46 protein-coding genes, 1 tRNA gene and 8 pseudogenes (2 of these 55 only partly in view) are annotated in these 57,671 nt (G+C 60.3%); 23 read left to right on the top strand and 32 right to left on the bottom strand.

Annotation, left to right across the window (positions count from 1 at the left end):
• The 3 genes in view from nagA to O9Z70_RS05410 are tightly spaced (each overlapping or abutting the next) and all read right to left on the bottom strand, a layout consistent with a single transcriptional unit that may run on beyond the window.
• On the bottom strand, nucleotides 1-312 hold the 5' portion of the coding sequence (gene nagA, locus O9Z70_RS05420; RefSeq protein WP_286021459.1) for an N-acetylglucosamine-6-phosphate deacetylase. Its footprint begins 858 nt before the window's first position; 312 of the gene's 1,170 nt are visible here — the first part of the coding sequence; its start codon is at nucleotides 310-312; its stop codon lies off the left edge, out of view.
• Nucleotides 309-1,349: an SIS domain-containing protein gene (locus O9Z70_RS05415; RefSeq protein ID WP_286021458.1), complete on the bottom strand. Its 1,041-nt coding sequence runs from the start codon at nucleotides 1,347-1,349 to the stop codon at nucleotides 309-311. The genes nagA and O9Z70_RS05415 overlap by 4 nt, the downstream gene beginning before the upstream one ends.
• Nucleotides 1,346-2,128 carry a GntR family transcriptional regulator gene (locus tag O9Z70_RS05410; protein WP_286021457.1) on the bottom strand — a complete coding sequence of 261 codons (783 nt, stop codon included), beginning with the start codon at nucleotides 2,126-2,128 and terminating at the stop codon, nucleotides 1,346-1,348. The genes O9Z70_RS05415 and O9Z70_RS05410 overlap by 4 nt, the downstream gene beginning before the upstream one ends.
• Before the next feature lie 222 nt (nucleotides 2,129-2,350).
• Between O9Z70_RS05410 and O9Z70_RS05405 the strand changes: the two genes are divergently transcribed.
• Together O9Z70_RS05405 and O9Z70_RS05400 are read left to right on the top strand one after the other, a co-directional pair.
• Entirely contained in the window at nucleotides 2,351-3,247 is an 897-nt protein-coding gene (locus O9Z70_RS05405) for an N-acetylmuramic acid 6-phosphate etherase (protein ID WP_286021456.1), read from the top strand.
• Between the two features lie 101 nt (nucleotides 3,248-3,348).
• On the top strand, nucleotides 3,349-3,819 hold the full coding sequence (locus O9Z70_RS05400; protein WP_286021455.1) for an SRPBCC family protein: 471 nt from the start codon (nucleotides 3,349-3,351) through the stop codon (nucleotides 3,817-3,819).
• Between the two features lie 43 nt (nucleotides 3,820-3,862).
• On the opposite strand, the gene O9Z70_RS05395 is transcribed toward O9Z70_RS05400, so the two are convergent.
• Nucleotides 3,863-6,298: a bifunctional diguanylate cyclase/phosphodiesterase gene (locus tag O9Z70_RS05395; protein WP_286021454.1), complete on the bottom strand. Its 2,436-nt coding sequence runs from the start codon at nucleotides 6,296-6,298 to the stop codon at nucleotides 3,863-3,865.
• 234 nt (nucleotides 6,299-6,532) lie between these two features.
• On the opposite strand from O9Z70_RS05395, the gene O9Z70_RS05390 reads away from it, so the two are divergent.
• The 5 genes and pseudogenes from O9Z70_RS05390 (at nucleotide 6,533) to O9Z70_RS05370 (ending at nucleotide 11,412) form a co-directional block, all read left to right on the top strand.
• Nucleotides 6,533-6,622 (top strand) — tRNA-Ser (locus tag O9Z70_RS05390).
• Nucleotides 6,623-7,198: 576 nt separating this feature from the next.
• Nucleotides 7,199-7,444, top strand: a pseudogene (locus tag O9Z70_RS05385) (transposase); the annotation flags it as partial.
• Between the two features lie 50 nt (nucleotides 7,445-7,494).
• On the top strand, nucleotides 7,495-7,821 hold the full coding sequence (locus O9Z70_RS05380; protein ID WP_353057815.1) for a transposase: 327 nt from the start codon (nucleotides 7,495-7,497) through the stop codon (nucleotides 7,819-7,821).
• Nucleotides 7,822-8,533: 712 nt separating this feature from the next.
• A complete protein-coding gene (locus tag O9Z70_RS05375; protein WP_286021452.1) occupies nucleotides 8,534-10,036 on the top strand; it encodes an alpha/beta fold hydrolase in 1,503 nt (500 codons plus the stop codon).
• The gene (locus tag O9Z70_RS05370) at nucleotides 10,033-11,412 is read left to right on the top strand and encodes an MFS transporter (protein ID WP_286021451.1); all 1,380 of its coding nucleotides are present in this window, start codon (nucleotides 10,033-10,035) and stop codon (nucleotides 11,410-11,412) included. The genes O9Z70_RS05375 and O9Z70_RS05370 overlap by 4 nt, the downstream gene beginning before the upstream one ends.
• Here the strand turns inward: O9Z70_RS05370 and O9Z70_RS05365 are convergent.
• From O9Z70_RS05365 to O9Z70_RS05345, 5 genes and pseudogenes are all read right to left on the bottom strand, one after another.
• Nucleotides 11,409-12,677, bottom strand: a complete 1,269-nt coding sequence (locus O9Z70_RS05365) for a surface lipoprotein assembly modifier (RefSeq protein ID WP_286021450.1) — start codon at nucleotides 12,675-12,677, stop codon at nucleotides 11,409-11,411. The two genes, O9Z70_RS05370 and O9Z70_RS05365, sit on opposite strands and share 4 nt — an antisense overlap.
• 91 nt (nucleotides 12,678-12,768) lie before the next feature.
• Nucleotides 12,769-13,536 (bottom strand): transferrin-binding protein-like solute binding protein, encoded by a 768-nt coding sequence (locus tag O9Z70_RS05360; protein ID WP_286021449.1) that lies wholly within the window; start codon nucleotides 13,534-13,536, stop codon nucleotides 12,769-12,771.
• Between the two features lie 179 nt (nucleotides 13,537-13,715).
• Nucleotides 13,716-13,949, bottom strand: a pseudogene (locus O9Z70_RS05355) (transposase zinc-binding domain-containing protein); the annotation flags it as partial.
• Nucleotides 13,950-13,982: 33 nt separating this feature from the next.
• Nucleotides 13,983-15,503 (bottom strand): M81 family metallopeptidase, encoded by a 1,521-nt coding sequence (locus O9Z70_RS05350; RefSeq protein ID WP_286021448.1) that lies wholly within the window; start codon nucleotides 15,501-15,503, stop codon nucleotides 13,983-13,985.
• 6 nt (nucleotides 15,504-15,509) lie between these two features.
• On the bottom strand, nucleotides 15,510-17,108 hold the full coding sequence (locus O9Z70_RS05345; RefSeq protein ID WP_286021447.1) for a serine hydrolase domain-containing protein: 1,599 nt from the start codon (nucleotides 17,106-17,108) through the stop codon (nucleotides 15,510-15,512).
• Nucleotides 17,109-17,187: 79 nt separating this feature from the next.
• Between O9Z70_RS05345 and O9Z70_RS05340 the strand changes: the two genes are divergently transcribed.
• The 7 genes from O9Z70_RS05340 to O9Z70_RS05310 all read left to right on the top strand — a co-directional run bounded on the left by O9Z70_RS05340 (nucleotide 17,188) and on the right by O9Z70_RS05310 (nucleotide 24,580).
• Complete coding sequence (locus tag O9Z70_RS05340; protein WP_286021446.1) at nucleotides 17,188-18,108, top strand: LysR family transcriptional regulator; 921 nt, start codon at nucleotides 17,188-17,190, stop codon at nucleotides 18,106-18,108.
• Between the two features lie 91 nt (nucleotides 18,109-18,199).
• Entirely contained in the window at nucleotides 18,200-19,456 is a 1,257-nt protein-coding gene (gene dsdA / locus O9Z70_RS05335) for a D-serine ammonia-lyase (protein WP_286021445.1), read from the top strand.
• 25 nt (nucleotides 19,457-19,481) lie between these two features.
• Entirely contained in the window at nucleotides 19,482-20,519 is a 1,038-nt protein-coding gene (locus O9Z70_RS05330) for an ABC transporter substrate-binding protein (protein ID WP_286021444.1), read from the top strand.
• Nucleotides 20,516-21,559: a FecCD family ABC transporter permease gene (locus tag O9Z70_RS05325; protein ID WP_286021443.1), complete on the top strand. Its 1,044-nt coding sequence runs from the start codon at nucleotides 20,516-20,518 to the stop codon at nucleotides 21,557-21,559. The genes O9Z70_RS05330 and O9Z70_RS05325 overlap by 4 nt, the downstream gene beginning before the upstream one ends.
• Complete coding sequence (locus tag O9Z70_RS05320) at nucleotides 21,559-22,647, top strand: FecCD family ABC transporter permease (protein ID WP_286021442.1); 1,089 nt, start codon at nucleotides 21,559-21,561, stop codon at nucleotides 22,645-22,647. Before O9Z70_RS05325 ends, O9Z70_RS05320 begins: the two co-directional genes overlap by 1 nt.
• Entirely contained in the window at nucleotides 22,644-23,462 is an 819-nt protein-coding gene (locus O9Z70_RS05315) for an ABC transporter ATP-binding protein (protein WP_286021441.1), read from the top strand. The genes O9Z70_RS05320 and O9Z70_RS05315 overlap by 4 nt, the downstream gene beginning before the upstream one ends.
• A complete protein-coding gene (locus O9Z70_RS05310) occupies nucleotides 23,459-24,580 on the top strand; it encodes a serine hydrolase domain-containing protein (protein WP_286021440.1) in 1,122 nt (373 codons plus the stop codon). The genes O9Z70_RS05315 and O9Z70_RS05310 overlap by 4 nt, the downstream gene beginning before the upstream one ends.
• Before the next feature lie 124 nt (nucleotides 24,581-24,704).
• Here O9Z70_RS05310 and O9Z70_RS16320 read toward each other — a convergent pair.
• From O9Z70_RS16320 to O9Z70_RS05295, 4 genes and pseudogenes are all read right to left on the bottom strand, one after another.
• A pseudogene (locus O9Z70_RS16320) lies at nucleotides 24,705-24,902 on the bottom strand (IS91 family transposase); the annotation flags it as partial.
• A 141-nt stretch (nucleotides 24,903-25,043) separates the two neighbouring features.
• Nucleotides 25,044-25,427: a ParB/RepB/Spo0J family partition protein gene (locus tag O9Z70_RS05305; RefSeq protein ID WP_286021439.1), complete on the bottom strand. Its 384-nt coding sequence runs from the start codon at nucleotides 25,425-25,427 to the stop codon at nucleotides 25,044-25,046.
• A complete protein-coding gene (locus tag O9Z70_RS05300) occupies nucleotides 25,424-26,749 on the bottom strand; it encodes a recombinase family protein (protein ID WP_286021438.1) in 1,326 nt (441 codons plus the stop codon). Before O9Z70_RS05300 ends, O9Z70_RS05305 begins: the two co-directional genes overlap by 4 nt.
• Nucleotides 26,746-27,201, bottom strand: a complete 456-nt coding sequence (locus O9Z70_RS05295) for a DUF2924 domain-containing protein (RefSeq protein WP_286021437.1) — start codon at nucleotides 27,199-27,201, stop codon at nucleotides 26,746-26,748. The genes O9Z70_RS05300 and O9Z70_RS05295 overlap by 4 nt, the downstream gene beginning before the upstream one ends.
• A 1,574-nt stretch (nucleotides 27,202-28,775) precedes the next feature.
• Between O9Z70_RS05295 and O9Z70_RS05290 the strand changes: the two are divergent.
• Nucleotides 28,776-28,891: pseudogene (locus O9Z70_RS05290) on the top strand (IS5/IS1182 family transposase); the annotation flags it as partial.
• A gap of 37 nt (nucleotides 28,892-28,928) precedes the next feature.
• Here O9Z70_RS05290 and O9Z70_RS05285 read toward each other — a convergent pair.
• From O9Z70_RS05285 to O9Z70_RS05270, 4 genes are all read right to left on the bottom strand, one after another.
• Nucleotides 28,929-30,155 carry a hypothetical protein gene (locus tag O9Z70_RS05285; RefSeq protein WP_286021436.1) on the bottom strand — a complete coding sequence of 409 codons (1,227 nt, stop codon included), beginning with the start codon at nucleotides 30,153-30,155 and terminating at the stop codon, nucleotides 28,929-28,931.
• Nucleotides 30,156-30,195: 40 nt separating this feature from the next.
• Nucleotides 30,196-30,612, bottom strand: coding sequence for a GtrA family protein (locus O9Z70_RS05280; protein WP_286021435.1), 417 nt, complete (start codon nucleotides 30,610-30,612; stop codon nucleotides 30,196-30,198).
• Complete coding sequence (locus O9Z70_RS05275; protein WP_286021434.1) at nucleotides 30,612-32,102, bottom strand: UbiA family prenyltransferase; 1,491 nt, start codon at nucleotides 32,100-32,102, stop codon at nucleotides 30,612-30,614. Before O9Z70_RS05275 ends, O9Z70_RS05280 begins: the two co-directional genes overlap by 1 nt.
• A 248-nt stretch (nucleotides 32,103-32,350) precedes the next feature.
• Nucleotides 32,351-33,667: an O-antigen ligase family protein gene (locus O9Z70_RS05270; protein ID WP_286021433.1), complete on the bottom strand. Its 1,317-nt coding sequence runs from the start codon at nucleotides 33,665-33,667 to the stop codon at nucleotides 32,351-32,353.
• Between the two features lie 137 nt (nucleotides 33,668-33,804).
• Here O9Z70_RS05270 and O9Z70_RS05265 point away from each other — a divergent pair, with 137 nt between their 5' ends.
• Together O9Z70_RS05265 and O9Z70_RS05260 are read left to right on the top strand one after the other, a co-directional pair.
• Nucleotides 33,805-35,139 carry a TIGR03808 family TAT-translocated repetitive protein gene (locus O9Z70_RS05265; RefSeq protein WP_286021432.1) on the top strand — a complete coding sequence of 445 codons (1,335 nt, stop codon included), beginning with the start codon at nucleotides 33,805-33,807 and terminating at the stop codon, nucleotides 35,137-35,139.
• 266 nt (nucleotides 35,140-35,405) lie between these two features.
• A pseudogene (locus O9Z70_RS05260) lies at nucleotides 35,406-36,575 on the top strand (IS3 family transposase).
• Nucleotides 36,576-36,751: 176 nt separating this feature from the next.
• Here O9Z70_RS05260 and O9Z70_RS05255 read toward each other — a convergent pair.
• The 3 genes and pseudogenes from O9Z70_RS05255 to O9Z70_RS05245 form a co-directional block, all read right to left on the bottom strand.
• A pseudogene (locus O9Z70_RS05255) lies at nucleotides 36,752-37,437 on the bottom strand (IS3 family transposase); the annotation flags it as partial.
• 124 nt (nucleotides 37,438-37,561) lie between these two features.
• Nucleotides 37,562-38,341: an HpcH/HpaI aldolase family protein gene (locus O9Z70_RS05250; RefSeq protein ID WP_286021431.1), complete on the bottom strand. Its 780-nt coding sequence runs from the start codon at nucleotides 38,339-38,341 to the stop codon at nucleotides 37,562-37,564.
• Entirely contained in the window at nucleotides 38,338-40,032 is a 1,695-nt protein-coding gene (locus O9Z70_RS05245) for a thiamine pyrophosphate-binding protein (protein WP_502870186.1), read from the bottom strand. Before O9Z70_RS05245 ends, O9Z70_RS05250 begins: the two co-directional genes overlap by 4 nt.
• 242 nt (nucleotides 40,033-40,274) lie before the next feature.
• On the opposite strand from O9Z70_RS05245, the gene O9Z70_RS05240 reads away from it, so the two are divergent.
• Nucleotides 40,275-40,973, top strand: coding sequence for a FadR/GntR family transcriptional regulator (locus tag O9Z70_RS05240; protein WP_286021429.1), 699 nt, complete (start codon nucleotides 40,275-40,277; stop codon nucleotides 40,971-40,973).
• Nucleotides 40,974-41,020: 47 nt separating this feature from the next.
• Here O9Z70_RS05240 and O9Z70_RS05235 read toward each other — a convergent pair whose 3' ends face one another.
• The 8 genes from O9Z70_RS05235 to O9Z70_RS05200 all read right to left on the bottom strand — a co-directional run bounded on the left by O9Z70_RS05235 (nucleotide 41,021) and on the right by O9Z70_RS05200 (nucleotide 49,150).
• On the bottom strand, nucleotides 41,021-41,896 hold the full coding sequence (locus O9Z70_RS05235; RefSeq protein ID WP_286021428.1) for an ABC transporter permease: 876 nt from the start codon (nucleotides 41,894-41,896) through the stop codon (nucleotides 41,021-41,023).
• A 14-nt stretch (nucleotides 41,897-41,910) separates the two neighbouring features.
• Nucleotides 41,911-42,855 carry an ABC transporter permease gene (locus O9Z70_RS05230; RefSeq protein ID WP_286021427.1) on the bottom strand — a complete coding sequence of 315 codons (945 nt, stop codon included), beginning with the start codon at nucleotides 42,853-42,855 and terminating at the stop codon, nucleotides 41,911-41,913.
• Nucleotides 42,856-42,914: 59 nt separating this feature from the next.
• Nucleotides 42,915-44,513 (bottom strand): ABC transporter substrate-binding protein, encoded by a 1,599-nt coding sequence (locus O9Z70_RS05225; RefSeq protein WP_286021426.1) that lies wholly within the window; start codon nucleotides 44,511-44,513, stop codon nucleotides 42,915-42,917.
• Between the two features lie 86 nt (nucleotides 44,514-44,599).
• Entirely contained in the window at nucleotides 44,600-45,061 is a 462-nt protein-coding gene (locus O9Z70_RS05220; protein WP_286021425.1) for a RidA family protein, read from the bottom strand.
• A complete protein-coding gene (locus tag O9Z70_RS05215; protein ID WP_502870162.1) occupies nucleotides 45,058-45,945 on the bottom strand; it encodes an NAD-dependent epimerase/dehydratase family protein in 888 nt (295 codons plus the stop codon). The genes O9Z70_RS05220 and O9Z70_RS05215 overlap by 4 nt, the downstream gene beginning before the upstream one ends.
• Before the next feature lie 52 nt (nucleotides 45,946-45,997).
• Nucleotides 45,998-47,005: an ABC transporter ATP-binding protein gene (locus tag O9Z70_RS05210; RefSeq protein ID WP_502870185.1), complete on the bottom strand. Its 1,008-nt coding sequence runs from the start codon at nucleotides 47,003-47,005 to the stop codon at nucleotides 45,998-46,000.
• Nucleotides 46,999-48,030, bottom strand: coding sequence for an ABC transporter ATP-binding protein (locus O9Z70_RS05205; protein ID WP_286021423.1), 1,032 nt, complete (start codon nucleotides 48,028-48,030; stop codon nucleotides 46,999-47,001). Before O9Z70_RS05205 ends, O9Z70_RS05210 begins: the two co-directional genes overlap by 7 nt.
• On the bottom strand, nucleotides 48,017-49,150 hold the full coding sequence (locus tag O9Z70_RS05200; protein WP_286021422.1) for a mandelate racemase/muconate lactonizing enzyme family protein: 1,134 nt from the start codon (nucleotides 49,148-49,150) through the stop codon (nucleotides 48,017-48,019). The genes O9Z70_RS05205 and O9Z70_RS05200 overlap by 14 nt, the downstream gene beginning before the upstream one ends.
• 144 nt (nucleotides 49,151-49,294) lie before the next feature.
• Between O9Z70_RS05200 and O9Z70_RS05195 the strand changes: the two genes are divergently transcribed.
• The 3 genes and pseudogenes from O9Z70_RS05195 to O9Z70_RS05185 all read left to right on the top strand — a co-directional run.
• Nucleotides 49,295-50,170, top strand: a complete 876-nt coding sequence (locus tag O9Z70_RS05195) for an alpha/beta hydrolase (RefSeq protein WP_286021421.1) — start codon at nucleotides 49,295-49,297, stop codon at nucleotides 50,168-50,170.
• A gap of 29 nt (nucleotides 50,171-50,199) precedes the next feature.
• Nucleotides 50,200-50,838: a hypothetical protein gene (locus O9Z70_RS05190; RefSeq protein WP_286021420.1), complete on the top strand. Its 639-nt coding sequence runs from the start codon at nucleotides 50,200-50,202 to the stop codon at nucleotides 50,836-50,838.
• Between the two features lie 252 nt (nucleotides 50,839-51,090).
• Nucleotides 51,091-51,507, top strand: a pseudogene (locus O9Z70_RS05185) (IS21 family transposase); the annotation flags it as partial.
• A 220-nt stretch (nucleotides 51,508-51,727) separates the two neighbouring features.
• On the opposite strand, the pseudogene O9Z70_RS05180 reads toward O9Z70_RS05185, so the two are convergent.
• Nucleotides 51,728-52,309: pseudogene (locus O9Z70_RS05180) on the bottom strand (IS3 family transposase); the annotation flags it as partial.
• Nucleotides 52,310-52,347: 38 nt separating this feature from the next.
• Here O9Z70_RS05180 and O9Z70_RS05175 point away from each other — a divergent pair.
• Both O9Z70_RS05175 and O9Z70_RS05170 read left to right on the top strand, forming a co-directional pair.
• The gene (locus tag O9Z70_RS05175) at nucleotides 52,348-52,653 is read left to right on the top strand and encodes a hypothetical protein (RefSeq protein ID WP_286021418.1); all 306 of its coding nucleotides are present in this window, start codon (nucleotides 52,348-52,350) and stop codon (nucleotides 52,651-52,653) included.
• Between the two features lie 129 nt (nucleotides 52,654-52,782).
• On the top strand, nucleotides 52,783-53,793 hold the full coding sequence (locus O9Z70_RS05170) for a hypothetical protein (RefSeq protein WP_286021417.1): 1,011 nt from the start codon (nucleotides 52,783-52,785) through the stop codon (nucleotides 53,791-53,793).
• 159 nt (nucleotides 53,794-53,952) lie between these two features.
• Here the strand turns inward: O9Z70_RS05170 and istB are convergent, their stop codons facing one another.
• The 3 genes from istB to O9Z70_RS05155 form a co-directional block, all read right to left on the bottom strand.
• Nucleotides 53,953-54,681, bottom strand: a complete 729-nt coding sequence (gene istB / locus O9Z70_RS05165) for an IS21-like element helper ATPase IstB (protein WP_286021956.1) — start codon at nucleotides 54,679-54,681, stop codon at nucleotides 53,953-53,955.
• The gene (gene istA, locus O9Z70_RS05160; RefSeq protein ID WP_286018323.1) at nucleotides 54,681-56,183 is read right to left on the bottom strand and encodes an IS21 family transposase; all 1,503 of its coding nucleotides are present in this window, start codon (nucleotides 56,181-56,183) and stop codon (nucleotides 54,681-54,683) included. Before istA ends, istB begins: the two co-directional genes overlap by 1 nt.
• Before the next feature lie 873 nt (nucleotides 56,184-57,056).
• Nucleotides 57,057-57,671, bottom strand: partial view of a DUF6538 domain-containing protein gene (locus O9Z70_RS05155; RefSeq protein ID WP_286021416.1) — the final stretch only. 798 nt of this gene lie beyond the right edge of the window; 615 of the gene's 1,413 nt are visible here — the last part of the coding sequence; its start codon lies beyond the right edge, outside the window; its stop codon occupies nucleotides 57,057-57,059.

Raw genomic sequence — 57,671 nt, 5'->3', positions numbered from 1 at the left:
GACCGTATCGGTGATCAGCGTGGGCAACAGGGCGGTGGTGCCGAATTGGGCATGGGCGCGGCAGATGGTGCGGATGGAAGAAAGGGTCGGGGCATTGTTGAACAGGACGCCGCCGCCGCCATTGACCTGAAGGTCGATGAAACCGGGAACGAGCATGCCGCCGGGCAGATCGACGCGCGTGGCGTGGGTCGGAATGGCATCCCGTTCCGTGATGCCGGAGACGAAGCCGAATTCGATGAGCAGCGCGGCTCCGTCATGCCAATCCTGTCCATCGAAGATATGCGGGCCGGCGATGGCGAGAAGGTCGCTCATACGGTCTCCGTCACTTTGCGCAGCAGGGGCGGGGTATCCGGATTGAGGCCGCGATGGCGGGCCAGCGCTTCCACGAAGCCGTAGAAGGAGACGATCAGCGCCAATGGGTCGGTGAGCGGATGACCGGTGGCGGCGAAGGGCAGGCGCGTGGCCGCACCGGCACGATCGCTGGTGAGGAAGACGCGGGCGCCCTGCCCGGCCAGCTTATGCGCCATGTCGGCGACCGAAGCCTCGGCGGCGTCGCGCCCGGCGAGCGCCAGAACGGGATAGCCCGGCGCGACGATGGAGACCGGGCCATGCATCACCTCGGCGGCGCTATAGGCCGCGCCCTGGATGAGGCAGGTTTCCTTGAATTTCAGCGCCGCCTCATTGGCGATGGCGAGGCCTGGGCCACGGCCAAGGACGTAAAGGGCCGAATGGCCATCCAGCGCGACGATCATGTCCGACCAGTCGCAGGCGATGGCCGCAGCCAGGCTTTCGGGCAAGGCGTCCACGGCGCGGATCAGATCGGCATCGCCGCTCCAGCGCCCGAGCAGCGCCAGGCCGGCGACCACGGAGGTGACAAAGGTTTTCGTCGCGGCGACGCTCTTTTCCACCCCGGCATGCAGATCGATGGTGAAATCGCTGGCCGCGGCCAGAGGCGAATTCACGGTATTGGTGATGGCGATGGCAGCAGCGCCGCTGCGGCGGGCGGATTGCGCCAGGCCGACAATGTCGGGGCTCTTGCCCGATTGCGAGATGGCGATGGCGGCGGCGTTGGCCAGCTTGAGGTCCTTGCCATAAATGGAGGCGATGGACGGCCCGATCGAGGCGACCGGCAAGCCCAGCGTCAATTCGATGGCATATTTGAGATAGGTCGAAGCGTGGTCGGATGAGCCGCGGGCAATCGTGACCACAAAGGACGGGTCGGCCTGGCGCAGATGGGCGGCGGCCTTGTCGAGAACCGGCGCGGAAGCCTCAAGGAAGCCGGTCACGATCTGCGGGATCTGGCCCACTTCCTCACGCATATGGGTTTGAGCGGTGATGGCCTGGCTCATGACTTGACTCCGACACTGGGATCGCCAAGACGCAGTTCGGCGACAAAATCATAGGTATCGCCCCGATAGATGGAGCGGGTGAATTCGATGACGCGGCCTGTCGCGAGATAGGAAATGCGCTCGATATGCAGGCCTGCCGAGCCCATGGGCACCTGCAGGAGATGGGCGTCGTCCTCGGCAATATTGGCGGCGCGGATGCGCTGGATGGCGCGGACCGGACGCACCCCGAACTTGTCGAGATATTTGTAGAGCGAATCGCCGATACCGGCGGGATCGGGCAGGATATTCGAAGACAGGCTGGCGCGCTCGATGGCCAGGGGCGTGTCGCCGGTGAGGCGCAGGCGGGCGATGCGCGCGGCCCGCTCGCCCGAGGTCAGGCCGAGAACCACGGTTTCTTCCGGGGAGGCCGTATAGAGGCCGCGATCGAGCCATTCGGCCCGCACCGACATGCCGCGCCTGGCCATGTCCTCGGTGAAGGAGGTGAGCTGGGACAGCGATTGTTCGACGCGCTGGGTTTCGGGCGCCACGAACGTACCCGAACCATGGCGCTGCACCAGAACGCCCTCCTGCACCATCTGCTGCACCGCCTTGCGCACGGTTACGCGCGAGACATCGGCGCGCAGCGCCAGATCGCGTTCGGATGGCAGGGCATCGCCGGGCTTGATCGTGCCGCGTTTTATGGCATCTTCGATCCAGCGCTTGAGCTGAAGATAGAGCGGGCCGCCCACCGGCAGCACCACGGGACCATCACCAAAGACATTCCCGGACTGGTCCGTCACATATTCCTCCACTGGCCTTGGCCCGGCTTACGAGATCGATCCGGGGCAGCGCCGCCGCATAATACCAATAAAATACCATTTACCAAGCCCCTGCGCTCAGGGCCACCCGACAGCGTCATGGCGCTGTATGAATTGTATTTTCTGGCGAGAGCTTTTATGTCGGGCATCGCCATCATGGACAAGTGGTATTTTTTTGGCATTATCAAAGAGGGGGAGCGGCAGATGGCAGAAAAACAGACTGAAAAGCATCACGAGCAGGCGGCGGGGCTCGACCTTCGCGCCGACGCCGACATTCTGACGCTGCTGGCCGCGGGACAGGCCGAGGCGGCCCGGGCGGTGACGGCGGCCATTCCGGCCATTGCCAAGGCGGCGGAACTGGCGGCGGCAAGCCTAAGGGATGGCGGGCGCCTCATCTATGCGGCAGCGGGCAGTTCGGGACTGATGGCATTGGCCGACGCGCTGGAATTGCCGGGCACTTACGGGATTGCGGGCGAGCGCATCGTGGTGCTGCTGGCCGGCGGCGCGGCAGCGCTCACAGACATGAAGGGCGGCCCGGAAGACGATGGCGACGCGGCCCATGCGGCGATCCTGGCGCTGGAGCCCGGCATCAATGACTGCGTCATCGCCCTGACGGCCAGCGGCCAGACCCCCTACCCCATCGCGGCGGTCAAGGCCGCCAAAGCCGCTGGCGCACGGGCGATCGGCATCGCCAATAATGCCGATGCAGCTTTATTCGGCTTGGTGGATGTGCCGGTTTGCCTGCCCACGCCGCCGGAGGTGATCGCCGGCTCGACGCGGATGGGAGCGGGTACGGCGCAGAAAATTGCGCTCAATATGCTGTCGACGCTGATGGCGGTCCGGCTGGGCCATGTGCATGACGGGTTCATGGTCAACCTGGTGGCGGACAATACGAAATTACGCGGCCGGGCGCGCGGCATCGTGGCGGCGGTCGCGCAGGTGAGCGACGAGGCCGCCGCCGAGGCGCTCGATGTCAGCGGGGGCGCGGTGAAGCCGGCCGTGCTGATCGCCCTAGGTTTGGCTGACCTGAGGGCGGCGACGGCTTTGCTGGATGCGCATGGTGGCAATCTGCGCCAGGCGCTGGCGGCGCGGCGGGATTAACGCCGCGGCCAGCGTGCGGAAAGAAAGATGTCGGCCCTGTCGAGATCCGGCCGCGAGCTTCGTCGCTTGGGTGACAGCAATGCACACTCAAAGGACATGTCATGAATATGCCAATTGACGCCAATCGCGACCTGGTTCTGACCCGGCTGATCGACGCCGCACCGGAAGCCGTTTATCGCTGCTGGACCGACCCCGCCCTGCTGCGGCAATGGTTCGCGCCCAAACCCTGGACGACGCCGCGCGCCGATCTGGATGTGCGGCCGGGCGGTGCGTCCAATGTGGTGATGGCCGACGAGAACGGCACCGAATATCCCAGCCCCGGGCAATATCTGGAACTCGTGCCAAACCGTAAACTGGTGTTTACCGATGCCTTCACCGGCGACTGGATGCCGTCGGAAAAGCCATTCTTTACCTGCGTGCTGACCTTCGAGCCAGAAAACGGCAAGACCCGCTATACGGCCATTGCCCGGCACTGGAATGCGCAAGACCGCGAAGCCCATGAGAAGATGGGCTTCCATGAAGGCTGGGGGCTGTGCGCCGCGCAGATGGAGGAAGTGGCGAAAAGGCTTTAATACAAAGCCGGCCCGCCCCGCTCACCGCTGCCAGGCGGCCGGCTCAAGCGAAGCGCCGCCCGTCGCCATCCAATTGCTGCCAATTGATGGTTCCGGGCCGGCCGAGCAGGAAGCCCTGCGCCTCGGTGCAGCCCTCGGCGCGCAGGACATTCAATTGCTCCGTGGTTTCCACGCCCTCGGCCAGGACCGGAACCGAGAGGCTCTTGCCCAGCGCGAGGATGGCTCGAACGATGGCCTTGGCCTGTTCGTCGCGTTCCACCTCGGTCATGAACGAGCGATCGAGCTTGATCTTGTCGAAGGGGAAACTGCGCAGGATATCCAGCGAGGAATAGCCGGTGCCGAAATCGTCGATGGCGACGGAAACACCCAGCGCCTTGATCTGGTTGAGCACGAGCAGCGCCCGCTTGCGGTCCGAGATGATGGCGGTTTCGGTGACTTCCAGTTCCAGCCGGGATGGCGCCAGACCGGTCTGGTCGAGCACCATCTTGACCAGGTCCACCAATTCCAGCTGCGCCAATTGCAGCCCGGAGACATTGACGGCGATCTTGTGCGGTTCGGGCCAGGTGGCAGCCTCGCGGCAGGCATTGGCCAGCACCCAGGCGCCGATGGCGTTGATGGCGCCGCATTCCTCGGCAATCGGAATGAATTCGCCCGGCGGAACCGGGCCATGGCCGGGCCGGTTCCAGCGCAGCAGCACCTCGTAGCCGGTCGTCTCGCCGGTCGTGACCGATTTCTGCACCTGATAGGCCAGGTGGAAACCATTGGTTTCCACCGCAACCCACAGATCCTTGGCGATGGCGCGGCGCTGGCGGGAAGCCTCGTCCATTTCGCGCTCGTAATAGCAGATGCGCTGGTCGAATTCGGCCTTGGCCCGGTAGAGCGCCAGATCGGCATTGTTGAGCAGCTTGGAGGCGTCGACGCCGTCATCGGGCGCGATGGCGACGCCGATACTACCCCCCACGACCAGCATGCCCTCGCCATAGGCGATCCGGCTGTTGATCGCCTGTTCGATGCGGCCGAGAAAATCGCGCAGAGCGGTCATATTGGTAAAGGGCTTGATGGCGGCAAATTCATCGCCCCCCAGGCGCGCCAATACTTCGCCGTCCTTGAGGAAGGCGGCGAAGCGCTCGGCCAGCACTCGCAGCACGTGATCGCCGGCCGCATGGCCATGGCCGTCATTGATGTCCTTGAACCGGTCGAGATCCAGCGCAACGATTGCCAGTTTTTCCTCGGGCGAACCGAGGGCCTGCAAACCGGCGGCCAGCACCTGGCCGAAGCGGATGCGGTTGGGCAGGCCGGTGAGCGAATCGTGATGCGCGAGATGGGTGATGGCGGCGGCATTGCGCCGGCTTTCGGAAATGTCTTCCACCGTGGTGATCCAGGCGCCGTCGCCCGCCGGGCTATGCCGCACCCGGAAGGCGCGGTCGTCGGAAATGGGCTGTACGATCTCGCCACCGCCCTCATCGATCAATTGGCGATATTGGCCCGCCAGCTCGGCCGCCCGATAGCCGGCCTCATCGGCCGCAAGGCCGAAGGCGAGGTGGCTGCGGCGAAGAATTTCCGCCAGGCTGGTGCCGATCAGGTTGGCATCCATGGAAAAACCGAGAAGGTCGGCCAGACGCTGATTGTGCAATTGCAGCGCGCCATCCCGATCGAACAGGGCGAGCCCCTGCCCCATATGCGCCAGCGCCAGATTGAGCCGGTCATTGGCCTCGGCCACGCGCCGGGCATCGGCAGCGCGGCGGGCCGCTTCGCGGGCGGTGCGGCGATTGTCGGCCTCGTCGAGCACCAGGCTACCGATGGCGGCGGCGAGCACCAGGATGGAGATGAGTGCCACGATCACCGACATCAGGCCGCTATCCAATTCGGCCCCCTCGGTGGCCGGCAGGCAATTGCTGAAATCGGCCGCGGCCATGGCGGTGAAATGCAAGGCACAAATGGCGGCGGTGAGCAGGCCCGCCGCGGCCAGGTTCCAGCGCCAGCCCTGGCGCAGCGTGGCGGCAAAGGACAGCGCGGCCAGCGCCATGCCGGCCAGAACGGAAAGGGTCGCGGCGCCCGATTGCCAGATGATGTCCCCCTCCAGCATGAGGGCGGCAATGCCGGTATAATGCATGGCGGAAATGCCGACGCCGACCGTTGCTCCGCCCAGAATGCGGTCGATGCGGCCACGGCTGTGCACCGCAAGGCCGATGCCGGTGCCGCAGACCAGAATCGCGATCAGCAGCGACAGCGCGGTGAGGCCCAGATCGTAGGAGAGCGCGAAGCCCGGACGGAAGGCCAGGATGGCAATGAAATGGGTGGCCCAGATGCCCAGGCCGACCGACAGCGCCGACACGGCATTCCACACATGGCGCATGCGGCCCGATGCCCGGCGGGCATGTTGCATGAGGCCAATACAGGCATAGGCCGCAATCAGGCAGACGGCGGCCGCCAGCAGGACCAGCGGCAGATCATGGCCCCGGAGAAAAAATTCAATCACGCAAACACCTGACAAAGCGGCCGGATAAGCGGCAGCTGTAAGAAAATTCTCTTACGGAGCTGTTACTTGGCGCCGAACCAAGGCCCGCCTGCGACATTCATGGTTTTTATGCTTAGGAAGTTATTGCCGGAATGGCGGACAAAGCGGGCGCGACGATCATTTCCCCCGGCCCCCGCCACCACAGACAAAAACCACTTGCCATCCCGCAGCCCTGCCGCTAGACCCGACCGCGCCGGAGAGGTGGCCGAGTGGTCGAAGGCACACCCCTGCTAAGGGTGCAGATGGGCAACTGTCTCGAGGGTTCGAATCCCTTCCTCTCCGCCACTTGTCTCTGCGAAAGTGTTCTCCCGATCCGGCTGCGGCCGGATTTTCTCATTGTTTTCGAGGGTTATAGCGATGGGGCTAAACACTGCTCCATCGTCAAAAGGCTCGAAAGCAGACTCTCCAGGCCGATATTCTCTAGAGCTGAAGACTAAGCCATTTTAGTGAATAGCCGTGTAGGCCATTGAAATATAAGGGCTCTTGGCGACGTATTTCCGATGTTCGATCCCCGTCGCGTTCGGTTGCTGATGGAGCTGGAGTCGAACTATCGCTGGTCTTTGCTTGGGTGCTTGTGAAATGTGTCGTTTTGACCGATTTGCAGTCCCGATGCTGTTCTGCCATCGACCCCATGGACGAACCCGTTCCGCGGGAGGGTGCGCGCGGTTGTTTCAGCGTTACCGTTTAAGCCTTTGAGCGGCTGAGGTCGCCATCGGACGGGACCGTCAAGAATTTTGTGCGTGAGGTCATGATGATGGAAAGGAGAATCATCACATGGCAATTGAGAAAGAACTACTTGGCCGGCTGCTTGCGGGCCGCGAACCCAGCGAGGTGTTTTCCAGGGACGGACTGCTCGACGACCTGAAGAAGGCGCTTTCCGCCAGGGACGCCGAGGCCGGGCTAAAGGCGCTCGAAGAGTTCGGGGCCGGCTACTGGGGCCAGCGCTACCAGACGATCGCGCTGAGTTGGCGGCGAAACTGGGAACATGTCATCCCCTTCTTCGGCTTTCCCGAGAGCGTGCGGCGCATCATCTACACCACCAACGCCATCGAGGCGCTTAAGGCTCATATCGGCCCACGGCAAGCCGATCGAAATCTGGTTCCAGGACGAGGCGCGCATAGGCCAAAAAAACGGGATTGTCCGGCTCTGGGCAAGGCGTGGACCCCGGCCACGGCAACCGGCGGATCAGCGCTATCAGAACGTCTATCTGTTCGGCGCCATCTGCCCGGCAAAGGGTAAAGGTGCCAGCCTGGCGCTGCCCTGATGCCGATAACTTCGCCATGCAACTTCACATCGATGAGATCGGCAGTCGCGTCCAGCGCGGTACTCACGCCGTCTTGCTGTTCGATCGCGCCGGTTGGCATACGACCGAAAAGCTCACCCTCCCGAAAAACATGACGCTGATCTTCCTGCCCTCTCGCTCTCCCGAACTAAACGCGGTCGAGAACTTCTGGCGGTACCTTAGGCAGAACTGGCTCTCCTAATCGCGTCTTCGGTAACTACGGCGCCATCATCGACGCCGCCTGCCAAAGCCTGCAACAACCTCGTCGAACAACCCGAAATCTTCAAGTCCATCGGCATGCGCAAGTGGGCACATATCGGTCAATCATAACAGCCGTTGGTATTGTCATCATGGAGCGATTACCAAGTCAGCTCCCATTGCAGTCGCCGGTCGGCCGTTGTCGAGGGTATGCCTTAAAACCTTAAGCTAGGCTGTCGCGCGCCCCTACCTGACGCTTGCAGCACCGCAAGCTCGCCACATAACATCTACCCAGGACGAGGCAACACTCTGCCAATCGGCGACCCAATCTGAGCCAAATGATCTGACGACAGACATCCATCGTCGCAAGGCGCCTTCACCGGCGCGACACGGTTGTCCTGCGCGGACGACCGGTTGTGCCCACAAGGTAGGCAATTTGGATATCAAGCAAGGTCGATATGAGGCCCATAATCATCGCAACATCGCAAAAGTGCTTGGCTCCTGCTGCGTCTGCAGCCAGAATGTATATTCTGTTGTGGTTGCTTTGGCTTTAACTCGTCATTTAACGGGGGGCTTGGCGATATGTTCTGCCAATTGGTCTATTTTGGAATAAACCATGCCATCACGCCTTGTTGCCCGTTATGACCGCGACGGCACCGAGGCAGGGAGTGGGGGAGAGCATCGGCCTCCAAAAACAGGCTTCCGAACATCTGAAAATGACCGATGCAGTCAATGATGCCCTACATCATCTATACCAACACGAACGCGATGCGTTCGATCATTGGCTGGAAAAAGACGGGGCCAATATCGAAACTTCTTGTGAGATCGACGGCTGGCGGGTCCCGGTCCTGCAATATGTCAAATGGAAATTAGCCAGCACCTCCTCCTCATTGAGGTCTGATATCCAGAACATGCTTCTGGAAAGAGGGCGCGGGAACCAAAACGACTTCATTCTTCGCGGATCGACCTTGTTCGCTTTCATTGATGACCGTTCGGGTCGCTCCAGCGGGCACATAGTCATTTTGTCGCCAAACGTGATTGCGGGGTGCTTAAAAAGCTGTTTCCCCGGAGCGAAGATCACGCCTGCGTTGCAACGCGTCGTGACGTGTTGCATTGCTGGTTTCTCCCTAGGAGAAATCGCCAAACTGGATAGGAAATCGAACGACACCCTAAAAACCCAGTCTCGTGAACTCAGGCACCAGTTGGAGCTTGAAACAACGGGCGATATCGGGAGGATCGTCAGCATGCGGCTGGCGGGAGTTCTGGGCGCAGCGCTCGGGACGAGGAATGCACCGGCCAATGACGCTTTCTATCGCTATGTCATCAACTACCTCCCACAGGAGGTGCGCTCACTGGTGCTCGTCGATAACAATAATCAAAGCCACCGCATTCTTGATATGGGCCCCAAAACGGGCACGCCTGTCATTGTGCTCCATGCAATCGTTCCACCAGATATAAGGCCTCAGGACATTGCACTGCTCAACGAATTGGGCCTGCGCCTGCTCTGGCCTCTACGAAACGGGCTCAACGCACCGGATGATCCGATCTTATCTGAAGCGCAACAAATCGAGCACGCCTGTCGTGGCATTGAGCTGGTCCATCAGGTCTTTTGCCAGGGCAGAACTGCGCTTCTCTCCTATGCTGCTAGTTCTAAAGTGGCGCTGGCCTATACTGAGGCAAACCCCGAGCATATTGAGGCTCTTTTCTTTGCTGGGGCGTGTTTGCTTGAGGGGCGGCCCAAGCATGGTGCCAGGCGTCTGGCCAGAGGCCTCTTAGCGCTTGCCAGCCGAAATCAGACAATTATGGGCGCAGCCATGGAGTATTTTCGACGGAAAGCACTCACCAAAGAACGATTCCCGCATTTCATACGTCGTCAGTTTCGAGTTAGCGAGGCGGATAGCGCCATTGTTGAAGAGGAACTCTCGAAGCGCTTTGCAGGACAACGCTTCCGCGAAGCACTGATAAATTCAGTTTCTTCTGCGCGACACGACTTCGGTTTTCAACGTGCTCTCGACTGGGAAAAAGCCTCGGGGCTTAACGTTGAAATGCACTTTCTGCACGGAGATAACGACGAAATTCATCCGCTGCCTTTGATCGAGGCGCTGGTTTCGAAGCTTCCAATGGCGCAGTTGCATAAAATAGAAGGTGCAGGACAATTGCTTTATTACGATCACCTGCGAAGCGTGCTGTCACGGATTGCTGATCGGCTCGTCGCATGAGCCAGACATCATCCGATCAGCGAACCGGCCCTCACGCCCTGATCCCACCCTTGAGAAAACGGCTTGCCTTTGCTGCTCCTGAAGTCTCGGTCACCATCCTGTTTGCGACAGTCAATTCATGGTATTTTTATTACCTGGTCAGCATTGTTTCTATACACCCCCTAATCGCAGGATTAGCGTTCATATTCGGGCGGGTTGTAGATGCAATTCTTGACCCGCTCGTGGGTAGGTGGGTTGATACTAACAAAGGCGGGTACGGTCGAAAGAAGATCATCGTGCTCGCCCTGCCGCTGGCTGCAATAACTTTTGTTCTGCTCTGGATAGCGCCGCTCATGGTTGAGGGGGCATTGTCTAGAGCGGCGTTGGCTGCGGTAACTTTCGCCGTGTTTGCTCTGGGCTATACTTTTGTTTCGATTCCGCGGCTGGCCATGCTGCCCAAATACGAAACTGATCATAACGGGCGAACAGCGCAGATCGGTACCGATACTGCCTTGATATTTCTCTCACTGATCTTCGCCATCGCGGGGGTGCCGGCCCTGATTACGTTAATCGATGGAGCCTCGTCCCTGGCGCTGACGGAGCCGCGCTCCTGGTGGTTTGCTGCTGCAGGATTGGCAGCCATCGCCGTCCTCGTTTACATCCCCTTCCTACTGCTGGTACCCGAACAAAATGCCCGCCGGGTCTCCGAACCTTTCAAGGGGTTATGGAGTGATCTAAGGCGGGCTCCATTCGTTCCCGGCTTCTTGCTGATGGTTGCCGCTTTCTTCCTGTCCGTACTCAGCATGGTCTCAATCCAGTCTATTCTACCATTTTATCTGGAGTCTTATATCGGCGTACAAAAAGACTATCAGGCGCTCATTCTGGGAACGGTGTTTTTAACATCCATTCTCGCGCTTCCATTTTGGGTTGCGATCGGGCGCAGGCTTGGAAAACCTAGAAGCCTTATCGGCGGCCTTCTTGTCTTCATGGTCTTTTTGGCGTTTACCGCCACCATCACGCCAGGGTCGGGCCTGAGTGTAATGCTGTTCGTAGTGGCCGTGTTGGCTGGTTTCGCTATCAGTGCCTTAAGCATCTTCCCCTGGTCGATGGTGCCTGACGCAGCTGACCAATATCGGATCACAACCGGTACCACACGCGATGGCCTGTCTACGTCAATATTCACCTTTTCTAACAAATTGGCCGGCGGATGCGCCGTTCTTCTCAATGGCGCGCTTCTATCTGTGACCGGCCATATATCTGGCAAGCTTGAGCAAAACCAAGCCACGATCGACGGTATTTTCCTTGCAACAATCTGTGTTCCCCTCATGCTTGCCGTTTTTTGCCTGATTGCCACACTAGCTTTAAGCAAAGTCAAGCGGGTGCCAAGTGAGGCTTAGAATTTGGTTCGCAAGCGCACGCCAAAATCGGAACTATCATGAGCAAAGAACAGATTGTCCGAGCTCTGCGTACTGTACTTATAGTAAAGTGTTGGCATGAACGGACCGATGGTCAGCTCCCGATGGCTGGCTTCTATCCGACCTGAGCTGAAAAAATCCGTTTGATTGCTTCCCACTGATAAAGGGGGAGGCCGATTGTGCCACCGGATGCCACTCTCCCCGGTCAGGCCAAGGATCAGGCCCGCGTCAAATATATGTTCTAGGCCAATCCGCGCCGACAACTCCGTCGTGGCGTAATTCTGATCATATGTGCCGTTATGTTTTAGGGTCGCCGCACTATGAACCAGGGTCGAGGGCGCTGCCGACCATGACAGGCCCATTGTGCCTATCGTGCCCACGCCATCTCGATGGGGCAGGAACTCGTAACGGTCGGCATAGATAGCGCCACTGGCGTGAAGGGAGACAGTCGAGGACAGGCTGCTTCCAACCGATCCACGTACACCCGCGCGCAGCCGCGCCAAGGTCGTCTCCTCGAAATCGAGCGTGACATAGGGAGCGACGGAGAAAATCGGCTGTCCAACGGACCCAAAGGTGGCCGGCAATTCCACAGTCAAGGCGGGTGCGAACAGTTGGCGGACCGTATCGTAGCTCCATTCTGCGCGCCCCACCGCTACAAGGGAAAAACCGAGATTACGGGCGATCGGAACCGTTGCCGTCAGGCCTGAGGACACCAGAAGGCCAGCTTGCCCCCGGCTTTCTGGCGCAATGGTCAAGGGGCCGAGCCTTTCGGCATGGGTTTGCCGATTGGCATTGGTCGACGGGGCAATATCAAAATACCCGCCTATTGCCACAGATGGCGCCAATCCTTCTTTGATGCGTAAAACATTCTGGCGTTGTGGGCCCTCCGGCAGAATGGCGAGTAATGTGTCCAGGCGTTGCAGGGCGGATTGACTGTCTCCGGTGGTCATTTCGCACAGAAATGCCTGGTCCAAAGCCGGCAAGAACAGCGGGCTAGCCTCAAGAATGGCACGATAGATCGGCAGCGCCTCCAGGCATCGTCCATCAAGGCTTATGGATTGGGCAAGAACATAGGCTTTATAAAAATCTCCACGTGCAGCCGCCTTGTCGGCTGCACCGGCAAGGCGATGGGCCCGGTCCCAATGGCCAGATTCTACAGCAATCTGTATTTCAGAAAATCCCGGAGTCTGAGCCCAGACCCCGGGAGACATAAGAAAAATTGCCATAAAAGCAATGAGACGGCGCATGGGATGGCCAACCAGAAAAGCATGAAGGGCTAGAGCCGTTCAACGTTTCGTGGACGTGCTGAACGGCTCTGGGTGCTTGTTGGGTCGCGTACTAGTAGCGCTCGCCGTAAAAGGCGCCGGTATAGGCCTGCCCGGCATAAGTTCCGTTGCTGACCCCGCCGATCTCATTGGCGTTCGGCCCGTAAAATGCTCCCGTGAGCGTGCCGCTGCCCGTTCCTGCACCGCCGAATAGGTCGATATTTCCAGCGAATTGGCTGCCGTCGATTGTCGCTTTGCCCTTTCCACCGATCCCGCTCGCCGCTCCGAGTGTGAAATCCAGGCTGGTGTTTTCAAAGTCGGCAGTGACATCGATATAGCCAACATCTGCTGGATCGGCCGAACTCATCCAGACGCCACCATAATTTGCGACCTGACTCGGCAGGTTGACGGTTTCCTGTCCAGTTACGGACAGAGAAATGATCTCGTCGGTAGTGGCGCTGGTAAGTGCGGCAATGCCAACGTAGCTGCCATTCAGGAAAAAGGCCTCATTGCCTGTTGCCGTATTTGTATATCCGTCGATTTGATAGCTCTGACCGGGCACCTGACCGGCGTAATTAAGCGTAAGCGTCTCCCCGCCAGCAGTAATGGTAATGTCGTCATCCGTCTTTTTGACCGAGGTGCCGACAAGTGTGCCTTTCGAAGCACCAAAGCCATCGATACCGCCGGCTTGCAGATCGGCCAAATCCACGCCCTGCTCATATTTGGTAGGCTGAAAGTTCTTGATCTCCCCAATGGTAGTCGGCCCCTGCGCGCCGCCGCCTCCCCCGCCGTTCGTGCCACCCGTGCTTGAGCAAGCCGCGAGCAGAACCAGGCTGGCCATCCCAGCTAGAACAGTCTGTATTGATTTCACAATGCGCCCCTTATCCCCATAGTACTGACATGAAAATTTTGATTTCGATGGTCTCTGGGAGAGATAGCAGCACCGCGAAGCCGCTTAATCACCCCAAAGGGTGAAAAAGACCCGCGCCTCAAATCGGGTCGGCCAATAGCAAGTGAACCGATGCCGATGCGGGCGCCCAGATGTTTGGGATCTGCGGCGATCGTCAACATGGTCTGGGAGGCCGTCTTGAATAGCAGGTAGACCAAGCGCCTTGTTGTGGAAGGCAATGTCGGCGATCTCGGCGGGCAGCGTGAACACCACATGGAAGTAGCCGACAGGGAGAAGGTTGGCCTGCTGGCTGCGGCGCCCTGGCACCGGGTACAGCGCCGATTGCGACAAGAGTTATACGCGGTCCGCCGATGCCCGCAGTCTGAAGCCTTCGGCGCCTAAGTCCATATCGCACGCTCGCTTAGTTTTTTGCCCATAGGCATGGTGCGCACGTCGGGGGGCAGGTTTTTCCAAGGCAACCGGGAACAATCGGCGATCATTCCGCCGGGGGCGGTGGCGACGATGGTGCGCGTCGATATAGTGTCGAAGTTGGCACGGAAATGGATGGTGCTTTTCACCACGACCACAGCCCTTTCCTTGGGCTCGATACCGACGAAGCGGAACATCTGCTGATCCGCCATCTGGCTGACAACGCTTGAAACGGCGACCTGAACACCGCCAATCCGCAGGCAAGCCGACTTGCCCAGCTGTCCCGTGCCGTAGCCGTAAAGGCCACCGCTCATTTTCACTTCGCCCTGGGACAATGCCTCCACCAGGAATTCCCCTTCAAGCGGCTCGTCACCGGGAAATCCGCCTCTGCCGCCAAGTGCGATCTTGAGGGTGGCGCCAACACCACTCCGATGTGCCGTCTCTGCTGCGGACGGATCAGCTATAAGGCCGATCGCCGCGTTCTCCACATTGTGGCGCAGCAGCGCCCTGAGCATTCCCATTGTGTCCGATGTTGATCCACCACCGGGATTGTCCTGCGTGTCGGCGATCACCACCGGCCCGCCCGGGCTGGCATGCGCCATCGCATCCAGCACCGCCTCGTCGGGTGACAGGAGGGGGAAGTTGAAGGCCCCTTCGTTGGCCTCGATCAGCTTCAGCAGCCCATCGGTGACGGTGGCGACCTCCGAGGCATCCCACCCATATCCTGTGACGCTTGGACGGCAATCCTTCACATCGGCGGCGGGGAAGCCCGGATTGAATGAGAGGCTGGACACACCCTCTCTGCGCTCGAACTCGATGAGTTGATCGTAGATACCCTTTGCGGGTTCCAGCAGTGTGCACTGGGCAACTGTTGGAATGAGGAATGGCAGCTGCCGGAACAGCTTGTAGGGGCGGCGCCCACGGGCCAGGGCCTCCTTGAGAAATGCGAAGCAGCGACGACCTGTCTCGGCCATGTCTATGTGCGGATAGGTCTGATACGAGAGCAGACCATCGGCGCATTGGAACATCAATGGCGATACGTTCGCGTGCAGGTCGAGGCTCGCAACGATCGGGATGTCCTCGCCTATGGCGGCCCGCACACGCCGCAGTATCTCGCCGTCTCCGTCGTCCCTGCTTTCCGTCACCATCGCGCCGTGAAGGTCCAGATAAACCGCGTCTATCTCGCAATCGAACTTCAGCGTATCGACGATCTTGCCGGTAATGTACTCGAAGGCCTCGTCGGTCACTGGACCGGACGGCACGGCGACCGCCCAGCTTAGCGGGATCAGCTCATGGTCGGTCCGGGCGGCCTCGATGAAGCCCGCAAGGCCGCAATTAACGCCGTCGAGGCTGGAAAGAACATCATTGCCGAAGCACATCCCGGGATAACCCCCGCCGGACTGGAAAGAGCCCTGGGTGGCCCGGCCAGGCACGAACGTGTTGGTCTCGTGGAGAAATCCGCCTACGGCAATCCGGTAGCGTCTGGACATGGCTGCTCAATCAATGCGATCAAAATAAATATTGTCGTGGCGATCCGACACGCATCGGAAACAGACGACGTTTCCCGCTGCGTCACGCTCAAAAACTATGCTGCCAATGCCTGCACCATCGCCATCGAACCGATTTTTTAGGCTTGGCCAGAGCGTGATTCCGTAAGGCCCGAACGTGGCTTCAACGGAAAGCTGCCCGTCGCTCAGTGTCAGCTCATAGGTTACATTCAAGGCCGTGCAGTGGTACCGCCCAGCATAGGATGCAAGCTCGGCATCGCTAGGGACATGCTTGTCCTCCCGGGTGTACTGAATGCCCTCTGCAGAGAATTCCTGCGGCAAGGCCGAAGTCAGTGTTGCCACCTTCCCGCTGGCATCGAATTCGGGCACGAAACGGCCCGGGCCATCGACCCCGAAATCGACGACGCCTTCGCCATGGTAAATTGGGCGCCGCGGCTGGCCTGCCACAACGGCAACCAGTTTCCCGTCATCCGACGAGATCGAGAGTAAACGTCTTGAGGGGGAATGATAGTGGCCGATCAGGCCCGGCAGGTCGCCCGCGCGCACCGGCTCCCGCTCTCTGGCAGGAAACCGCGAGGGGCTCGTTCTGAACCAGATGGCCGCCAGATGCTCGACAATGTGCATGCTCGGCAGTGGCATGTTGCCCAGCAGCACAATGGCGCACTGCTTGCGGGGGAAATAGGCTGTGCAGGCCCGATAGCCGGCATCGACACCAGTATGCGCATAAGTCTTCTGCCCGGCGAGCGGATAGCTTGTCAGCCCAAAGCCATAGCGGAATGGCCGGCCATCATTGAGCCTGCCCGGCGCGCCCAGTTTCTCAAGTGAAAGAGCCGAGTCCGCCGGTGTGGCGAGAAGGAACTTTGCCCACGACACGAGGTCGTCAAGGTTGGTGATCAGCGATGTTGCGCCCCAATTGGCAAAGTTCAGCAGGAACTGGCTGAACCCCTCCTGCTCATCAGCATAAGAAAGCGCCATCTGCGGGTTGTATGCGGCACTTCGCAATGGGAAATGGCTGTTGCGCATCTCGGCAGGCCCGAAGATTTTCTCCTGACAATAGGCGTCAAACGACTGCCCCGTGACGGCCGAAACCAGTTCGGCAGCAAGGGTATAACCCGTGTTGCAATAGCGGTGGGCCTCTCCGGGCAAGAAGGCGGGCCGGGGCAGGTTGCCGACCATGCGTACGATCTGCTGCTGGGTCAGGTAATCCTGAAACGAGCGACCCGAGATGGCAAACATATCCCATTGGTCGGGCAATCCGCTTGTATGCTGAACCAGATGGCGCGGGGTGATGCTGGTCCCGGGCACATAAGGCAAGTGCTCGCGAATGTCCCCATCGAGGTCTAGCCGGCCTGCTGCGCCTAGCTGTGCCACGGCATATGCGGTAAATTGCTTGGATATGCTGGCGACATGGAAAAGGGTTGATTGCTCGATTGGACGCGCATCCTCGATGCGGGCGTGCCCGGAACACAAGCAATCGACGCCATCTTCGCTCACCAGCGCGATGGCATATCCGGGACCGGTCTCATGCCTGTAAGGCGCCAGAAACGTCTCGATTTCCTGGAGCTGATCTGTGCTTGATAGCGTCATGTCCTGCCTCCCCATCATTAGGCTTTGCATGTCGGCCAACGGATGGTCAAGTATCACGTGTGCTTATATGAGGCTATCGATGTCCGCTGACCCTACGCTCGTTTCCGATCTGGTGTTTTTCCGAGCCGTCGTAAGGACAGGATCGTTTATCAAGGCGAGTGCACATCTTTCGGTAACGCAAAGCGCCGTCTCGCAGCGGGTCGCACGCCTCGAACAAAGGCTCGGCATGGTCCTGCTGCGCAGGCATCGCAGCGGTATACGGCTGACCCCACAGGGTGAGCGGCTGTTCTCGGCTACCGATGACGGCTTGGCGCTGATCGATGCGAGCATATCTGAACTCCAGGCAGCGCGGACCAAACGGCCGGTGGTGATCAGCTGTGTGCCGTCACTGGCCCTGGAATGGCTGACCCCAAAGACGGCCGAATTCTACCGGGTCCAGCCTGAAATTGAGGTGACCATCCTTGCCGATATGGGCACCGTTTTGGAATACGGGGACCAAGAAGACGTTGATATTTCAATACGATATAGCCCAAACGTGCCTAGCGAAGGCACGGTGGTTGCCGAATTTTCCGAGGAGGTGTTCCCGGTCCTCTCGCCCAATCTTCTTGCTTCCCTCGAAGCCGACGCCGTCGAGAGTGTGACACTGTTGCATGATGCGCTGCCGTGGCCGGAGCCCAGCGCAGCCAGCGCGGAATGGGATATCTGGAAAAGGCGCGGTCGGCTGCCGTTCGATTTCCCGACGCGAGACCTGTTCGTGAACCTGGTCCAGCTTTGCTACCGGGCCGCTGCCGAAGACGTGGGCATTGCAATGGGTCGCAAACTCGTGGTCCGCAGGCAGATGGGGCGTGGCGCTTTGGTGCCCATGCCCGGCGCCACCAGCATAAATGAGCTGCGCTATTACCTCGTCACGCAGCGCAGAAATTTGCGCCCTGACGTCAAGATCGTGCTGGATTGGTTGATCAGCCAGTTCCAGAAAGATCTGCATGAATTATTAGAGTAGCTAATGTTTTAGTTAGCTAATTTGTCTGTTCTTCCCATGTCGGCCTTCCTAGACTGCACGCATAGGTAAAGGGTTCATGGGGCCGGATATAGTGACGACCAAGCTCAATTATGAAGAGCGGATTCGAAGCGGCATTGCGAGTTATGTGCCGAACCCAAACGTGCTTCCAGCCGACGAGGCGTTCCAACTGACCCCCAGCGGTCCCGGTCTGGTCAAGGAGGCTGTTGCGGACTGGACCTATTTCGCCGCGCTATTGGCCGAACTTTTTCCCGAACTGGCCGCCTCTTCGGGGCGTATAGATTCGCCATTGCTCGATGCGCATTCCGATCTGCTCTCTGCCCCCGGCACGCAGGCCGTCAGGATCAAGGCCGACCATCTGTTGCCCGTTACCGGAACCATCAAGGCCAGGGGCGGCATCTACGAAGTTCTGGTCTATGCCCGCAAGCTGGCACAGAAGGCAGGTCTTGTTGCCCATGGCGAGAGTTCTCTCGTCCTGCTCGATCCCGAAGTGCGTGCGCTCTTTGCCCAGCACAGTGTCGTCACCGGTAGTACCGGCAATCTCGGCTACAGCGTGGGGCTAGCGGCCAGAACCCTGGGTTTTGGTGCCGAGGTGCATATGTCGGCCGACGCCAAGGCTTGGAAGATCGAACGCCTGCGGAAGCTGGGCGTCGTCGTGCACACCCATCATGGCGATTTCAGCGCGGCCGTCGGCATTGCGCGGGACGCAGCGAGGGCGACTGAAAGCGCTTATTTCGTTGATGATGAGGACTCGCTGGCGCTGTTCCAGGGCTATGCGGCTGCCGCATGGGACCTCGCAGCTCAGCTCGATGCGGCGGGGATCGAGGTTACCGCCGGCAGGCCTCTTGCGGTCTATCTCCCGTGCGGGGTGGGCGGCGCGCCTGGGGGCGTGACGTTCGGGCTCAAGTCCATCTGGGGCGACCACGTTCATTGCATCCTGGTCGAGCCCGTAGCGGCCCCAGCCGTGCTGGTGCAGACCCTTGCCGGATCTGAGAGGCAGGTCTCGGCCTATGACTATGGCTGCAACAATCAAACCATTGCGGATGGGCTGGCCGTACCCTCGGCTTCCAGACTGGCTATCCAGTACATTTCGCGTCTGGCCGCCGGATTTGTTACGGTCGCCGACCGGGAGCTTCTGACATGGGTGAACCGGGCCTGGAAAGCCCAGTCCCTGCGCCTTGAACCATCTGCCGCAGCAGGATTTGCTGCCCTCGATCTCATGCGTTCGGACGCCAACGGACCATCCTGGTTTGAAGCGGCGACGCATATCGTCTGGACGACCGGCGGTGCGCAGTTGCCGGACGCCGAATTCGCCGCGCTGCTGCGGTGAATAGTGGAATAAGTGGAGGAGCAAAGTGAAAACAGTATTTGCAGTGTCGACGTTGCTGGCAGGCCTGGCGATAGTGCCGGGCGTTGCCGCGCAGGAGGGTTTTCCCCTCACCATCACCGATGCGCTAGGGGTAGAGCATACATTTAACAACCCGCCGCGTATCGGGTGCTACCACTGGAGCTGTCATGAAACCATGGGCGACCTCGGGCTGGTGCCCCAGGCGGCTGCCTGGGCAACAAACGTTGCGGACGGCCGGCCTTTCAACATCGCTTTCCAGGCCGGGATTCCTCCGGTTATCCTGCAGGATGGCCTGAGCCCCGAAGAATGGGCGGCCGCCGATGTTGACGTGATCGTCGCCGTGGCTTTCACGGTCGATGAAGTGGCCGGGCTCGCTGCCAATTCCCCGGCGCCGATCCTCTACCTTGAAGCATCCGGCTACGCTGAGAGCGCCTATGGCGCAGAAGCATATGTCAACAATATTCGCACGCTGGGCAAGCTGACCGGTGCTCACGAGGCTGCTGAAGCAGCGATCCAGCGGTGGCGCAATGTCGAGGCGAACCTGGCTTATCTGGGATCGGATGAGCATGCCGATACCACTGTTCTGGGTATTCTGACCTGGGACCCGGCCTTCAATTCCATGGGGAACGACAACCCGTTCTGCGTGCTGATCGCGCCCAACCGCGTGGGCAAGTGCATGGACGTGTCGGGTGCGCAGGAAGTTACGGTCAGCGACGAGGAGGTGCTGGCGCAGGACCCTGACTGGATCATTCTACAGGGCGCGGCCAATACTGCCGGGCAGGGTGCAGGCCCCAACCCGATCTATGACCGGTCGGTCAATCCGTTCTGGAACCAGCTCAGCGCCGTCGCCAACGACCAGGTCTATTATGGCGGTGAACGCTACTATTGCTGCTCCACCCGGGGCATGACCCACGCGATCTCCGAATATGTGCATTACGTGGTCGACCGGCGTATCCCACATCCGGGACACTTCTCCGACTTCAACTATGAACACAACGCTCTGGTCCTCGATCCCGAAATCTTCAAGGTGAAGTTTCCGAAATGATCAGGGCTTGGCACGAATTGCCCAAAAAGCTGCGCCTCTGGGGCGCAGCTTGCTGCTTCGTTCTGGGCGTCATCTTCCTTGGCTATCTGAACCTGTCATCTGGTCGGCCGAACTTTGCATTCTGGGAAGTCATGAATGCGCTGATCGGCAGCCCCGAGGCTGAGGGGCGGGCAAACTTTCTCATTGTGGGCACTCGGCTGCCGCGCATTCTCGTTGCCATCCTGGCGGGAGCAGGACTGGGCGTTGCGGGCTATCTGATGCAAGGATCTCTCCGCAACCCCCTGGCCGACCCCGGCCTTCTGGGCGTATCCCAGGCTGCCGCATTGGCAGTTGCTGTGGCTGCCATTTATCCTGAATTGCTGCCGGGGCACTTTCCACGCGCCGTTCTCTGCCTGATCGCCGGTTCTGGGGCGGGCGCGATCGTGCTCTTCGCCGCCTCCAATATCCGCAGTACGGTGCGGCTCATACTGGCCGGCGTGGTGGTCTCGGGGCTTTTCGCCGTCCTGACCACAATGGTCATCTTCACCGCTCCCTATGACCGCACGACCAGTGGCGGGCTTGCCGGATACCTGCGTTATACGGCGGGATCGTTGATCGGGCTGTACTGGGACGATTTCCATAGCCTCTGGCCGTGGCTGCTGGCGGGCCTGATCCCGTCCTGGTTCAGCACCAAGGCCGTCAACCTGCTACAGCTCGGCGACGAGATGGCATCGGGTGCCGGGCTGAACCCGGGGAAGGCGCGCATTGCCTTGCTTGCAATCGCCCTCTTGCTGGTTTGCCCAATCATCGCGGTCATCGGCCCTCTGGGCTTCATCGCCCTGTTCTCTCCTCATATTTCGCGGTTCATCATGGCGGATTCGAGCGCCAGACCAGTCATGATCCTGTCGGCCCTGTGTGGCGCATTCCTCACCGTGGCAGCAGATACGGCAGGCCGACTGCTGTTCTTCCCCGTCGAGGTACCCGCAGGGGTCTGGACCATTGTCGTGATTACTCCAGTAGCCCTGTCGCTCCTGAGCATGAGATTGAGGAGGGCCGGCTGATGAACGCCATCTCACATCCCCCACCCGTTGTGGACCGGGACCAGCGCTGGAGCCGTACGCTGACACTCAACGCCTGCCTGGGGATTTTGCTCGTCGGCATGCTAGCAGTTTCGATCGCCTTCGGTGCAAACGTCACGCTGAAACCGCTGATGGTGATCGACATGATCGCCAACCCAGAGAGCTATGACCGGCTGGAGGCACTTTCTGCCAATCTTCGCCTGCCGCGGGCGCTGTTGGCGATACTTGTGGGGTCGACACTAGCTATGTCCGGGGCGCTGCTGCAGTCGCTCTACCGCAATCCGCTGGCCGATCCCGGCCTCACCGGTGTGACGGGCGGCGCCATCGCCTTTGTCGGGATCTACCGCATCTTCGGCCCGCAGATCGATCCGGCATGGGTCGGCATCGTGACCCCCATGCTGGCGATCGGCGGCGGCCTGACCGCCACCGCGATCACCTGGTTCTTTGCAAGCCTCTCGGGGCGGAGCCAGTCGATGAATCTCATTTTGATCGGCGTGCTGGTCGGCGGGTTCTTTTCCTCGGGCATGACCATCGCCTTCCTGTGGGCACCGAGTTTCGAGATGCTGCACTCGCTGCTTTCGTGGTTTGTGGGATCTTTCTACAAGGCGACCTGGCTCGACGTTGTGATCGTTTCGGTCGGCGTCGTCCTGATCTCGCCGCTGATCGTGATGTCCATTCCCCGCGGCAATGTCATGCAGCTAGGCGACAGCATTGCTCAGGGGCTCGGTCAGCCGGTCGTGCCAGCGCGTGGCCTCGTGCTGCTCACGGCCTGCCTCCTGGCGAGCCTGGCCGTCTGTACGGTGGGAGGCGTTGGCTTTGTGGGCCTCATGGCCCCTCATATGGTGCGCTGGTATGTGGGCACCGATCTGCGCCGGCTGCTGCCCACTGTCGCCCTGCTCGGGGGCACACTGGTGGTGTCGCTCGATTTCGTCGCCAGGACATTCCGGACGAGCATGGTGGGTGACCTGCTTGGAATACCCATGAACCCCCAAAGTCTGCCGGTCGGCCTGTTTCTGAATCTGGTTGGCGGAATTTTCTTCCTGTTTTTGTTGAGAAAGCTGCGCGGATGACGACGACGAACCTGCCCAGTGCCCTGAAGGCCACAAACATCACAGCCGGCTACGGTGAAGTCACCATCCTCGACGGGGTCGATCTCAACGTGCCGCGTGGCGCTATCACCACGCTGATCGGACCGAACGGGTGCGGAAAGTCGACGCTCATGAAGGTCTGCACCAAGCTCCTGAACAAGACCGGAGGCACGGTACAGGTCAACGACAGCGACATCTCAAAACTGTCGGTCCGGCAGCTGGCCCAGCAGATGGCCGTATTGCCGCAGTCCCCGGTCGCGCCGGAGAACCTTACGGTTCGGGACCTCGTGGAGCAGGGGTGCTACGCCCGCGTCGGTCCCTTCGGCATGCTCCGCCGTCAGCACCACGATGCCATCAATGCGGCCATCGCCCAGGTCGAACTCACCAGGTACATGCACAAGGACGTGGACTCTCTTTCGGGCGGTGAACGGCAACGTGCCTGGATCGCGCTGACCCTTGCCCAGCAGACCGACCTGCTGGTTCTCGACGAGCCGACGACCTATCTCGACGTCGGTCACCAGCTTGAGGTTCTCGAGCTCATCCGGGACCTCAATCAGCGAAAGGGCATGACCGTCGTCATGGTGCTGCACGATCTCAACCAGGCAGCCCAGTTCTCGGATTATCTGGTCGTTCTCAAGCGCGGACGCATCGTGACCGCGGGCGCGCCATGGGATGTAGTGACCCCCGAGATGCTTCACGATGTCTTCGGCATTGAGGCCACCGTCATCGAGGATCCGCGGCATGGCACGCCGTTCATCATCGCACACCGCTCCGTGCCCAGGGAGAACAAGGCATGAGGAAGCGCCTGATCGGCACGACGTTAGGGGCGTTGATCGCAACCACCGGCAGCGCAACAATCGCGAACGACCAGCTCGATACGGTCTTGCAGGAGGTGCGGAACCAGCATCGGCTGCCGGCGGCAGGCTACGTCATTGTCACGTCCGAAGGGATGGTGGCCAGCGGCGCCGACGGAGAACGCGCAAGGGGGACCGGCACGGCAGTCACGCCTGATGACCGCTGGCATATCGGTTCGCTCACCAAGGCGATGACAGCCACTCTTGCCGTCAAACTGGCGACTGATGGCCTTATCGAGCTCAGGACCACGGTTGGGGATGTGCTTGGGTCGGATTATCCCGCAATGAACCCGGCATATCGGGGTGTCACCCTCGGCCAGTTGCTCCGCCACCGCGGTGGCATGCTCAGCAATCTGTTAGACCTCAATGTATGGGCCGGGCTGCGCAGCGCGGACCTCGATACCGCTGCACACCGGAAGAACCTGGTCAATGCCATCCTGTCCTATCCCGCACAGGCTGCTCCGGGAGGGCGCTACATCTATTCCAATGCAGGGTACGTCGTCGCGGGCGCCATGCTCGAAGCCGTTGCAGGTGACAGCTGGGAAAATCTCATGGCGCAGCATGTATTCGCGCCGCTCTCAATGCATGACACCGGTTTTGGCGCACCAGGCATGGCTGGCGCGATGGATAATGCTCTCGGCCATAGCCTCGCCGGCGGCTCCTTCCGGAGCGTGGATGTCTCGGTCAATGCCGACAATCCTGCCGCCATGGGGCCGGCCGGCACCCTCCACGCGACGCTGGGCGACCTCTCGCAATTCATGGCTGCCAATTTGGGCGGCGAGCCGGCCTATCTCGCAGCTGAAGAGCTGGCCCTGCTCCATACGCCCCAGGCGGGCGAGGACTACGCCTTGGGCTGGCAGGTCGGTCCTCACCCCTGCGCTCCAAGCCGGAAGGTGCTTATGCACACGGGCAGTAACACTATGTGGTTCGCCACCGTCTGGCTGGATCGTGCGGTAGACCTTGGCGTGGTTGTCACCACCAATGTCGGCGACCCACCGGGCCGAAGAGCCATGGATGATCTGGGGGCAAAGCTATGGGCGGCTTTGGACCGGTGCCGATGAATGATTCAATCTCGTCCGCTTTACTGTCGGCTTTGCCTTCATGATCGGACGTTGCCGGCTGTCTGTCCCCTGCCCTGAAGAGTTTCGGCTGCCGATAGGCGCCAGAAAGTCCGGGATGACCGAACGCGCGAGGCTGGTACCATGGCTGCGAAGGTCTCGATAACGACCATGGTGCCGCCGCAACAGGGACAAGGCGGGCGCTGGTCTGAGCCCTCGGCGGCCGTCGGTCCTTTCGGTGTGGCGCCACACCAAGCATGTCGCGGACCTGGCTGTTTTTGGGGGTAGAGCCGGCGAGCAGGCCGTAGTGCCGGATACGGTGGAAACACCCGATCCAAGAACCAAGGACGTTTCACGCGAGATATGAGATGCGGAGGGGAGTTCAACTGCCCGCGTTGGCCCAGGCCGAGTGCGAAGATCTGCGTAAGCTCGCTTCCTTGAATGATGCTGTCGGCTAGTCTGGCGCTCATCCGAAGTGATGCCCCTGCTGCTTCCAATCTACCGGAAACGGCCCCAGTAGCCACGCCAGCGTCATCTTCGGCGGGTGCTTGCCGTCCAGGATCGCCTCGACGATATCGGGCGCAAGCAGCGTTAGCCGTAGGACGCGGGTCATGTAGGAAGGCGCGATGCTCTCGCGTTCGGCCAGTTCGGCGATGGTGGTAAACTCGCCGGATTCCAGCAGCCGCTTCCACCGGAAGGCGCGGGCGAGGGCCTTGAGCAGGGCGCCGTCGGCGCGTGGCGTTGGCGGGGTGCCCTCGGGAAGCTGGATCTCCTTGCGCCCACCGCGTTTGACGAGACGGAAGGGCACGTGGAGGGAGATGGTTTCGGTGATGGGCAAGACATTGGTCATGCGGCCTGCTTCATGCTGCCAGGCAGCATCTCGCGCGCGAGACCGCTGAGCCCGTCCACCCGAAGCCGGATATTGAGACTATCCACGCCGATATCAATCCGCTCGACCAGCAGCGCCACGATGCGCGCCTGCTCGGCGGGGAAGAGTTCCTCCCACAGCGGATCGAACTGCTGCAGGGCGGCACGGACGTCAGCCTCGGTGATATCTTCGTTAAGGTTACGCGTGGCCTTCCACGTTCCAGCGATGATCTCCGGCTGGCGGAACACGGCTCGGAGCTGACCGATCACGGCCATTTCGACTTCGCCCGCGGGCACGCGGCCTACGGGGCACGATCCGGCGCCATGCTTGAGCACGGTTTGGCTGACATAGTAGCGGTAGAGCTTACCGCCCTTCCTGGTGTGGGTCGGCGAGAACGCGGCGCCATCGGGGCCAAAGAGCAGGCCCTTGAGCAGCGCCGGCGTGTCGGTGCGGGTCCGCGCGGCGCGCTTGCGCGGACTCACCTGCAGGATGGCATGAACCTTGTTCCACGTCTCGCCATCGACGATGGCCTTGTGCTCGCCGGGATAGCTGTCGCCCCTGTGCACCGCCTCACCGATATAGGCGCGGTTGTTGAGCAGTCGGTAGAGGTACTTCTTGTCGATGCGGTTGCCGCGTGGCGTGCGGATGCCGCGCTGCCCCACTTCCCGCGCCAACACCGTGCCCGAACCGATCTCGATAAAGCGCGCAAAGATCCAGCGGACGTGTTCGGCGCGTTCATCATCGATGACGAGCTTGCGGTTCTCGACCCGGTATCCATAGGGCGGCACCCCGCCCATCCACATGCCCTTCTTGCGGGAAGCGGCGACCTTGTCGCGGATGCGCTCGGCGGTCACCTCGCGCTCGAACTGGGCGAAGCTCAAGAGGATGTTGAGCGTCAGCCGCCCCATCGATGTGGTGGTATTGAACGACTGCGTCACCGAGACGAAGGTCACGCCGTTCCGATCGAACATTTCCACCAGCTTGGCGAAGTCGGCCAGCGAGCGACTGAGGCGGTCGATCTTATAGACGACGACCACGTCGACCAGCCCGTCCTCGATATCGGCCATCAGCCGCTGCAGGCCGGGGCGGTCCAGCGTCCCGCCCGAGACGCCGCCGTCATCATAGTGGTCGCGGACCAGCACCCAGCCCTCGGAGCGCTGGGAGGCGACGTAGGATTCGCAGGCCTCGCGCTGGGCATGGAGGCTGTTGAACTCCTGCTCCAGCCCGTCCTCGGAAGACTTTCGGGTGTAAACGGCACAGCGCAGTTTGCGCACCGCCGCCATTTTCTCCAAAGACCGCGTCATACCCGGCGTCTGTGGTTCTTGAGCCCGAAGAAGGCCCAGCCGTTCCAGCGGGTGCCGGTGATGGCGCGGGCAATGGCGGATAGCGATCTATAAGGCTGCCCCTGCCATTCGAATGCATCAACTGTCACGGTGACGACATGCTCGACACCCTGCCACTCCCGGATCAGCCGTGTGCCGGTGATAGGCCGGTCGCGGTCGATGCGGATGCTGCGCTGCTTCCGGTCGCCGCCGTCCAGCGCCTCGCCCATCCGCTCCAGCCGCCGGATCGTTTCGAGTTTCAGGCCGCCAAGGCTGAGTTCCTGGATACGGTAGGCCAGCCGGGTTTCGAGATAACGCCGATTGAACGGCGGCGGTTCGTTCTCGAACAGATCGCGCCATTGTTGTTTCAGGTCCGGCGTCGTGGCCGTCTTCAACGCAACGAGGCGCGTCGGGATGGAATCGGGACTGCTCATGGGGACCTCCGTGGATCATCATGATGATGTCGGCATGGTTCTGCGCGGTTGTGTAGGCGAACAATCTCGGTCAGCCCATTGTATCCACTGCAGTTTTCCTGACGCGCAACGAGGCGCTGCAAACCAGCAGCAAGCAACTGGCAGAGGTCCCGGCGCCGCTCCGCTGGCGTCATCAGCGCCGGAGAAAGAGGATTGGGGCCAGCCTTCAGCATGGCCCCCTCCCCTCACCCATCAGATGACGCCCAGCGAAGTGCAGACCCTGTGAGGACAACCCTGGCCACCGACGATATCAGCATGAGCAACGCCCCAAGCGTTCGATAGCCCCGCAAATGCCCGTGACGTGCCCGATCCCGCTGGCGCAGCGTTCCGTTCGTATGAGGTGCGCACCTGCGCTCCCAAAGTGCGCACCTGCGCTCCCAGGGTGCGCACCTGCGAACCCAAAGTGCGCACCTGCGAACCCAAAGTGCGCACCTGCGAACCCAGGCTGCGTACCTGCGTACCCGGCAATGCGCATCTGCGCACCCGAAGTGCGCACCTAAAGTGCGCACCCAGGGTGCGCACCCAGAAAAAATCTCTGTCGCTGGCGAAGCGGTGGGCAAAGCCACCCCGCATACGGTCGCCGCCCGGAAGGACCCGAAGGGGGCGGCATGGCAGGACGGGGCGGGCATCGGGGTGGAGCCGCTTACAACGTAGTAAGATGAGAAATTCAACACACTGCTGTCCGCCTGTCGCCAACTCTCCCCGAGCATATCCAGAATCTGCCAGATTTGACCCGATTGTGTCGCGCCAAAAGTTCAACGTCCCACGCCGTTACAACAACGTCCGAACCACGTCGGGAGCCGGTTCAACCACGCTTTCGTCCGGCGCATTTTTTGATGGGGAGCGGGCTTCGCCAGCTTTGTGCTTTTTATTCAGACGCTTAGAGATGGTAAGCAGCGCCTCAGCCCAGCGCCGCCATGCGGACGCGGGCATCGGGTAGCCGTAGGACTGTCCAGGATCATTGGCATAGTCCGGCTATGAGGACGCATAGCCTCGCGGCGTCGTGCCCCGCGGATTGGGCAGCCGCCGCAATGTGTGGACGGCCTGTTCGAAGCGCTCCTCAAGCCATGCTGGCGTGAGCTGGTCGGTCATCCTTCGTTCCTCCTTGCTAGCTATTTCCGACTGTCCCGAACCGGTCCTGCCGGTGCGATCTGGTGACGGCCCTGGCGCAGCGCCTCACCAGATCGCTCGCCGGCGTCCTCAACCGATGCTCGGGGTGGACGGATCAGGGCGGGATATTTTCGGGCCATCTCAGCGACGATCGCGGCGCGCCGTTTGGGACATTCGGGCGAGTTTTCCACAGGCCTAGAAATCGGTGCTCGCACCCGCGAAGGTTCTTTTACTGGTTCTATTACAGGATCGTCTCCACTCCACTGGAGATGGTTGGGGGCCGAATTTGGAGATGGTTGGGGCTCTAATTTGGAGATGGTCAGCGAGTTATCCACAGACTTATCCACAGACTTGCCGGGGGATTTTTCAGTGCGAAAGCCATCTCCATTTTGTGGAGACGGCTCTTGTGTCAGATCGCGATCGCAACCGAAAGTGGCGGCAGACGGGATTATAATGCCGACAAGAAAATCAATGGCGGTAAGCGCCACATTGTCATCGACGCGATCGGCCTGATGGTGAATTGGTGGTGCACAGCGCCGACAGCGTCATGTGTTCGCCGATGGTGGCTATGCTGACCGTCATGCTGCCAGAAACCCACCCAGAGCGATCATGCTCAGCGTGATTGCCATGGAGTAGGCAGTGAAGATGGACAGCGGCGGCCCATAGGCCGGCTTGACGCTTCGCGCCAAGAATACAAACAGGATCGGCAACCAGTCCAACGTGTAACGCTGGGCGCTATACTGGGAAAAGCCGTTGGAATGATAGAACAGCGTCAGGACTAGGATTAGACCGGCTGTACCTAGACCAAACCAGAAACTGCGATTCCAGGGAGCGAGTAAGGCCAGCAGTAGAACCGGCGTTACCAGGAACAGCGAAGCGCCGTTGATGTCGAACCCGACAAGTTCGGTCATGTAGCGTCCGGCGAACTCAACATGAGGTCCGGCAATAAACATATAGACCAGATTGAACAGGAAATACTGGTCAGAGAAGATGCCGAGTTCTCGCACCCGGTTGCTCAGGAACGATCCCGCTCCCGGCCCTTCGTCGAATTCCACCGGGAAAATATAGGAATAGCCTGTTTCCATAGGAGAGCCAAACCGGACGTAATTGTATGCGAAATAGATTGCCAGGGCAAAGATCGGGAGGGCCGCCAGAGCTAGGGCACGTTTAAATGCGGCCATGTCGATCCGGAACAGCGGCGTTTCAGGGGGCAGCAGCAGCACATAGAGGAATGGCAGATAGAGAATGGTCATCTGGCGGGACAGGAACGCCATGCCGATGAAGAGCCCGACAAGCAAGGCATTGCGCCGCACCAGCGCAAAATAGAGCGCCCCGGTCGAAAACAGAAAGCCCCAGGTCTGGGCAAAGAACCACACATGATCTCCGCGCAGGGTGACAAAGGCGAGGGGCGTGGCGAACAGCACCATCAGGAGCAGCAGGATGGTCAGATCGCGCGAATTCGTTTCGCGGATGAAAATGCCCCACCACATCCATCCAGTGATAGCGAAAGCCATGATGGTCAGCGGTATGAAGAAGTTAAAACCGACGCCAAACAACGCTACGAAAGGCAGTGAAATGATGCCCGGCATCGGTGGAAAGATGATGTAGATGAGCCCGTTATAGAGCGCGCAATCATCATCAAAGCAGTGCTCGGTATGGAAGCGTCCCTGCAGCCAGCCCTCGGCCAGAAGCGCGTAAGAATTGCTTTCGGGCAGTTCACGGAGGGCAGCAAGGCCAAACACGCCCAAAAATGCCAGGACCAGCAGTGCCAGCAGGCTCGAAATTACGATGCGTTGAACAGACATTTCTCTCTTAGGTCGAGTATGGAGCGATTACGGATGCTGGTCAGGCGTCAGCGCCGGAGCCCGCAGGTCGGAACGTCAGCAGCTTGTGCCCGAGAAAGTTCACCACTGCGCCGATACCGATGGCAAAGCCATGGGCGACGCTCTCACGCAACAGGGGCGGCAAGCCGATTCCAAACGGCATATCGAGGAACAGTCTAGACAACCCCAACACCACAGCGGCGCCGGCCAGGTTGACGCCCAGAAATACCAGGACCTGCTCGATGAGCGGCCGCGAGGCACCGGGAAATACATATTTGCGGTACAGCGTGAACCCGGCCGACATGCCAATCAGATAGGCCAGCGCAACCGCCATATCGAAAGGCAAGAAGACTGAGAGGGGGATTCGCGCCAGCCAGTTGACGGCGGCGGCCAGACCGCCGAGCAGAAGGAAACGAACGAGTTGAGGCAAGCGCTCCATCAGTAGGGTACGCCCAGACATGCCATGGCGAAGAACAGACCAAGGCCGGCGCAGAGCATCAGGCTCTTCGGATCGCGCATGGCGAAGACCACCGGGTCATCAAGCAACTCGCCGCGTTGGCACAGCATCCAGATGCGCGACAGCCACAGAAACAATATGGCGGGAATGGCCCATAGCCAGTCCGCGTTGCCGTAGAAATCCACCAGCAAGGCATCCTGGGTCAGATAGAGCACCATGATCAGAATCGACGCCATGCCGCACGATACGCCCATGGCCAAGATAAAGGGGGCATCCGCGACGAAATAGCCCCGGCCAAAAATCTTGTCGCCCGTATCCTGTTTTTTCTCCATCAGGCGCAGTACTTCCGTCTGTCGCTTGGCGAAGGACAAAGAGGTGAACAGGAACATGGAAAATACCAGCAGCCAGGGCGATGCGACCACTCCCACCGCCGCGATGCCAAGGATCAGCCGCAAGGTGAATAGCGAGGCCAGCGTGAAGGCATCGAGCACTGGCTTGCGCTTGAAGCCGAAGGAGTAGCACAAGGTGAGTACTAGATAGGCCAGAAGCACCGCAACCACTGCGGGACCGACCATGGCCCCCAGGGCCAGACTGACGACAAAGGCCAGCGGAGTGACGATAACAGCCTGCTTGACCGTCATCAGTCCGCTGGCCAGCGGACGATGGCGCTTGGTCCAATGCCGACGGTCATCCTCGATGTCCCAAATATCATTGACCAAGTAGGTCGCTGAGGCAAGAATACCCAGGGCAAGAAACGCCAATGCCGCATTTGTCCAGGCAGTCAGATCGGTAAAGAGACCGCCTAGTACCAGCGGCATAAAGACCAGGACATTCTTGGCCCATTGATGCAGCCGCAGGGCCTTGACCCAGCCCCGCAAGCCCAGGCGAGGACGTGGAAAATCAGCTTCCACCGGCTTACCAAGCGCTCGCGCTTGGCGGCTAGTGGCCGAGTTGGCGCCGGCGAGCACGATGCTGGTTGCGGCGGTCCAAACGTGCAGATCGGACCGACTGTCGCCGGCATAGACGAAGCCATTGGGAAACTGCTCCTTCAAGGCGAATGCCTTGGCGAGTCCCTTGAGATTTCTGCGGCCATTGCTTGCAATGACGAAGCTAATGAAGTCGAAGCGCTGGGCTAATTTTATGGCCAGCAATTCATCAGCGGCGGTTGCCAGGCAGATGGTTCGGCCATTGTCATGTGCGAGGCGCGCATACGCTTCCAATTCGGTATTGATTGGCAGATGCTCGATATCGAGCCGTACGCGCTCGGCCAATTTACGCTTCAATACAGCCTTGCCTTGGATCAGCCACCAAACCAGAAATATAAGGCCTAACGGATTGATCTTAACATAAGCAATCGCGGACTCATGCAGCAAATCCGTGCGCAGCAAAGCACCATCGACGTCCAACACCAAAGGCGCCGCCTCCGTCATGCGGCTATCAATGGCTATAGCGGTAACACTGTCGGTGCTCATTGAACGGGTCCCATCCAATTCCTATCGATTTGGCTACGTTCTTGCACAAGAGAATTTTAAAGTCTTAAATTCACATGGTTAATGACGTCTGAAATAAAATGTTCAAACAAAGTTCAACAATAACATGAATAATTTTAATAGCTGTTATTGAAAACAGTTATTAAATGATCGGCATCTTCTAAGTCACAGCGATCAAGAAAACTCGGCAGTCGGGCTTGGCTGTCCAGCCTGCCTTAGAATGCCCCGTCTTAGGAATTTCGGGTCTGCTTGCGCCGCCCTGGAGGATATTTCGGGATGAGCCGGGAAGGATCACGGGTAACGGAAACCGCAGTATTTGCAGTTATCCCCCAGATCAGGCCGACGATAAGGAAATAGTGACGCCAGTGGTCGGTGTCGATGATCGCTGACTGGACAACCAAGGGAATATAGACCGCGATTACAGGAATGAGCAGGCCACGTCTGGCGGGATTCCCTAAACCCTGTAAACCGCGCCAGAGCGTAAGCAGGACAATTAGGTAGTAGCAGAGCCCCCCGCCCCATCCATAGGCATGCAGGACAGTAACATAGGTATTGTGCGGCTGCTCCATTATACGCAAATGGGGGAACTCTGTGGGCCCCAGCCCCCAAGGATGGGTCAGAGCAAGGTCGAACGCATATCCTTGCCGGCCAAAGCGGCCAGTCTCTCCGGTGTCGTAGGTCTGGGTGGCGCTGGCGCGCTGTTCAAACAGCGAGCCGATCTCGGGAACGGACAGCAGTCCTGCGAAAGAGATCATGACGATCAAAGCGCCGGCTAGGGCGATAATCATCATGCGGACCTTCTCGGTCGCTATAGCCTCCAGCCAGAAGCACAATACAAAAACCAGTAGGCCGGAGACTGCAAAATGTCCCCAAGCCGCCCGAGAAAAGCTTACAAACACACCGATCATCAGCAGGAGTACGATCGCCCCGTTGAGCAGTTGACCCTTGCGCTGGAGAAAAAGATCGCGCAGCACCAGCATCGCAGGAAGAATAAGGAAAGGGCCATAGACATTGGGGTCCTTGAACATCGCCTTGGCGCGGTCGTAGCGCAGAAACATTTCTGAATTTGGCAGTACGCCGAGATATGCGAATATTCCAATAGCTGCGGACACTACGGCGGTTGCCACATAAGCGTTGCGGATTACACTCACACGCTGCTCGGGCGCTTCTGCGATGAAATTCGCAGCAAAGAAGGCGGTAAAAATTAAGTAAATAGTGACAACAACAAAAATAAGCGCGTCCGTCAGGGGCGTGTAGCGAACCTGGAACGCAGCAATTACTCCAAACACTGAAAAAAACAGCAGAAGCAGCAGCAACGGCGCGGTGGAGGAGAAGAGGCGCATACGCGACGCCACTGCCATACACAGGGCCGGAAGGAGCAGAATTTCGTAGAAAGACGGCTCAAAGAGAATGAAGCTACCGGAAAAAATCCAGAGCCAAATAGTCACCATGAGCGTTTTTGACGCCAAGGCATGCATATAGGCCTCGCCGCGTTGCCGGGCTAGGATCGGATTAGCGATAGCCTGCCTGGAAAGCACATCAATCATGGCATACTTGGAGCGAGAAACATCTTAGAAGGTTAGCGACCCACCCTAAAGAAGGCATTAACCATGCCGGTTCCACTTTAAGCCGGAAGCAGCATTAGGGCGTTTCAGTGTACCAGCACGGTAAGGAGGAATAATCTGTGACGGTCACACGCCGAAATCTGTTGTCCGGTTGTATCGGCACACTTGCGAACTTCGCGCTGCCAATTCACACCTCGGCGCAGCGCTTCGTCGATGCCAGTGCTTTCGGCGTAGGGGAGACGGCAGACGATCAAACGGCCGCATTCCAGATGGCAATTGATGCCGCAATTGGCTTGCAGCAGCCGCTTTTCCTGGGGCCTGGCACTTATTCGATCAGTAACGCGACCATAGCCGGTCCCCTGACGATCTACGGCTCGGGCCAGACCGTCCTGCGGCTCGATACCGGCGAGACAATTCTTACAATTGTCGACTGCGACCATGTCACTCTCGAGGGCCTGACTTACGAAGGGATGGGGCCATCAAGCCCCGAGTCCACGCTGCTCGATATGGTCAACGTCAGCAATGTGGTCATTCGCGATTGCCGCTTCCTGCACGCAGCCGGAACTGGCATCCGAGCGCATAATGTACAAGGCCGCATCGAGCGGTGCGAATTGTCCGACATAGCCAATACCGGCATCTTTTCTACGGACAGTCGCGGCCTAGACGTGGAGGGCAACTCCATAACGCGTTGCGGAAACGGCGGTATTCGTATCTGGCGTTCCGAGAGTGGCCCGGATGGATCCCGCATTTTCGGCAACAGGATCAGCGAGATCGACTGGACGAGTGGCGGCAACGGGCAGAATGGCAACGGGGTCAATGTGTTCCGCGCCGATGGCGTCAGTATTAGCGATAATTACATCACCGAATGCGCCTTTTCCGCTATACGGCTGAATGAAACTCATGACACACGCGTGATAAGCAATCACTGTGCGAAGAGCGGCGAAGTATCGATTTTTTCCGAGTTTGGTTTTTCCGGCTCCATCATCAGCGACAATCTGGTCGAGGGGAGCGCTGCAGGTATCTCCCTCACCAATTTCGATCGTGACGGGCGACTATCCATCTGCCAAGGCAATATCATTCGAAACTTGACGGCCGGATCTGTCACAAACCCTGATCTTATTGTTCCATACGGTATTGCCGCTGAAGCAGACGCCATAATCACTGGCAATATTGTAGAGGCCGTTCCAGGCACCGGCATTATTGTTGGGTGGGGACCTTATCTAAGAAATGTGCTGGTAAGCAATAACCTGGTCCGGAATTGCGACGTCGGTATTTCAGTGAGCGTAGTTCCGGGCGTTGGCCTCTCCCGCATCAGCGGCAATGTGGTGTCCGACTATCGCCAACACGCAATTGTCGGCGTCCAATGGCAGGAAGTCGTCGCCACCGACCTAAGTGCCGCCGACTATGCCAACGTCTCTATCGGGGATAACAGCATTCTCGCGCCCAGCCGATGAAATGGTAAGCGGTGTTCTGCCCCCATCTTCTGGCCCGTTGTCAGCCGTGAGATTTCGCACGGGTTGATGTGGGTGCGGGAGTTTCTCCATGGACGCTCCAATGGAGCTTCTCACAAATCCCCCGCCCCAGGGTTTCTTGAGACATCCCAGACGGCTTATTGAGGGCCAACGGAGGTGTTGAGATGGATGACGTTGATCGGGGAGGAGCCGCGAGCGCGGAGACCTCAGATATCGGAGCGGTCGCGGCTCCGGGTCGGGAGCGGCGCATGACGGCGGGTCGCAAGCGGGACGCGGTTCTGCGGGTGCTGCGGGGCGAGCCGCTGGAGATCGTGGCGCGCGAGTTGGCGGTGACGGCCGCGGATCTGAGCGGCTGGCGCGATGCCTTTCTCGAGGCCGGCTCGGCCAGCCTGAAGTCGCGGGCGCGGGACGATCGGGACGAGACCATCGATCGGCTGCGAACCAAGGTCGGCGAGCTGACGATGGACACCGAACTGCTCTACACGAAGATCGCGCGGCTGGAGGCTGGCGGCGCCCCTTTTGCAACGCGGAGGTCGAAGCGATGAGCACCGTCATCTCGATCTTCGCACGCCGCCGCTACGGTGTCGCCCGGGTCTGCCGGGTCTGGGGCATCGCCCGGTCAAGCATCTACCGTGGTCGCCGGGCGGCGACGGCCGGGGCTCGTGGGGCCGCTGCCCGACGCCGACCTCGTCGAGGCGATCCGGCGGGTGCTCGCCGACAGCCCCTTTCACGGCGAGGGCTACCGCAAGGTCTGGGCGCGGCTGCGCCATGCGGGCCTGCGCACCTCGAAGGAACGCGTGCGCCGGCTGATGCGCGAGAACGGCCTGCAGGCCGCGACCCGCACCGGCCGCCCCCGCGGCCCGCGCAACCATGACGGCACGATCATTCCGGAGGCCCTCGACACCATGTGGGGAACCGACATGACCGCAGCCTTCACCGTCGAGCATGGCCAGGTGGCGGTATTCGTCGCCATCGATCACTGCTCGGCCACATGCGTGGGTATCCATGCCGCCCTCCACGGCACCCGCCACGAGGCGCTCGAGCCGCTCCGCCAAGGCGTCACCGAATACTTCGGCGGGGTCGAGAAGGACGCTGCCCGGGGCCTTGCCATCCGCCATGACCACGGCAGCCAGTACATGTCCCGCGACTTCCAGAAGGAGATCGCCTGGCTCGGCGCCACCTCGTCGCCGGCCTTCGTTCACGCCCCCGAGGGCAACGGCTGCGCCGAGCGGTTCATCCGGACGCTGAAGGAGAACCTGCTTTGGGTCAGGACCTTCCGGACCGTCGAGGAGCTCCGCCTCGCCCTGATCGAGTTCAGGCGAACCTACAATGAATGCTGGCTGATCGAGCGGCACGGCCACCGCTCCCCAGCCCAGTTCCGACGCGACCAGATGGACACAATGCCGCTGGCCGCATAACTGCAATCGGGTGCCTCAAGAACCGGGGGCGGTACACAAATGGCGCGAAGCGGCGTCGCAATTGGCAGTGGTCCAATGAGGTGAAGGCGCGGATTGTTGCCGAGACACTTCGGCCTGTGACCTGAGCCCCAAGTTCCCTCCGGTTTTAAGGAGAGTCCTTGGGTTGATGTTTGGTCCTATGCGGCCTGTTTTTCCAGTGCCAGTTGCGTTGCAAACTCGGTGGGAGTGAGATTGCCCAGCGAGGAGTGCGGTCTGTGGCTGTTGTAGTCCTCCTTCCATGCGCTGATCCGGTCGCGCCATGCGCTGATCCGGTCGCGCGCCTCGGGCATTGAGGAGAACAGCGTCTCGTTGAGGCATTCGTCGCGGAAGCTGCCGTTGAAGCTCTCGATGAAGCCGTTCTGCATCGGCTGCCGGGAGCAATATAGTGCCAGTCGATCTGCCGGTCCTGGGACCAGCGCAGGATCGCCATACTGGTGAACTCGGTGCCGTTGTCACTGACCACCGTGAGCGGCCGACCGCGCCTGGCAATGATGGCATCGAGCTCACGCACCACCCGTCGGCCCGACAGCGATGTATCGGCGACCAGAGCCAGGCACTCCCGCGTGTGGTCGTCCACCACGGTCAAAACCCGGAAGCGGCGGCCGTCGGTGAAGGCATCGCTGACGAAATCCAGGCTCCACCGCTGGTTGGGCCGATCGGGCACGATCATCGGGCGCCGGGTGCCCAGAGCCCGCTTGCGGCCGCCGCGTTTGCGGACCTGAAGCCTCTCCTCGCTGTAGAGCCGTCTAAGCTTCTTGAGGTTCATCGCGATGCCCTGGCGCTGCAGCATTACGTGGATGCGTCGATAGCCGACGCGCCGACGCCACCGCCTTCATCGCCTCCCGCAGCTCTCCGTAATCGATCTTTCCACATTCGCCGACCAAATATGCAGCTTGCGACTCATCCCGACCGTTCGACCAACATCCGCAAGCGTTTGGTTGGCACGGTCATTCTCCGCGTGCATTCCGGACAGTGCGCACAGTCTGACCTGCAGCTTCCGACAGCAGCCGCACATCTGTGCCCGCCGTGACGAAATCATAACCCCAATCAATCGCGCGGCTGGCATAGTCGGCGCTACCCGTATGCAGGCCGACCTTGATGCCATACTTATGTGCAGCAGCAAGGATTGTTTGAATCGCCTCGAGCATCTCGGGTTCTTGGCGGTCAAAGCCAACACGATAGCGACGGCCCGTCAACGCAAGCGTAAGGTCCGATGGGCCGACATAGACCCCATCCAGTCCTGGCGTTGCGCAGATCGCATCGAGGTTATTCATCGCCTCGGCCGTCTCAATCATGGCCATGCAGATCAATTCTTCTTCGGCATTGCCGTCATATCCCGGCCCGGCCGAAAAAACTGCCCGCGTCGGGCCAAAGCTGCGGGTGCCATTGGGTGCGTATCGCGAATAGGACACCAGGGCCTCGGCGTCGGCCCGGGAGTTGATCATCGGACAGATGATGCCCATCGCCCCGGCATCGAGCGGTTTGGTCACATCGGCTGGCGAGAGTTGCGCAATGCGGGCCATCGGCATGACGCCGCTTGCGCCCATCGCCTGGAACATCTGCACGGCGCTGGCATAATCCACGACGCCATGCTGCAGGTCCACTGTCAGGCTGTCATAGCCCTGCGCCGCCATGATCTCGGCGGAGAAGCTATTACCGATGGAGAGCCAGCCATTGATTGCCGGCTTTCCCTGCGCCCAGAGCGCCTTGACTGCGTTGGTCTTCATTTCTGGCCTGCCTTGGCCTTCGCCCGCATGGCGGAAATCGTCGTCCGGTGGGAAATTGCATCCTGCTCGGTGACGACCTCGATCAGGGCGCTGCCCTTGGCGGCCAATGCCCGCTGCAATGCAGGCCCGAAGTCGGCGGTACGCTCGACCCGTTCAGCCACAAGGCCATAGGAGCGGGCCAGCGCCACGAAGTCGGGGTTTACCAGATCAGTAGCATAGACGCGCTCGGGGAACTCGCGCTCCTGATGCATGCGGATGGTGCCCAGCATGCTGTTGTTGACCACGACGAACAGAACCTTGACGCCATATTGGACGGCGGTCGCCAGTTCCTGGCTGCTCATCTGGAAGCACCCATCCCCGGCAAAGCACACCACCATACGGTCGGGATGAACAAGACTTGCCGCAATGGCCGCTGGCACCCCATAGCCCATGGCGCCCGATGTGGGCGCAAGCTGGGTGCGGAAGCTGGAAAACTGCCAGAAGCGATGGGCCCAGGCGGTGTAATTGCCCGCGCCCGAACACACAATGGTATCGGCGGGCACGGCCGCGAAGAGATCGGTTACCAATTGAGCCAGGTCCACGCTGGTCTCGCGTGGTGCGACATCAAGCGAAGCGACATAGTCGGCGCGGGCCCCGGCCACCCAGCCTGCTCGTTTCGTGTTGCCGGCCCTGGGCGACAGCCGCGCCAGCCCCGCGGCTGTCGCGGGTGCCCCTGCATTAATGGCCAGGTTTGCCTGGTAGACGCGGCCCAGCTCTTCGGGATCGGGATAGATGTGAACCAGTGTCGCGCCCCGTTTTGCCGGGTCAATGATCGTATAGCCGGCGGTTGTCATCTCGCCCAGGCGCGCACCCATGACCATCAGGAGATCGGCCTGGCGTACGCGATCGACCAGCTTGGGCTCGGCGCCAATGGTCAGGTGGCCGGCATAGTTGGGATGATGGTTGGACACATAGTCCTGGCAGCGCAGCGATGCCAGGATCGGTACGCCGAAGCGCTCGGCAAAATCGGCAACCTGTTCGCCGAGTCCGGCCGTCCAATCACCGCCGCCTACGATCAACAAGGGCCGTTCGGCGGCCTCGACGAGTTCGGCGATATGCGCCAGCTGAGCCTCGGTCGGCGCTCCGGAGACTGGTGCAGCCGGCAGGCCGGGATCAATTTCACACGAAACAAGGTCGCTCAGCACGTCTTCGGGCAGGGACAGCACAACAGGGCCGGGCCGACCCGCCATCGCCGTCTGGAAGGCGCGATGCACATATTCGGGGATGCGCGCCGGATCGGTGATTTCCGCAGCCCACTTGGCCAGCGGTGTGAACATGGCCGCGAAGTCCACTTCCTGGAAGCCTTCGCGGTGCTTCATGCTGGTGTTGACCTGGCCCACAAACAGAACGAGCGGCGTGGAATCCTGGAACGCAGTGTGAATACCGGTCGAGGCATTTGTAGCTCCCGGACCACGGGTCACGAAACACACGCCGGGCCGTCCGGTAAGCTTGCCATAGGCTTCAGCCATGTTGGCCGCACCGCTTTCGTGGCGGCAGACCACCAGTGCAATCTGGTCGCTGACGTCATGGAGTGCGTCGAGCACGGGCAGATAGCTCTCCCCGGGCACGCAGAAGGCACGGTCCACCTTTTGGGCCAGCAGGCTGGCGACCAACAGATGGCCACCCCGGCGGGTCGTCTTGGTGTTGTCCACCGTCATCTCATTCTCCTTCTCGCGTCCGTCGAGGCATGGCATTCGCTTAAAATGCTGCCATGCCAGTTCAATTTGCGGGTTTTACCCATTTCAAACCAATTCCAACCTGATCGGTCCAATGAGGCAATGCCCGGTTTGGGTTCGGGATAGTCTCTTTAATAAATCAGCTAGTCTGGTATAGGTTTGAACAGTTCGACCGCTTCAACCAAAGCGGTCATATTGCAACCCAATGGTCGGTGAACATGAATATCGAAACCAACTCGATAGCCGGCGTCGCCCAAAGTGCCCGAGCCAAATCCGAACTGGATTCGCAGTCGATCTATCGCGACTTGAAGTCGGGAATCATGCAAGGGGTCTACCCGGCCGGAAGCCGTCTGCCCACGGAGCGTGCGCTTGCCGAGCATTTCGATGCCGCGCGCAACAGCGTGCGCAAGACGCTCAACCTGCTGGAAGACGAAGGCCTGATCATTCGCCACGTCGGTCGCGGAACCTTTGTTCGCAGCGCAGCCGCGAAGGATGAGTTCACGCTGGCTGAACTGCTCGAAGCACGCTTGCTGTTCGAGCCCAACCTTCCCGATCTGGTCGTAGAGCGCATCACGCCCGAGTTGATCGAGGAAATGGAAGTCGCGCTTGAACAAGTGCGCAATGCCGAGGATTGGGATCAATTCAAGGAAGCGAAATATGCGGTACACATGGCGATTGCCCGCGCCTCGCGTAACCGCTTCATCATTTCGATCTTCGAGCAGATCATTGCGTCCCGGCGCCGCGCCGGCTGGGGTCGTTCGGGCCGGCAGCTGTCGCCGGTCCTGGTCGTGCGTGAGGCAGCGTATCGGGACAATCTGGTGATCGTGGAGGCGCTGCGCTCTGGCGAAGCCGACAAGGCACGCCAGGCCATTCGCGACTACCTGCTGCGCACCCTGTCCAACGTCAGCAGCAACTGATCGAAAGGGAACGGCGCGAACCGCGCCGCCCGCTGTACGCCCTTTACTCATCGCTGATCCATCCGCTTCTGCACCGCGCGGCCAACCAGCATCAGGGCGAGTGCTGCAGTAAGAACGGCAAGACCCGGAAACACCGATATCCAAGGCGCGTAAAGAATGTAGTTCTTGCCCTGCTCCAGAATGGCGCCCCAGTCCGGTGTTGGGGGCTGTACGCCAAGGCCCAGGAAACCGAGTGCTGCCTGTATCTGCAGGATCAGCGGGAACAGGATCATATACTGGGTGAGGATCAGCGGCAGGACGTTGCGCATGACATGGCGGCGCAACACCGTGCTGTCGCGCACACCGATACTGCGAGCTGCCTCGACATAGGTCTTGCCGACCTCACTCATTGCCCCGGCACGGGCGATGCGGAAGAATACCGGCATATAGACGATTGACAGCGCCGTGATCAGATTGACGATGTTCGGCCCCAGAACGCCGGTGATTATGACCCCCAGGATAATCGGCGGAAAGCTCAGCAGGACGTCGACCAGGCGTCCAAGAACCTGATCAGTCCAGCCGCCGAAAAAGCCCGATACCAGCCCCAGGGCGCCACCGATCACTGCCGATATCAGCAGCGAGCCAGCACAGATAGCCAGGGTAACCCGCGTGCCATAGATAACGCGTGCCATGATATCGCGCCCGACGTCGTCGGTGCCGAACCAGTGGTCCCCAGAGGGTGGTTGCATGGCCCGGTCGATGAACACGTCAATCGGGGATTGCGCAGTAAAAAGCGAAGGGAAGAGGGCAGCCAGAAGCAGCAGGACCAGCAGGGCGATACCGAGCACCAAGCCGGGTTCGCGACGCGCGGTCCGCAGCAGCTTGCCCAAGGCGCCAAGAGGCGCAGGAGCGGATGGCGTGGTGGATAAGGTAGCTTGTGCCATGGGAAACTCCGAAGTCAGGCCACGCGCACGCGCGGGTCGATCAGGCGGTAGGTCAGATCGACGACAAGATTGACGACCATGGCGGAGACGACGACGATCAGCAAAGCCCCCTGGAGCACCGGATAGTCGCGCGTTTCGATGGCGGTAAGCAGCAGACGGCCCAGGCCGGGCAAGGCAAACAGCGATTCAATGATCACCGTTCCACCCAAAATCTGGATCAGGATCAGGCCCATGAAGGTGATGATCGGGATCAGCACATTACGAAGGATGTGCTTGAAGAAGACCACCCGGACCGGCACGCCCTTGGCAATGGCGGTGCGCACATATTCCTGATTGAGTGCGGACACCACGTTCTGGCGTACGAACTGGCTATAGGCGGCAGCCTGCAGCAGCCCCAGGCTGGCAATCGGCAGGATAAGGATGGACAGGTTGTCGCCGAGCGATCGGGTGATCGGCACGAAGCGCAATGGCGGCGACCAGCCGATGAGGGCAGACACTCCCACCAGCAGCATCAGGCCAACCCAGAACACCGGCGCGGCAAGTCCGAGGATGTTGAAGGTCTGGATTGCCGTATCGAGCGGGCGGTTTTCGTAGATGCCGGCAATGATGCCGAGTGGAACACCGACAAGAGTGGCGACCGCCAGCGTGAGAATGGCAATTTCCAAGGTGACCAGGAAAGCGGGGCCGATCATCTCGGTCACCGGCAGGCCACGGGTCCAGCTATTGCCGAGATTGCCTTGCAGGACATTGGTGATCCAGGCCAGATACTGCATGTAGATCGGCTGATCGAGGCCGAAGAACTCACGCAATGCACCGGCTGCGTTTTCTCCGCCGGCCTGGCCCATCATCTGCGCCACGACGTCGCCGGGCACCATGCGCACCAGCAAGAAGACCAGAATGGACGCCAGGACGGCCGTGAGAAGTGAGGCGAACAGCCGTTTAAGTAGATATGAGCCCATGATCGATCCCGTGCGCAGCTCTGTAACGGGAGGCGCAGCGGCGCCTCCCGCCTTTGACATCATTCGGCGATGAAAGTCCGCGCCAGACCGAAATACCAGCCCGTCGGATGCTGGGTGAAGTTCTGCACCTTGTCGCTGCGAACGGTCACGTGATCGGGCGAATAGAGCATGATCGTGGGAACAGTCTCGGCAAGTATGGTCTGGAACCGGTCGTAGATCTCGCGGCGCTTCGTGGGGTCCGCTTCTGCCCGCCCCTCGTCAAGCAGGGCGCTGGCTTCGTCATTGTTCCAGTTGCGGAAGTCGGCTCCATCGGGCTTCTTGTGGAAGTGCCGGTAGAACAGCAGGTTGGGATCGGGCTGGGCCGCCCAGTCGTTGAAGGTGAAGCCCATCTGGCTGGAGCGAAAATTGTTCACCCACACACCCAGGTCAACGCGCTGGATGTCCAGGGTGATGCCGATCTGAGCCAACTGCTTTTGCAGGGTAACCGAAGCCGGATCCATCCAATCGAAGCCGTTAATGGTGGTCAGCGTCATGGTGAAGCCGTCGGCGTAGCCAGCTTCAGCCATCAGCGCCTTGGCCTTTTCGAGGTCCGGCCCCTGCATCGGGACCTGATCGAGGGGGAGACCCCAGCTTTCCTGCATGCCCGAGACCATGGTGCCCAGAGCGGTGCCATATTCGCCAACGGAGGCCTTGAGGATTTCCGTCTTGTCTACGGTAAGCGAGATGGCCTGACGAACACGAACGTCGCTGAGCTGCTCGAGCTCGGAGCCCAGATCGATCGCAGTCTGGGCTAGCGACGGCCAGCGCTCGATGTTCAGGCCAGGCACGCCGGATACCTGCTGCACGTCCTGCGGACGGCTCAACGGAACCAGGTCGATGCGATTGTTTTGCAGGGCAACCAGCATGGAAGCGCTGTTGGGCAGGATCGAGAAGTCGATGGCATCAAGATAAGGAACGCCAGCTTCCCAGTAGACTTCGTTGCGCTCGAGCGCGACGTGCGAGTTGGGAACGAACTCGACCAGCTTGAACGGGCCGGTGCCAACGCTTTCCGAGTTTATGCGGTTCTTGGCGCTCTCGTCGTCGAAATAGCCGGCAGGAACCACGGCGCCGTATTTATTGCCGAGCGTCATGGGCAACGACGAGTTCTTGTCGGTCAGCGTGAAGCGAACGGTGAAATCGTCCACCACTTCGACATTGCTCACCATCGAGAAATCGCCGGCGCCGGGCGAGCCGTTATCGGGGTTGCGGATATAGTTGTAGCTATAGGCCACGTCTGCTGCGGTCATGTCGCCGCCGGTATGGAACTTGACGCCCTGACGCAGCTTGATCGTATAGACCAGGCCGTCCTCGGAAATCTCAAAACCCTCGGCCAGCAGCGGAATGGCCTGCCCGTTCGCACCTTCGTAGAACAGGCCCTGGTAAACCAGAACAGTCAGGCGGATGCGCGCATCGGCGGCCTGGTGGAACGGATCGAAGCCGGGCGGCTCGAGCAGCAGGCCCATATTCAGGCGGCCGCCGCTGACAGCGTTTTCTGCAGCTGGGCCGTAAAGGCTCAATTCATTGGCCAGGCTTGGCGACAGTGCCAGCAGACTGAGCATGGTGGCACCGAGCAGTTTCTGCCCGAAGCGTCGCATGCCGGATATATTCATAAAGGTCATGGTACTCCCCTTGTGTTCTCTCATTCCTTTGCGTGCCGCGCCCCATGGGCCGCGACTGCCGTCGTGTTTCGCCATTCGGCGTTTATTCAGTCGCGATAGGCGACTGTTATCTCGATCTCGACCGCTGCATTGCGGGGCAGTTCGGCTGCGCCGATGGCTGCTCGCGCGTGCCGACCGGCCTCGCCGAAAATTTCTGCCAGCAGATCCGAGGCTGCATCGAGCACTTTGGGCTGGGCATTGAAGCCCGGTGCCGAGGCCACGAAACCGTTGATCTTGAGCACCTGCTCGATCCGGTCGAGCGAACCCAGCGATTGCCTGAGGCATGCCAGGCCCTGAAGAATACAGATGCGGGCTTCGCCCTGGGCGGTGGCCAGATCGACTTCGGCGCCGACCTTTCCGAACACCCGCACGTCACCATCCACCTTGGGCATCTGGCCGCTGACATAAGCGATGCCGCGATGCAGGATCACGGGCACGTAATTAAATGAGGGCGAGGCCGCGTCAGGCAGTTCGATCCCCAGTTCTTTGAGGCGCGCGTCTATGCTCATGATCCGTCTCCGCCGATCTGGGATTGCAGCAACCCGTTGAGGTCATATTGGGGGATGAAGGCGAAGCGCGCCCGGAAGCGGGTGTCGTCCATCAACGGAAAGGTATTGGCCGGGGGGACGACTTCCTGTTCGACAACATAACCGGGCACCTGTGCAGCTGCGGCAGCACCGATTTCGCTGAGGCGGGCGGTAAAGCCGTTGATATGGTAGATCGCCTCAAGCGGCGCATCGGTGACGAGGGCCTCGACAATGGCGCGGGCCACGTCCGATACATGCATCAGGTCGATTGGCATGTCGTGGAAGCGGACCTGGTGGCGGGCACCCGGCGCAGCATTGGCGATAACACCAGCAATGGCGCTGGCTGCACCTTGGTACCAGAGCCCCGGCCCGAGCACGATCGGCAGGCGGATCGAGCTGGCATCGAGCCCATGGCGGTCGCGATAATACTGCACCAGGTCTTCGGACAGAACCTTGGTCAGGCCATAGATGGTGCGTGGCCGCTTGACACCAGTCTCATCGACGCGCTCGCTGTCATAGTTGTCAGCGGGGCCGAACACGACGCTTGAGCCGGTGGTGATGACGCGGCTGATGCCGGTTGCCTGGGCAGTCTCGAGCACATGGCGCAGGCCGTCGACATTGATCGCCATGGCGCGGTCGGCATCGGCCTCGCCGCCCTGCATCAGTCCCTTGCCGCCCTCGCCAAAGGCAGCCGTGGTGACAATCGCGGTTGCGCTGCTCGCTTCGATGGCGGCAAGGATCGCCGCCTGATCTTCTACCGAGCCGATGGTCTCGCCGAAACGCCCGCCCAGATCGGCAAGCAGGTCAGTGGCCATGTTGGGGCCAAAGACATGCACGGGGATGTCGCGGGCCAAGAGGGCCCGCACAATGTGGGAACCTACGAAGCCGCGCCCCCCGATGACCAGTATGCGCGGAGTTTCAGAAAGCAATGCCGTCACGGATACAAGCCTTGAAATGACCAGGGCGAACTTCGCGCAGGGCCGGAATGGTTTGGGCGCATTCCGCCAGCGCGAAGGGGCAGCGGGTGCGGAAAACACAGCCGGATGGCGGCGCGATCGGGCTCGGAATCTCGCCGCCCAGAATCTGCCGGCTTTCCCCGGCGTAGCCCGGAGCCGCCTGCAGCAGCGCCGCCGTATAGGGATGGGCAGGATTGTCGTAGAGCTCTTCGGTGCGCGCGACCTCCATCACGCGGCCGAGATAGAGCACCATCACCCGATCGGTGATGACTTCAACGACCGACAGGTCATGGCTGATGAACAGCAAGGCCAGGTCAAATTCCTGCTGCAGATTCTGCATCAGGTTGAGCACTTCTGCCTGAACGGACACATCGAGCGCCGAAACCGGTTCGTCAGCCACGATAAAGCACGGCGACGATGCGAGGGCGCGGGCAATGGCGATGCGCTGGCGCTGGCCGCCGGAAAAGGCGCGGGGATAGCGCCTGAAATGGTCCGCCGAGAGGCCAACCTTTTCGAGTAGCGCCACGGCTTCTTCCTCGGCCGCCCGGCCCCGTTGCTGGCGATGCAGCTTGATCGGCTCCATCAGCGCATCGCCCACCGTCATGCGGGCATTGAGGCTGGCAAAGGGATCCTGGAAGATCATCTGCATATGACGGCGGAACTTGCGCAGGTCATCCGGGCCGAGTTCGCCAAGGTTCTGGCCATCAAAGATCACCTTGCCCGCACTGGGCTCGATCAAGCGCAACAGTAGCCGACCGACGGTAGACTTGCCGGACCCGGATTCGCCAACGACGCCAAGCACTTCACCCGGTGCAACAGTCAGATCGACGTCCTCGACGGCGCGCACGGCCTGCGCCGGGGTACCCCAGCTATCGCCGCGCACCGGAAATTGCTTGCTGAGCCCGGTGACCGAAACCAGCGGGCCCGGTTCGGCGGCTTTTGCCTCTGGATACTGTGCAGGCGTCACGATGCAATCTCCTGCCAACGGATACAGCGGGTCACATGCCGGCCATCGACAACCTGAAGTTCAGGCTCACGGGCGATGCAGGCCGGGAGGGCATGGGAACAGCGGGCATGAAAGCGGCACCCGGCCGGCGGCGAGAGCGGATTGGGCATGGTGCCGGGAATGGGCTGGAGCGAGCGGCGATTGCCCGCGCCATCACGGCGCGAGGGAATGCAGTCGAGCAGCGCGCGCGTATAAGGATGGCGCGGATTGGCCAGAACCTCATCGACCGGCCCTTCCTCAACCACCTGGCTTGCATACATCACGGCCACGCGGTCGGCGATCTGCCTGACCAGCTTGAGGTCGTGGGTGACGAAAATCATGGCCATGCGGCGTTCCTGCTGCAGCTTGCGCAGCAGGTCGATGATCTGGGCCTGAATGGTCACATCGAGTGCGGTTGTTGGCTCGTCCGCGATCAGCAGGCGCGGATCGCAAGCCAGCGCCACCGCGATCATGACGCGCTGGCGCATGCCCCCGGACAGCTCATGGGGATAGGCATCGACGCGTTTTTCGGGGCCAGAAATTCCCACCTGGCGCAGCAGCTCGATGGCCTGAAGCCGGGCCTCACTCTTGTTCAGCCCCTTGTGCACCCGGAGCGGTTCGGCCACCTGGTCGCCTACGGTGAAGACCGGGTTGAGGCTCGACATCGGATCCTGGAAGATCATGGCGATGTCATGTCCGCGAATACGGCTCATCGCCTTTTCGCTCAGCGCCAAAAGGTCAGTGCTGACATTGTCGCGGCCGTGGAAGTGGATCGAGCCACCAACGACCCGGGCCGTGGTCCGCGCCAGCAGGCGCATGACCGTCAAGCCGGTCACCGATTTGCCGGAGCCCGACTCACCGACGATGGCGAGCGTTTCCCCTTCGCTGACGCTCAAGGTCACGCCATTGACGGCCTTGATCACGCCTGCGTCGGTAAAAAAATGGGTCTTGAGATCGATTACGGCCAGCACGGGCTGCGCGGCTGGCCGGGTGGTATCAGGCTGAAGCATATCGGAGCAGCGCCTCCTCATCGACCTCGATGCCAAGACCAGGCCCCTGCGGAATAGCGATGCTGCCATTCTCGACGACGATCGGCTCTTTCAGCAATTCGGTACGCAGCGGATTGGCGCCGAGATCGTATTCGAGCAGCGTCGGCTTGGGGATGTTTTCTGAATGCGGAAAAGCCGACAGTGAGGCGATGAAATGCACACCTGCGGCCAGCCCGATGGCACCACCCCACACATGGGGAGACATGCGCAGATGGTTGGCATAGGCCAGTTCGGCAATCTTGCGGCCCTGCCAGAACCCGCCGCAGAGGCTGATGTCGGGCTGCAGCACATCGACGCCACCGGCATCGACCAGGTTTTTGAAGTCGAACACCGTATAGAGCGCCTCGCCGGCGGCGATCGGCATGCGGGCGCGCTTGTGGAGGCGCCCATAGCCCTGGAAATCGGCGGGGTTCAGTGGCTCTTCCACCCAACCAATACGATAGCGAGCGAGCCGCTCCATGCTCTCCATGGCCAGATCGTAGGTATAGTTGGAATTGATATCGACCAGCAGCTCGACGTCGTCATCAAGCACCTCGCGTGCAATTGCGACACGCTCTTCATCGCTATCCGGGCCAAGACCGATCTTGATCTTGACGGCGGGATAGTTGCCCGCCGCGAGCAGGTCAATCTGTGGCCGGTAGTCTTCGCGCGGGGTCTCGGTGATATAGCCACCCGAGGCATAGATCGGCACGCTGTCGACCCGCTGGCCGCCCAGCAGCTTGCAGACGGGCAGCCCCAGCAGCTTGCCCATGGCATCCTTGGCCGCAATATCGATGCCACTGATGCAGGCCATCATCGGCCCCTGGATACCAAAGTGGTAGTGGCGGGCCATGATCCGCGCATAGCCGTGCTCGATATCGAAGACGTCGGTGCCGACCAGATAGTTGGCAAGGAAGGCTTCATAGCCGCGATTGAAGGCAGGCATGCCCCAGGCCTCGCCAAAGCCGACAATGCCATTTTCCAGGGTCAGCTTGACCACCGTGGAAGCGCGTCCAGTCGCCAGCGACTTCGACATTCCGTAGGGCTTGGCGGCTCCCAGAGGAGCGCTCAGCGCGACGAACTGGATGGCGGATATCTTCAAGGCGAACCCTCGCAGCCAAAAGTGATCAATTCCGGATCATATGTGAACCATTTTTCACCAGATGCGCAAGAGCCCTCTTTAAAATGCGTTTGTTGGAGGGATATGGTGGCAATCAAACCTCGTATCGATCGCCACAGGACGGTTATGACCAACGCTGCAAAAATCTGGGACGGCCTCACGCCCGAAGAGCATGAGCGCCACTACAACCCGCAAAAAGCCTGCCCAAACTTCAACGAGTATCGCGCTTTGCGCGAGCCGGCCAATGAGCAGGCACTCAATGAACTACCCCGTCACGCCGACATTGCCTATGGCGACCACGAGCTGCATACGCTTGATATTTACCCGGCACCAGGCAACGGACCGCACCCCGTTCACATCTACCTGCATGGTGGCTATTGGCGCGCCCAGGACAAATCCAACTATGCCTTCATCGCCGGGATGCTGGTACGGCATGGCATCACCGCCGTGATCATGAACTACGAATTGTGTCCAGCCTCAACCCTTGACCAGGTCGCAGAATCAGCACTTGCCGGGGTGGAATGGGTGACCAAGAACATTGCGCGATACGGTGGCGACGCCACCGCGATCAGCCTGTCGGGTCATTCTGCCGGTGCGCATCTGGTCGCTGAAGTGCTGGCCACAGATTGGGCGGCACGTGGCGTCGATCCGACCTGCTTTGTCGGCGCGGTTGCCGTCAGCGGCATTTATGATCCAGCGCCGGCTATGCTCACCACGGTCAATGCACAGCTCAAGCTTACGCCCAAGACCATTGAAAATCGCAATGTGGAAACGCGCACGCCCCTCGTGCATTGCCCGGTCGCTGTGATGGTTGGCGGGGACGAGCCCTGGCAGTGGATTGACCAGAGTTTCCGCTATTCGCATCACCTGCACCGCCACGGCAACCAGCCGGAAGTGCATGTGCTGCCCAATTACAACCATTTCAATATCCTGCTGCCCTTCATGCAGCCGGAAAGTCCTGTCGGCGGTGCCATGCTGCGTCTGGCCCAGCCTCGTCGCTAGTTGTTTTTCCTTCCCACGAAAGATCTTTCATGACCGCACTTGAGCTGAACCAGTACCGCCTCAGCGTCTACGACCTTACCGCCACTCCCGAAGCCATGACCGTCGCCGTCTCTGGCGTGGCCTTTGTCTATGTTGCCTCAGGCACTGCTGAAGTGGATGGTACGTCGGTCGAAGCCGATAATGGCCACTTCGTCGACGGCCCCTTTAGTTTCGCGGGCACCGGCACGGCCTGGCTCTACGAATTTGCACCCATCACCCAGCCTGTGCTTGATGGCGCCGGTATCAGCCTCGTCATCTCGCGCCGGCTGCCGCAGGCTTATTCAGGCAAGCGCATCTTCCGGGCCGACCGCGTCGAGTCGAACCCGGGCGCCCAGACGCCCCTGCACGGCCATCGCGGCCCCGGCATTCGCCGCCTGCTCAAAGGCCGGCTGCATGCCTATATCGGTGAAGACAGCGAACGCATCGATACCGGCCATGCCTGGTTCGAAACCGGTACAGACTGGGTCATCGGCAAGAATATCCATGACAGCGCCAGCGCCTTTGTCCGCGTCATGATTTTGCCGGCCGAACTTTCGGGAGGCATTTCCTCTTTCGTGCCTGCCACCCCGGAAGAAGGTAACAAGCCGCGCTCGGTCACCTATCGCCTGTTTGGCGAACATTCGTGCTAACGAGCCATCCAACAAGCCAAATGGACGCGTACTGCTCGTTGACGTGAGTTCCAGACCGCATCCTGTCACGAGTAGAAGCCTCTTGTTATTTGAGCCATTCGGGCTCGGTCGTGCATTGGGCGAGCGCGGCGCTCCCCACTTGCTCGGGCGCTTCATCCTATTGTGTTCCGGGAGGGTTGGGTTTGCGCGCCTTGAGGAAGTCGCGCTCACGAGAGGTCATCGTTAGTCCCGGCACTCTGGAGGGCAGGGTGATTGCTCAAGTCCATCAAGCAGATCGAGTGTGAGCTGCATGTTGCGCGCAACACGATGTGCAAGATCATCCGACCGGGTGAGACGCGCTTTTCCTATGAATGAGAGACTCAGCCCCTGCCGGCCATCGGGCCGTGGCAGGCGGGGTTGGATCGTCTGCTGCTGGCCAATGAAGGCAAGCCCTCGCGGGAGCGGCTGACGCTGATCCGGATTTACGAGGAGCTTTGCGGGCTCGGCTATCAGGGCAGCTATGATGCGGTCCGGCGCTATGGGCGGCGCTGGAGCCGTGAGCGCTCGCAATCGGCATCTTCGGCCTATCTGCCGCTGAGTTCTGCACCTGGAGAGGCTTACCAGTTCGACTGGAGCCACGAGATTGTCGTTCTCAATGGTGCAACGGTTACGATCAAGGTCGCCCATATCCCGATCCGCTACATTACCTGCCGCTGATCGAGCACAAGATCAACGCGTTCGATCAGGCGGCACCGCTGCAGGGCTGGGAACTGCCGGAGGCGTTCACGACACTGCGCTATAGCGCGACGATCAGGATGGGACTCCGTATTGCCTCACGTTGAGATGTTCCTGAGCGATTGCGCCGTTGCCTCAGCTAAATGTGGACTTTCCCCGCTTTAGTGGAGAGGCATTAGCTTGTTTGTCGCGCCCGGTTTTCGAACTGGACCGGGCTTTGATAGTCGAGTGCGGAGTGCCGCCTCACCGGGTTGTGGAATCCGTCGATGGAGCGGGCAATGGCCTGTTGGGCATCCTGCCTGGTCTGGAAGCGTGTGCGCCAGATCAGCTCGGATTTGATGGTCTTGAAGAAGGTCTCGACCATGGCGTTATCATAACAATTTCCCTTGCCCGACATTGAGATGCTGATCCCGTTTCGGCGCAGCTCGGCCTGATAATCCGCGGCACAATATTGGGCGCCGCGGTCCGAATGGTGGATCAGGCCCGCCGTCGGCTGGCGCATCACCAGGGCCTTGCGGAGCGCCGACAGAGCCAAGGCCTTATGCAGTCGATCGCTGGTGGCCCAGCCAACGATCCGGCGGGAGAACAGGTCCAGCACCACCGAGAGATACAGCCAGCCTTCCCTGGTCCAGATGTAGGAGATATCGACGCCCCATTTTTGATCGGGCGCCTCGGCCTGGAACACCTGGTCGAGCAAGTTCGGCACCACGGGCCAAGCATGCTCGCTATCGGTGGTGCGCTTGAACCGGCGCTTCTGCCCTCTTCGCCGCATTCGAGCAGATAGAAGCGCGTGGCGTGATGTCGAGGCCCGTGCCGGCAGAGTTTGGGGTGGAAGGGTATTTCTTCCGCCACGAGCGCCATTTCGTTTATTGGAGACGGCTTTCGAACGACGATATCGGCATCGTCACCATCCTGCACGAGCGAATGCATCAGATTGATCGGTTCAAGGACGACTACTTAGGTAAGCTGTTGAAATTTAATCATCATTTAAGTTTCGATCCAAGCTTAAGCAGAGCCTTGGGAGGTCGGCACGAGGTGGAGAAGGTTGGATATGAGGCCCATCCCCTCCGCCACTTCCTTTTGATATTGCTAAGTCGTTGAAAAACAAGACCTTCTTCGGGAGGTCTTTTTCATTTGTGCCCCCGCTTTGTGCCCCCATTTTATTGGTCTTTGGCGCTGCGGCCCGACTCGTGCTCAAGGTTTGGAAGATGATGGATCAGGAGTCAGTTCGTGGTCGCAAAGAAAGTCGTGTGCCCAGTCTCAGATTATGAGTTCGCCGAAGAGCTTCCCAGCAGCGGCGACTTCCATCGCATTAAGTCCCCGCCCTTTGATGGGATATACCGCGTGTCTGGCTCCGCTAAAGCACTGCTTGAAAACGGGATAAGCGGTGCAGAAGCTGCACGGTTGGCGACCTGGCTTGTGGACCAAATCAGACTTGGTGTCGATGAGCCAATGGTGACCACCAGCGTGTTGGAGTTAACGGATTCCGGCCAGCCCCTAGCTGTGAAGGAACGAGTTGAGCGGCTTTACAGGTTCCTTGAGTCTAGGCTCCGCAACATTGGGGACAGCCTGCCCTGGGAAACTCCGTATCTTGCATCGGGTGATTTGCTGGCCAGCGCCCAGAAAAATCGGGTTGCTGCGTCACTTTGGACCGAAAGCACGACCTCAGACGAGTTGTCTGCGCTGGTAGAGTACGCTGTCGAAAAGGGCTTTGCCGCTCTCACCAACAACCAGACCTACTTAGCTTTGACTATCGAGGGATGGCAGTATCTTCAGCAACTGGACAATGCCGGAGTCTCATCTGACCAGGCCTTCGTTGCCATGTGGTTCGGCCCTGAAATTACCTCAGCCTACAATGAGGGCATTGCGCCGGCCATTAGAGACGCCGGATATCTCCCCATGAGGATCGACCAAAAGGAACACGCCAACCGCATTGACGACGAAATCATTGCAGAGATACGCCGGTCTCGCTTCGTGGTGGCTGACTTCACGTGTGGGGTGGTGGACGATGGTGGCCAGCCGGTCGCCATACCGAGAGGCGGGGTCTACTATGAGGCAGGCTTCGCGCAGGGCCTAGGTATCCCCGTCATCTGGATGTGCCGTGAGGACCACATCAATTATGTGCACTTCGACACCCGCCAGTTCAATCACATCACGTGGACCGACGCAGGGGACCTCAGGGAGAAGTTGAAGAACCGCATCGGGGCTGTGCTTGGGGACGGGCCAAACGCTGCTCGCTGATCCAACTATCGGTCTAAGGCAAAGGCCTTGTCAATCGGCACCGAACTTTGACCCCTTATCGGCGCCCAATATTGACCCCCTTATTGGATGGCTGTGGAGCGGGGCGGATGGCAGAGCTGGTCAGGGTTGCGGCGCTATCCGGCCCGCGGGGGCAGGATGTCAGATACGGTTTTTGAAGCGCCAGCTGTCGTTGCCGGTTTCGACGATATCGCAGTGATGGGTGAGCCGGTCGAGCAGCGCCGTGGTCATCTTGGCGTCGCCGAAGACGGACGGCCATTCCCCGAAGGTGAGGTTGGTGGTGACGATGACCGAGGTCTGCTCGTAGAGGCGGCTGATCAGGTGGAACAGCAACTGGCCTCCTGACTGGGCGAAGGGCAGATAGCCCAGTTCATCGAGCACGACGACGTCCTTGCGGCCCATATAGTCGGCCAGGCGCCCCTGCCGACCGGCGCGGGTCTCTGCCTCGAGCCGGTTGACCAGATCGACGACGTTGAAGAAGCGGCCTCGCGCGCCGTTGCGGATGCAGGCCCGGGCAATGGCGATCGCCAGATGGGTCTTGCCAGTTCCGGTACCACCGACCAGCACCAGGTTACGCTGCATGGCCAGGAAGTTGCCGGCGGCCAGATCGCGCACCAGGGTCTCGTTGATGCCAGTGCCTTCGAAGGTGAAGTCGTCGATGTCCTTGGCCAGGGGCAGCTTGGCGATGGTCATCTGGTACTTGATCGAGCGGGCCTGCTTCTCGGCGATCTCGGAGGTGAGCAGGTCCGAGACGATGCGAGCGGGCTGATGCTCGCGTTTGATCGCCGTGGCGATGATCTCGTCATAGGCGCTCTTCATGCCATAGAGCTTGAGCGTGTTCATGGTGGTCAGGATCTCGGAGCGTTCCATCATATTGCCCTCCTCAGGCTGTCGTAGCGGGAACAGTCGGCCATGGGCTCGACGCGGAGCCGGAGGGCCTGTGGGGTATTGAGGATGGTGACCGGGCTGCGGGGTTCGCGCTGCCGGGCCAGGATGTTGAGCACGATATCGGCGGAGCAGACCCCTTCACGCAGCGCCTCGGCACAGGCCGCCTCGACCGCCGGCAAGCCATCGCTGAGCACGGCGGTCAGGATGGTGACCATCTGCCGGCCCCCATCGGTTGCCGAGCCCAACCGGCGCCGGATCTTCTCGATGCTGGCCGGCAGCACCCAGTCCTTGAAGGGCGCGCCATTGCGCCAGGCGCCGGGCTTGCGCGCCAGCACCGGCACGTAATGCCAGGGGTCATAGACGGTCTGGTCGCGACCGAAGATGCGGGGATGTTCACCCACTGGCCTGCCGTCCTGACGCAGCTCGATCCGATCGGCATAGGCCCGGATCTCGACCGGTCGCCCCACCGCACTGGCCATCACCGAGTACTTGTTGTTATCGAACCGAACCAGGCAGGTCTTGGAGACCGAGGCCGTCACCGCATGGAAGCCGTCGAACCGGCCGGCATAAGGCACCAGACTGCCGCGCTCTGCCTCGAAGGCTTCCCAGATGGTCTGGTCGCGGAACTCGGGATGGCGATGCGCCCGGGCATAGGCAATGGTCTTGTCCAGCAGCAGGGCATTGAGCTCGTCATAGCTGCTCACGCGCAGGCGGGGCGTGAAGAAGCGCTCCCGCACCAGCCCGACCTGGTTCTCGACCTGGCCCTTCTCCCAACCTGAGGCGGGTGTGCAGGCCACAGGGTCGATCAGATAATGCCCGCACATCTGCAGGAACCGGCGATTGTAGACTCGATCCTTGCCCACCAGGATCGTATCGACCGCCGTCTTCATGTTGTCGTAGATGCCGCGCGTGCAGGTGCCCTTGAAGAAGGCGAAGGCCCGATCATGAGCGTCGAACACCATCTCCTGGGTCTCGCGTGGATAGGCCCGCACGAACAGCATCCGGCTATGGCAGAGCCGGACATGGGCGACCTTGACCGTCACCGTGGTGCCGTTGATCAGCACCACGTCGTGGCTCCAGTCGAACTGGTAGGCCTCGCCCGGCGCAAAGCTCAGCGGCACGAAGGCGGATGCAACCGTAGCGGAGCGATCCTGATCCCAGTTCCGGGCATAGCGACGAACTGCATCGTAGCTGCCCGAATAGCCCAGTCCCGTGAGTTCCTCGAACACCCGGATCAGCGTCAGCCGCTCACGCGCAGCCTTCCCTTCATTGGCCAGCAATAGCTTATCCAGATCCCCCTGCCACGGACCGATCCGGGGCAGCGGCTGCTTCTCACGCTCATAGGAAAAGCTCGTCTCACCCGACCGGATGATCTTGCGCACCGTGTTGCGCGCAACATGCAACTCCCGCTCAATCTGCTTGATGGACTTGCCCTGCACAAAATATGCCCGACGAACCCGTGCAATCGTATCCACGCACTTCATCCCCCAACCGCCTATCCCAAACCAAAGGACGGACAGTCTGCCTAAAACACAAAATGGGGGGTCAATATTGGACGCCGATTACCCCCGGTAAGGGGTCAAATTTGCATGCCGAAACACACATATGGCCTTCCTTTCGGGGTGGCTGATGGTGATGAATGGAGGTGAAGTGGTGGTCCCGCTGTGCGCAAAGGCATCAGGAGGGAACACTGATGGGATAACGTTTAAGAGCCCAACTCGTGTGAGCTTAACGGCAACGGGTTGTCGAGCATAACGGCCCCGCTCGTCGCGTATTTTGTACGGTTTGATAAATGGCCGCTATTCTGATGGCTACCTAATGGAGCCGCGTAGGCAACACATATTGTTATTTCTAGTACGAGACTAATTCTAGAAAGCTGATTAGGTTAGAGAAATTACAATTCTGCATCCGAGGAAATCTCAGATGGTGATGGTGCGCCGCGCTGCCGAAGCCTTACGCCGTCTGGCTTATAATAGCGTTTGGCGTTCCACTCCCCGCCGTTGTCGTAGACGGCTATCTCACCCCTCAGTACCTTGCGGTCCAACCACTTCGAGGCCCTATCAACATGGCGGGTCATATTCTTCTTGATAATCCCCTCCGGCTTATCGGGGCGGCCTCGCCAGTGTGCGTACCATGCTGCGACCAACTCACGAGCCGACTTCGGGGACCATGCCTGGTTTAGGTGCTTGATGAGCCAGTCCGTCAGACCATCACCATTAGCCTTGATCGGCTGCTTCGGACGCGCCCTCCGCCTCTTCTCTTCAGCCTTCCGCTCGCCAACAGGTGTGAGCTGGTGGAGAGGCTGAGCGTCGCCATCTCCAGGCTGGCCGATGCCAAGACGCTGCCTGTGGAGAGCCTTAGGTCCTGGCATGAAGTTCCCCCTCTTCGTTTGCGTCGTGGGTAGATGGTGATGAGGTGTCTGAGTTCAAGGGCAATGGGAGCTTTACGGCCTCCACACAGGCCCTCTTCGCAGCTTCCGGTGACGGCCCCGGATAATGCGACATGGTGAGTTGGAGAGGCAGATCGTCCTTGCTGTGACCTACGACATCCGCAAGGGTCCACTCAGTGTATCCCTTAGCGCCGGCCAGCAATGCGTTGCGAGCTTGTAGCATGAACCAACGCCTGAAGCTGTGGAAGTCCACATTGGATTTGGGCTTCCCGTTCGGCCTTTCATCGACCCCCAGCGCCCGGCGGTAATACCCAAAGGCCTTACTTGCCGCCTGCGACCTGATGTCGGTGTGCTCCACGATTTCGGCTTCAGGGTCCAACAGGAAGTCTGTCTCCTGCTTGTCTTTCTTGAGGCGCTTTATGATGGGTCTAAGTGCGGGGTGGATTGGCACAGTTCGTACGGCATTCACGGTCTTGCCGTCGCGCACGGTAAACACGTCGCCTGCAACATCGCGGACCCTCAAAAGGTAGCATTCTTCCAGTCGCATTCCACTTAGGGCAGCAATCCTCACGAGGTCCGCGAT

Source organism: Devosia sp. YIM 151766, from assembly GCF_030285925.1.
GTDB lineage: Bacteria > Pseudomonadota > Alphaproteobacteria > Rhizobiales > Devosiaceae > Devosia.
Note: the sequence above shows the minus strand (reverse complement) of the source record. Positions and strands in the feature narration are given on the sequence as shown.

Coding starts and splice junctions, on each gene's coding strand:
- O9Z70_RS05415 (WP_286021458.1), bottom strand. CDS start 1,349: ATGAGCCAGGCCATCACCGCTCAAACCCATATGCGTGAGGAAGTGGGC.
- O9Z70_RS05405 (WP_286021456.1), top strand. CDS start 2,351: ATGGCAGAAAAACAGACTGAAAAGCATCACGAGCAGGCGGCGGGGCTC.
- O9Z70_RS05400 (WP_286021455.1), top strand. CDS start 3,349: ATGAATATGCCAATTGACGCCAATCGCGACCTGGTTCTGACCCGGCTG.
- O9Z70_RS05375 (WP_286021452.1), top strand. CDS start 8,534: ATGACCGATGCAGTCAATGATGCCCTACATCATCTATACCAACACGAA.
- O9Z70_RS05370 (WP_286021451.1), top strand. CDS start 10,033: ATGAGCCAGACATCATCCGATCAGCGAACCGGCCCTCACGCCCTGATC.
- O9Z70_RS05365 (WP_286021450.1), bottom strand. CDS start 12,677: ATGCGCCGTCTCATTGCTTTTATGGCAATTTTTCTTATGTCTCCCGGG.
- O9Z70_RS05360 (WP_286021449.1), bottom strand. CDS start 13,536: ATGGCCAGCCTGGTTCTGCTCGCGGCTTGCTCAAGCACGGGTGGCACG.
- O9Z70_RS05350 (WP_286021448.1), bottom strand. CDS start 15,503: ATGTCCAGACGCTACCGGATTGCCGTAGGCGGATTTCTCCACGAGACC.
- O9Z70_RS05345 (WP_286021447.1), bottom strand. CDS start 17,108: ATGACGCTATCAAGCACAGATCAGCTCCAGGAAATCGAGACGTTTCTG.
- O9Z70_RS05340 (WP_286021446.1), top strand. CDS start 17,188: ATGTCCGCTGACCCTACGCTCGTTTCCGATCTGGTGTTTTTCCGAGCC.
- O9Z70_RS05325 (WP_286021443.1), top strand. CDS start 20,516: ATGATCAGGGCTTGGCACGAATTGCCCAAAAAGCTGCGCCTCTGGGGC.
- O9Z70_RS05320 (WP_286021442.1), top strand. CDS start 21,559: ATGAACGCCATCTCACATCCCCCACCCGTTGTGGACCGGGACCAGCGC.
- O9Z70_RS05315 (WP_286021441.1), top strand. CDS start 22,644: ATGACGACGACGAACCTGCCCAGTGCCCTGAAGGCCACAAACATCACA.
- O9Z70_RS05310 (WP_286021440.1), top strand. CDS start 23,459: ATGAGGAAGCGCCTGATCGGCACGACGTTAGGGGCGTTGATCGCAACC.
- O9Z70_RS05305 (WP_286021439.1), bottom strand. CDS start 25,427: ATGACCAATGTCTTGCCCATCACCGAAACCATCTCCCTCCACGTGCCC.
- O9Z70_RS05300 (WP_286021438.1), bottom strand. CDS start 26,749: ATGACGCGGTCTTTGGAGAAAATGGCGGCGGTGCGCAAACTGCGCTGT.
- O9Z70_RS05295 (WP_286021437.1), bottom strand. CDS start 27,201: ATGAGCAGTCCCGATTCCATCCCGACGCGCCTCGTTGCGTTGAAGACG.
- O9Z70_RS05285 (WP_286021436.1), bottom strand. CDS start 30,155: ATGTCTGTTCAACGCATCGTAATTTCGAGCCTGCTGGCACTGCTGGTC.
- O9Z70_RS05280 (WP_286021435.1), bottom strand. CDS start 30,612: ATGGAGCGCTTGCCTCAACTCGTTCGTTTCCTTCTGCTCGGCGGTCTG.
- O9Z70_RS05275 (WP_286021434.1), bottom strand. CDS start 32,102: ATGAGCACCGACAGTGTTACCGCTATAGCCATTGATAGCCGCATGACG.
- O9Z70_RS05270 (WP_286021433.1), bottom strand. CDS start 33,667: ATGATTGATGTGCTTTCCAGGCAGGCTATCGCTAATCCGATCCTAGCC.
- O9Z70_RS05250 (WP_286021431.1), bottom strand. CDS start 38,341: ATGAAGACCAACGCAGTCAAGGCGCTCTGGGCGCAGGGAAAGCCGGCA.
- O9Z70_RS05240 (WP_286021429.1), top strand. CDS start 40,275: ATGAATATCGAAACCAACTCGATAGCCGGCGTCGCCCAAAGTGCCCGA.
- O9Z70_RS05235 (WP_286021428.1), bottom strand. CDS start 41,896: ATGGCACAAGCTACCTTATCCACCACGCCATCCGCTCCTGCGCCTCTT.
- O9Z70_RS05230 (WP_286021427.1), bottom strand. CDS start 42,855: ATGGGCTCATATCTACTTAAACGGCTGTTCGCCTCACTTCTCACGGCC.
- O9Z70_RS05225 (WP_286021426.1), bottom strand. CDS start 44,513: ATGACCTTTATGAATATATCCGGCATGCGACGCTTCGGGCAGAAACTG.
- O9Z70_RS05220 (WP_286021425.1), bottom strand. CDS start 45,061: ATGAGCATAGACGCGCGCCTCAAAGAACTGGGGATCGAACTGCCTGAC.
- O9Z70_RS05205 (WP_286021423.1), bottom strand. CDS start 48,030: ATGCTTCAGCCTGATACCACCCGGCCAGCCGCGCAGCCCGTGCTGGCC.
- O9Z70_RS05195 (WP_286021421.1), top strand. CDS start 49,295: ATGACCAACGCTGCAAAAATCTGGGACGGCCTCACGCCCGAAGAGCAT.
- O9Z70_RS05190 (WP_286021420.1), top strand. CDS start 50,200: ATGACCGCACTTGAGCTGAACCAGTACCGCCTCAGCGTCTACGACCTT.
- istB (WP_286021956.1), bottom strand. CDS start 54,681: ATGGAACGCTCCGAGATCCTGACCACCATGAACACGCTCAAGCTCTAT.
- istA (WP_286018323.1), bottom strand. CDS start 56,183: ATGAAGTGCGTGGATACGATTGCACGGGTTCGTCGGGCATATTTTGTG.